The organism is Streptomyces sp. NPDC048389, assembly GCF_040706335.1.
In the GTDB taxonomy this organism is placed as follows: Bacteria; Actinomycetota; Actinomycetes; order Streptomycetales; family Streptomycetaceae; genus Streptomyces.
In genome coordinates this window covers 1-56,171 of the sequence record NZ_JBEZKP010000017.1, presented here as the reverse complement: position 1 = coordinate 56,171, position 56,171 = coordinate 1, and the positions used below count along the sequence as shown (strand labels likewise).

At 72.7% G+C, this 56,171-nt stretch carries 53 protein-coding genes and 2 pseudogenes (1 of these 55 running past the window's edge); 26 read left to right on the top strand and 29 right to left on the bottom strand.

The features are described from left to right. Positions 1-895, bottom strand: the 5' portion of a protein-coding gene (locus AB0903_RS15045; RefSeq protein WP_366702749.1) for an FAD-dependent oxidoreductase. Its footprint begins 482 nt before the window's first position; 895 of the gene's 1,377 nt are visible here — the first part of the coding sequence; the start codon lies at positions 893-895; its stop codon lies beyond the left edge, outside the window. Positions 896-1,069: 174 nt separating this feature from the next. After that, complete coding sequence (locus tag AB0903_RS15040; protein WP_366702747.1) at positions 1,070-1,735, bottom strand: DUF305 domain-containing protein; 666 nt, start codon at positions 1,733-1,735, stop codon at positions 1,070-1,072. Between the two features lie 179 nt (positions 1,736-1,914). On the opposite strand from AB0903_RS15040, the gene AB0903_RS15035 reads away from it, so the two are divergent. Beyond that, positions 1,915-3,435 carry a hypothetical protein gene (locus AB0903_RS15035; protein WP_366702745.1) on the top strand — a complete coding sequence of 507 codons (1,521 nt, stop codon included), beginning with the start codon at positions 1,915-1,917 and terminating at the stop codon, positions 3,433-3,435. On the opposite strand, the gene AB0903_RS15030 is transcribed toward AB0903_RS15035, so the two are convergent. From AB0903_RS15030 to AB0903_RS15010, 5 genes are all read right to left on the bottom strand, one after another. Continuing rightward, positions 3,414-4,064, bottom strand: coding sequence for a helix-turn-helix domain-containing protein (locus AB0903_RS15030; protein ID WP_366702743.1), 651 nt, complete (start codon positions 4,062-4,064; stop codon positions 3,414-3,416). The two genes, AB0903_RS15035 and AB0903_RS15030, sit on opposite strands and share 22 nt — an antisense overlap. Before the next feature lie 154 nt (positions 4,065-4,218). Beyond that, complete coding sequence (locus tag AB0903_RS15025; RefSeq protein WP_366702741.1) at positions 4,219-4,929, bottom strand: HAD-IA family hydrolase; 711 nt, start codon at positions 4,927-4,929, stop codon at positions 4,219-4,221. 19 nt (positions 4,930-4,948) lie between these two features. After that, on the bottom strand, positions 4,949-5,581 hold the full coding sequence (locus tag AB0903_RS15020) for a phosphatase PAP2 family protein (protein ID WP_366702739.1): 633 nt from the start codon (positions 5,579-5,581) through the stop codon (positions 4,949-4,951). 134 nt (positions 5,582-5,715) lie between these two features. Continuing rightward, positions 5,716-6,651, bottom strand: a complete 936-nt coding sequence (locus tag AB0903_RS15015) for a M56 family metallopeptidase (protein ID WP_366702738.1) — start codon at positions 6,649-6,651, stop codon at positions 5,716-5,718. A gap of 116 nt (positions 6,652-6,767) precedes the next feature. After that, complete coding sequence (locus AB0903_RS15010) at positions 6,768-7,331, bottom strand: DUF5134 domain-containing protein (protein WP_366702737.1); 564 nt, start codon at positions 7,329-7,331, stop codon at positions 6,768-6,770. 197 nt (positions 7,332-7,528) lie between these two features. Here AB0903_RS15010 and AB0903_RS15005 point away from each other — a divergent pair, with 197 nt between their 5' ends. Beyond that, on the top strand, positions 7,529-8,086 hold the full coding sequence (locus AB0903_RS15005; protein ID WP_366702735.1) for a GNAT family N-acetyltransferase: 558 nt from the start codon (positions 7,529-7,531) through the stop codon (positions 8,084-8,086). 154 nt (positions 8,087-8,240) lie between these two features. On the opposite strand, the gene AB0903_RS15000 is transcribed toward AB0903_RS15005, so the two are convergent. After that, a complete protein-coding gene (locus tag AB0903_RS15000) occupies positions 8,241-8,924 on the bottom strand; it encodes a glycerophosphodiester phosphodiesterase family protein (protein WP_366702733.1) in 684 nt (227 codons plus the stop codon). Between the two features lie 384 nt (positions 8,925-9,308). On the opposite strand from AB0903_RS15000, the gene AB0903_RS14995 reads away from it, so the two are divergent. The 4 genes from AB0903_RS14995 (at position 9,309) to AB0903_RS14980 (ending at position 13,481) form a co-directional block, all read left to right on the top strand. Beyond that, positions 9,309-10,706, top strand: coding sequence for a DUF6421 family protein (locus tag AB0903_RS14995; protein ID WP_366702731.1), 1,398 nt, complete (start codon positions 9,309-9,311; stop codon positions 10,704-10,706). A 26-nt stretch (positions 10,707-10,732) separates the two neighbouring features. Next, entirely contained in the window at positions 10,733-11,488 is a 756-nt protein-coding gene (locus tag AB0903_RS14990) for an SDR family NAD(P)-dependent oxidoreductase (protein ID WP_366702729.1), read from the top strand. Then, positions 11,485-12,546, top strand: coding sequence for a low specificity L-threonine aldolase (locus tag AB0903_RS14985; protein WP_366702845.1), 1,062 nt, complete (start codon positions 11,485-11,487; stop codon positions 12,544-12,546). Before AB0903_RS14990 ends, AB0903_RS14985 begins: the two co-directional genes overlap by 4 nt. A gap of 242 nt (positions 12,547-12,788) precedes the next feature. Next, positions 12,789-13,481, top strand: coding sequence for a phenylalanine--tRNA ligase beta subunit-related protein (locus AB0903_RS14980; RefSeq protein WP_366702727.1), 693 nt, complete (start codon positions 12,789-12,791; stop codon positions 13,479-13,481). 3 nt (positions 13,482-13,484) lie between these two features. Here AB0903_RS14980 and AB0903_RS14975 read toward each other — a convergent pair whose 3' ends face one another. Then, positions 13,485-14,207 (bottom strand): lysophospholipid acyltransferase family protein, encoded by a 723-nt coding sequence (locus tag AB0903_RS14975; RefSeq protein WP_366702725.1) that lies wholly within the window; start codon positions 14,205-14,207, stop codon positions 13,485-13,487. A gap of 323 nt (positions 14,208-14,530) precedes the next feature. Between AB0903_RS14975 and AB0903_RS14970 the strand changes: the two genes are divergently transcribed. From AB0903_RS14970 to AB0903_RS14950, 5 genes are all read left to right on the top strand, one after another. Beyond that, positions 14,531-14,836, top strand: coding sequence for a thioredoxin family protein (locus AB0903_RS14970; RefSeq protein WP_366702843.1), 306 nt, complete (start codon positions 14,531-14,533; stop codon positions 14,834-14,836). A 196-nt stretch (positions 14,837-15,032) separates the two neighbouring features. Next, complete coding sequence (locus AB0903_RS14965) at positions 15,033-15,539, top strand: flavin reductase family protein (protein ID WP_366702723.1); 507 nt, start codon at positions 15,033-15,035, stop codon at positions 15,537-15,539. A 196-nt stretch (positions 15,540-15,735) separates the two neighbouring features. Next, the gene (locus AB0903_RS14960; RefSeq protein ID WP_366702721.1) at positions 15,736-16,521 is read left to right on the top strand and encodes an electron transfer flavoprotein subunit beta/FixA family protein; all 786 of its coding nucleotides are present in this window, start codon (positions 15,736-15,738) and stop codon (positions 16,519-16,521) included. A gap of 56 nt (positions 16,522-16,577) precedes the next feature. Beyond that, positions 16,578-17,540, top strand: coding sequence for an electron transfer flavoprotein subunit alpha/FixB family protein (locus AB0903_RS14955; protein ID WP_366702719.1), 963 nt, complete (start codon positions 16,578-16,580; stop codon positions 17,538-17,540). A 172-nt stretch (positions 17,541-17,712) separates the two neighbouring features. Beyond that, the gene (locus tag AB0903_RS14950; protein ID WP_366702717.1) at positions 17,713-19,002 is read left to right on the top strand and encodes an aldolase/citrate lyase family protein; all 1,290 of its coding nucleotides are present in this window, start codon (positions 17,713-17,715) and stop codon (positions 19,000-19,002) included. A gap of 185 nt (positions 19,003-19,187) precedes the next feature. Here AB0903_RS14950 and AB0903_RS14945 read toward each other — a convergent pair whose 3' ends face one another. Continuing rightward, on the bottom strand, positions 19,188-19,601 hold the full coding sequence (locus tag AB0903_RS14945; RefSeq protein ID WP_366702715.1) for a hypothetical protein: 414 nt from the start codon (positions 19,599-19,601) through the stop codon (positions 19,188-19,190). 257 nt (positions 19,602-19,858) lie between these two features. Beyond that, on the bottom strand, positions 19,859-20,839 hold the full coding sequence (locus AB0903_RS14940; RefSeq protein ID WP_366702713.1) for a LacI family DNA-binding transcriptional regulator: 981 nt from the start codon (positions 20,837-20,839) through the stop codon (positions 19,859-19,861). 226 nt (positions 20,840-21,065) lie between these two features. Here AB0903_RS14940 and AB0903_RS14935 point away from each other — a divergent pair, with 226 nt between their 5' ends. Beyond that, positions 21,066-22,025, top strand: a complete 960-nt coding sequence (locus AB0903_RS14935; protein WP_366702711.1) for an ROK family protein — start codon at positions 21,066-21,068, stop codon at positions 22,023-22,025. 206 nt (positions 22,026-22,231) lie between these two features. Here AB0903_RS14935 and AB0903_RS14930 read toward each other — a convergent pair whose 3' ends face one another. Beyond that, positions 22,232-22,411, bottom strand: coding sequence for a hypothetical protein (locus AB0903_RS14930; protein ID WP_366702709.1), 180 nt, complete (start codon positions 22,409-22,411; stop codon positions 22,232-22,234). Between the two features lie 159 nt (positions 22,412-22,570). On the opposite strand from AB0903_RS14930, the gene AB0903_RS14925 reads away from it, so the two are divergent. Then, positions 22,571-23,614: an NUDIX domain-containing protein gene (locus AB0903_RS14925; protein ID WP_366702707.1), complete on the top strand. Its 1,044-nt coding sequence runs from the start codon at positions 22,571-22,573 to the stop codon at positions 23,612-23,614. A 403-nt stretch (positions 23,615-24,017) separates the two neighbouring features. On the opposite strand, the gene AB0903_RS14920 is transcribed toward AB0903_RS14925, so the two are convergent. Next, positions 24,018-25,382: a dipeptidase gene (locus AB0903_RS14920; RefSeq protein WP_366702705.1), complete on the bottom strand. Its 1,365-nt coding sequence runs from the start codon at positions 25,380-25,382 to the stop codon at positions 24,018-24,020. Between the two features lie 146 nt (positions 25,383-25,528). On the opposite strand from AB0903_RS14920, the gene AB0903_RS14915 reads away from it, so the two are divergent. Further along, a complete protein-coding gene (locus AB0903_RS14915) occupies positions 25,529-26,773 on the top strand; it encodes a geranylgeranyl reductase family protein (RefSeq protein ID WP_366702703.1) in 1,245 nt (414 codons plus the stop codon). Positions 26,774-26,941: 168 nt separating this feature from the next. Here the strand turns inward: AB0903_RS14915 and AB0903_RS14910 are convergent. Further along, a pseudogene (locus AB0903_RS14910) lies at positions 26,942-27,064 on the bottom strand (deazaflavin-dependent nitroreductase); the annotation flags it as partial. On the opposite strand from AB0903_RS14910, the pseudogene AB0903_RS14905 reads away from it, so the two are divergent. Continuing rightward, positions 27,050-27,295 (top strand): annotated as a pseudogene (locus AB0903_RS14905) (TetR-like C-terminal domain-containing protein); the annotation flags it as partial. The pseudogenes AB0903_RS14910 and AB0903_RS14905 overlap by 15 nt on opposite strands. 790 nt (positions 27,296-28,085) lie before the next feature. On the opposite strand, the gene AB0903_RS14900 reads toward AB0903_RS14905, so the two are convergent. The 4 genes from AB0903_RS14900 to AB0903_RS14885 all read right to left on the bottom strand — a co-directional run bounded on the left by AB0903_RS14900 (position 28,086) and on the right by AB0903_RS14885 (position 30,958). Beyond that, a complete protein-coding gene (locus AB0903_RS14900; RefSeq protein WP_366702701.1) occupies positions 28,086-28,361 on the bottom strand; it encodes a DUF6332 family protein in 276 nt (91 codons plus the stop codon). Between the two features lie 174 nt (positions 28,362-28,535). Further along, on the bottom strand, positions 28,536-29,279 hold the full coding sequence (locus AB0903_RS14895; protein ID WP_366702699.1) for a maleylpyruvate isomerase family mycothiol-dependent enzyme: 744 nt from the start codon (positions 29,277-29,279) through the stop codon (positions 28,536-28,538). An 86-nt stretch (positions 29,280-29,365) separates the two neighbouring features. Continuing rightward, positions 29,366-29,671 carry a hypothetical protein gene (locus tag AB0903_RS14890; protein WP_366702697.1) on the bottom strand — a complete coding sequence of 102 codons (306 nt, stop codon included), beginning with the start codon at positions 29,669-29,671 and terminating at the stop codon, positions 29,366-29,368. Between the two features lie 63 nt (positions 29,672-29,734). Continuing rightward, the gene (locus tag AB0903_RS14885) at positions 29,735-30,958 is read right to left on the bottom strand and encodes an MFS transporter (RefSeq protein ID WP_366702695.1); all 1,224 of its coding nucleotides are present in this window, start codon (positions 30,956-30,958) and stop codon (positions 29,735-29,737) included. A 174-nt stretch (positions 30,959-31,132) separates the two neighbouring features. Between AB0903_RS14885 and AB0903_RS14880 the strand changes: the two genes are divergently transcribed. Both AB0903_RS14880 and AB0903_RS14875 read left to right on the top strand, forming a co-directional pair. Next, complete coding sequence (locus tag AB0903_RS14880; protein ID WP_366702693.1) at positions 31,133-32,347, top strand: ROK family protein; 1,215 nt, start codon at positions 31,133-31,135, stop codon at positions 32,345-32,347. 268 nt (positions 32,348-32,615) lie between these two features. Beyond that, on the top strand, positions 32,616-33,428 hold the full coding sequence (locus AB0903_RS14875) for a YhjD/YihY/BrkB family envelope integrity protein (RefSeq protein WP_366702841.1): 813 nt from the start codon (positions 32,616-32,618) through the stop codon (positions 33,426-33,428). 19 nt (positions 33,429-33,447) lie between these two features. Here the strand turns inward: AB0903_RS14875 and AB0903_RS14870 are convergent, their stop codons facing one another. From AB0903_RS14870 to AB0903_RS14860, 3 genes are all read right to left on the bottom strand, one after another. Continuing rightward, entirely contained in the window at positions 33,448-33,822 is a 375-nt protein-coding gene (locus AB0903_RS14870; RefSeq protein ID WP_366702691.1) for a DUF4865 family protein, read from the bottom strand. A gap of 53 nt (positions 33,823-33,875) precedes the next feature. Next, positions 33,876-34,412: an ATP-binding protein gene (locus AB0903_RS14865; protein ID WP_366702689.1), complete on the bottom strand. Its 537-nt coding sequence runs from the start codon at positions 34,410-34,412 to the stop codon at positions 33,876-33,878. A 176-nt stretch (positions 34,413-34,588) separates the two neighbouring features. Further along, positions 34,589-34,912: a hypothetical protein gene (locus AB0903_RS14860; protein ID WP_366702687.1), complete on the bottom strand. Its 324-nt coding sequence runs from the start codon at positions 34,910-34,912 to the stop codon at positions 34,589-34,591. Between the two features lie 193 nt (positions 34,913-35,105). Between AB0903_RS14860 and AB0903_RS14855 the strand changes: the two genes are divergently transcribed. Continuing rightward, on the top strand, positions 35,106-36,242 hold the full coding sequence (locus AB0903_RS14855) for a PLP-dependent cysteine synthase family protein (RefSeq protein ID WP_366702685.1): 1,137 nt from the start codon (positions 35,106-35,108) through the stop codon (positions 36,240-36,242). Between the two features lie 33 nt (positions 36,243-36,275). On the opposite strand, the gene AB0903_RS14850 is transcribed toward AB0903_RS14855, so the two are convergent. The 3 genes from AB0903_RS14850 to AB0903_RS14840 all read right to left on the bottom strand — a co-directional run bounded on the left by AB0903_RS14850 (position 36,276) and on the right by AB0903_RS14840 (position 38,170). Next, positions 36,276-36,758: an SRPBCC family protein gene (locus AB0903_RS14850; RefSeq protein ID WP_366702683.1), complete on the bottom strand. Its 483-nt coding sequence runs from the start codon at positions 36,756-36,758 to the stop codon at positions 36,276-36,278. 68 nt (positions 36,759-36,826) lie between these two features. After that, the gene (locus AB0903_RS14845) at positions 36,827-37,291 is read right to left on the bottom strand and encodes an SRPBCC family protein (RefSeq protein WP_366702681.1); all 465 of its coding nucleotides are present in this window, start codon (positions 37,289-37,291) and stop codon (positions 36,827-36,829) included. A gap of 6 nt (positions 37,292-37,297) precedes the next feature. After that, on the bottom strand, positions 37,298-38,170 hold the full coding sequence (locus tag AB0903_RS14840; RefSeq protein WP_366702679.1) for a DeoR/GlpR family DNA-binding transcription regulator: 873 nt from the start codon (positions 38,168-38,170) through the stop codon (positions 37,298-37,300). Positions 38,171-38,356: 186 nt separating this feature from the next. Here AB0903_RS14840 and AB0903_RS14835 point away from each other — a divergent pair, with 186 nt between their 5' ends. Next, a complete protein-coding gene (locus AB0903_RS14835) occupies positions 38,357-40,873 on the top strand; it encodes a hypothetical protein (protein WP_366702677.1) in 2,517 nt (838 codons plus the stop codon). Here the strand turns inward: AB0903_RS14835 and AB0903_RS14830 are convergent. The 3 genes from AB0903_RS14830 to AB0903_RS14820 form a co-directional block, all read right to left on the bottom strand. Further along, the gene (locus tag AB0903_RS14830) at positions 40,843-43,260 is read right to left on the bottom strand and encodes a right-handed parallel beta-helix repeat-containing protein (protein ID WP_366702675.1); all 2,418 of its coding nucleotides are present in this window, start codon (positions 43,258-43,260) and stop codon (positions 40,843-40,845) included. The two genes, AB0903_RS14835 and AB0903_RS14830, sit on opposite strands and share 31 nt — an antisense overlap. A gap of 129 nt (positions 43,261-43,389) precedes the next feature. Continuing rightward, positions 43,390-44,001: a hypothetical protein gene (locus AB0903_RS14825; protein WP_366702673.1), complete on the bottom strand. Its 612-nt coding sequence runs from the start codon at positions 43,999-44,001 to the stop codon at positions 43,390-43,392. A gap of 385 nt (positions 44,002-44,386) precedes the next feature. Continuing rightward, complete coding sequence (locus tag AB0903_RS14820; RefSeq protein WP_366702671.1) at positions 44,387-44,845, bottom strand: DUF6643 family protein; 459 nt, start codon at positions 44,843-44,845, stop codon at positions 44,387-44,389. 251 nt (positions 44,846-45,096) lie between these two features. Between AB0903_RS14820 and AB0903_RS14815 the strand changes: the two genes are divergently transcribed. Next, positions 45,097-46,395, top strand: a complete 1,299-nt coding sequence (locus AB0903_RS14815) for a TerD family protein (protein WP_366702669.1) — start codon at positions 45,097-45,099, stop codon at positions 46,393-46,395. A 143-nt stretch (positions 46,396-46,538) separates the two neighbouring features. Here the strand turns inward: AB0903_RS14815 and AB0903_RS14810 are convergent, their stop codons facing one another. Continuing rightward, positions 46,539-47,711, bottom strand: a complete 1,173-nt coding sequence (locus AB0903_RS14810) for a glycosyltransferase (RefSeq protein ID WP_366702667.1) — start codon at positions 47,709-47,711, stop codon at positions 46,539-46,541. 58 nt (positions 47,712-47,769) lie between these two features. Between AB0903_RS14810 and AB0903_RS14805 the strand changes: the two genes are divergently transcribed. Together AB0903_RS14805 and AB0903_RS14800 are read left to right on the top strand one after the other, a co-directional pair. Beyond that, positions 47,770-48,555 (top strand): aspartate/glutamate racemase family protein, encoded by a 786-nt coding sequence (locus AB0903_RS14805; RefSeq protein ID WP_366702665.1) that lies wholly within the window; start codon positions 47,770-47,772, stop codon positions 48,553-48,555. An 82-nt stretch (positions 48,556-48,637) separates the two neighbouring features. Next, on the top strand, positions 48,638-49,213 hold the full coding sequence (locus AB0903_RS14800) for a hypothetical protein (RefSeq protein WP_366702663.1): 576 nt from the start codon (positions 48,638-48,640) through the stop codon (positions 49,211-49,213). A 194-nt stretch (positions 49,214-49,407) separates the two neighbouring features. Here the strand turns inward: AB0903_RS14800 and AB0903_RS14795 are convergent, their stop codons facing one another. After that, a complete protein-coding gene (locus AB0903_RS14795; RefSeq protein WP_366702661.1) occupies positions 49,408-50,511 on the bottom strand; it encodes an O-antigen ligase family protein in 1,104 nt (367 codons plus the stop codon). Between the two features lie 225 nt (positions 50,512-50,736). On the opposite strand from AB0903_RS14795, the gene lnt reads away from it, so the two are divergent. From lnt to AB0903_RS14775, 4 genes are all read left to right on the top strand, one after another. Beyond that, positions 50,737-52,353, top strand: a complete 1,617-nt coding sequence (gene lnt, locus AB0903_RS14790; protein ID WP_366702659.1) for an apolipoprotein N-acyltransferase — start codon at positions 50,737-50,739, stop codon at positions 52,351-52,353. A gap of 109 nt (positions 52,354-52,462) precedes the next feature. After that, positions 52,463-52,951, top strand: a complete 489-nt coding sequence (locus AB0903_RS14785; protein WP_366702657.1) for an NUDIX domain-containing protein — start codon at positions 52,463-52,465, stop codon at positions 52,949-52,951. 55 nt (positions 52,952-53,006) lie between these two features. After that, complete coding sequence (locus AB0903_RS14780) at positions 53,007-53,861, top strand: 3-hydroxybutyrate dehydrogenase (protein ID WP_366702655.1); 855 nt, start codon at positions 53,007-53,009, stop codon at positions 53,859-53,861. Between the two features lie 72 nt (positions 53,862-53,933). Beyond that, positions 53,934-55,976: a GAF domain-containing protein gene (locus AB0903_RS14775; RefSeq protein WP_366702653.1), complete on the top strand. Its 2,043-nt coding sequence runs from the start codon at positions 53,934-53,936 to the stop codon at positions 55,974-55,976. The last annotated feature ends 195 nt before the right edge of the window (positions 55,977-56,171 follow it).

Below are 56,171 nucleotides of genomic sequence, written 5' to 3'. Positions count from 1 at the left end.
GCACGCCGCCGGTGCCGTCGGGAGCGGTCCGCTCGAAGCGGACGCCGCCGACCCGGCCGTCCTGCTCCAGCAGCTCCACCGGCCGTAGGAAGAACCGCACATGGAGCCGGCGCGGCCGGCCCTGCGGCGGCCGGGCGGCCCATTCGCGTACGACGGTGAGGTTGCGCCGTACGAGGGCGGGCACGGCAGCCGGATCGGCGTACGCGCTCTCCAGCGCGAGGTCCGCCGGGTCCACCAGCACGTCCGCAGAGGGCAGGGCGCCGAGTTCGCGCAGCTCCTTGGTGGTGAACTTGGCACCGGACGGGCCCCGCCTGCCCACCATGTGCACATCGCGTACCCGGCTGGCCGCGAGTGCTTCCAAAGCGCCCTCCGGCACATCCGTGCCGCGCAGTTCGTCCGCGCCGCGCGCGAGGATGCGCGCGACGTCCACCGCCACGTTTCCCACGCCGATGACGACGGCCGTCCGCGCCTCGAGTGCGAAGGCGTCGGGCGCTGCGTCGGGGTGGGCGCTGTACCAGGAGACGAAGTCGGTGGCCGAGTGGCTGCCGGGCAGGTCCTCGCCCGGGACGCCGAGCCTGCGGTCCCTGGCGGCGCCCACGCAGTACACCACCGCGTGGTAGAGATCCAGCAGCCGTCGCGGACCGAGGCCCCGCGCGCCCGCCTCGACGTTCCCGAGGAACTCGATCCGGTCGTCCTCGAGCACCGTGCGCAGATTGTTCTGCAGCGACTTGATCTTCTCGTGGTCGGGGGCCACTCCGTAGCGCACGAGCCCGTAGGGGCAGGGCAGACGGTCCAGGATGTGTACCCGGACGTCGGGCACGGCGGACTGTTCCACCAGGGCCTGAGCGGTGTAGACCCCGCTGGGTCCGGATCCGACGACGGCGATGCGAAGCACGGGCGCGCTCCTTCCCGCAGAGGGACTTCCAGCATCGCACCGCGGCGCCCCGCTGGGGAGCCTCGTGCCCGGGCGGCCTGTCGCGGCGTGCCCCGTACGCACGGCGCGGCCTGTCCCGGCCTGTCCCGGGTGTCGCGCGTCCCCGCCCGCTGTCCGGAGCGTGCCCGCCGGCCCTCACATGTCGCGCATCCGGCCGATCTCGGCGGTCTGCTGGGCGATCACGTCGTTGGCCATCTCCTCGACCTGGACGTTGTTCCCGTCGGAGAGCACGTCGGCGGCCATGGTGACCGCTCCCTGGTGGTGCGTGATCATGAGCTTGAGGAAGAGTTCGTCGAAGGCCCTTCCATCGGCCTCGCGCAGTTGCCGCAGCTGTGCGTCGGTGGCCATCCCCGGCATCGTGCCGTGGCCGTGGCCGTGCCGGTCCGTCGCCTTGTCGCCGCCGTGGTTCTTCAGCCAGCCGCGCATCGCGTCGATCTCGGGCCCCTGCGCCGCGGCTATGCGCTCCGCGAGCCGTTTCACCCGGCCCGAGTCGGCGCGGTCGGGGACGAGGGCGGTCATCACCAGCGCCTGCTCATGGTGCTCGATCATCATTCGCGCATAGCCGAAGTCCGCCGAGTTCGGACTGTCGTCGGGTACGGCCTTCGCCGCCTCCTCCGCGGACAGCGTCCTGGCGGGCTCGCCCGGCTTCCCCGGTGCGACCACGGAAGGACCGGCCGCGCCGCCCGCCTTGTCCGGGCCGTCGGATCCCGACTCGCAGGCACCGAGAGCCAGTACGGCCACGGCGGCGACCGCGACCGCGGCCCAGCCGCGTATACGCACGATCCGGGGGCGGTTCGGCACGGGGACCTCCTGGGCAACGTGGAACTCTCCTACGGCTGCTCTCACTTACTGCGCATGCGCCGCCGACGGGAAACCTTGATTTGGGCCGGGTTGCCATCTGTTGAGATGTGCATGCTAAGGACCATACTGCCGGGGTCCGTGAACCGTTCACCCATGAACGGCTATCAGGGGAGGACGCAGTGATCCTGTTGCACACCACCCGAGTGCGGCGCAGACGACTGGGTGTCGCAGCCGCCGCCGCCGGACTGCTCGCCACGATGCTGGCGGCGGGACCGGCGGTCGCCGTCCCCGATCCCGGTGACGCCCCAGCGCGGGAGAAGGTCTCCGCGGACCAGGCGGCCGAGACGAGATCGGCGATCCGAAGCGGCGAGATACCCGCTGTGGACGAGGTCGTCCACAGCGACAACATCGAGCACGTGACGAACATCCCGAAGGACGCGCTGTCCGGGGCCAACTCGGACCTGGCGTTCCAGGGCCGGTACGCCTTCGCGGGCAACTACGACGGCTTCCGCATCTTCGACATCGGCAACCCGGAACGGCCCAGAACCGTTGCGCAGGTCCTGTGCCCGGGGGCGCAGAACGACGTCAGCGTCTCCGGCGACCTGCTCTTCCTTTCCACCGACTCCTCACGGAGCGACAACTCCTGCAACAGCACCACCCGGCCGGCGACGGAGAAGTCGTCCTGGGAGGGCATGAAGATCTTCGACATCAGCGACAAGCGCAACCCGAAGTACGTCGCCGCGGTCGAGACGGCCTGCGGCTCGCACACGCACACGCTGGTCCCGGAGCGGCGGAACGTCTACGTGTACGTCTCCTCGTACTCGCCGAACGCCGCGTTCCCCGACTGCCGGCCGCCGCACGACGGGATCTCCGTCATCAAGGTGCCGCGCAGGGCTCCCGAGAAGTCGGCGGTCGTGAACTTCCCGGTGCTCTTCCCCGGCGAGGGCCCGGACGGCGGCGGCAACCCGGGCTCGCCCACCAACCCGGGTGTCTCCAAGACCACCGGCTGCCACGACATCACCGTGCTGCCCTCCAAGAACCTGGCGGCGGGTGCCTGCATGGGTGACGGGATCCTCTTCGACATCAAGCACCCGGAGCGGCCGAAGGTCATCGACCGGGTCCAGGACAACGTCAACTTCGCGTTCTGGCACTCGGCCACCTTCAACCAGAAGGCGAACAAGGTCGTCTTCACCGACGAACTGGGCGGCGGCGGCGCGGCCACCTGCAACGCCGAGGTCGGTCCGGACCGGGGCGCCGACGGCATCTACGACATCGCCGGCAAGGGCGAGCACCGCAAGCTGGTCTTCCGCAGCTACTACAAGATTCCGCGCCACCAGGCGGGCACCGAGAACTGCGTCGCCCACAACGGCTCGCTGATCCCGGTCAAGGGCCGCGACATCATGGTCCAGGCGTGGTACCAGGGCGGCGTCTCGGTCTGGGACTTCACCGACTCCGCCGAGCCGAAGGAGATCGCCTACTTCGAGCGCGGCCCGCTGAGCGACACCACCCTGGCGACGGGTGGCTCCTGGTCCGCGTACTACTACAACGGCTACATCTACTCGAACGACATCGCCAAGGGCTTCGACGTCCTGAAGATCAGCGACCGGCGCACCGACGCCGGAGAGCGGGTGCGGATGCGCGAACTCAACGTGCAGACGCAGCCGGACTACTTCCCCCGTCACGGCCGCTTCGACGACTGATCCGGAACGTGCCCAGGTGCTCCGCCGGGCGGGAGACCGCCCGGCGGGACGCCGAGCTCCCAGTCCAGCCCGTACCGCTGGAACAGTTCCGCACGCAGCCGTCCGCTCGCCATCGGCACACCGGGCAGCAGTACGGCGAAGACGGCTCCCATCAGCAGCGCCCGCAACAGGGGGTACTCGGTGTCGACGTCCCGTACCCCGTAGAGCTCCAGCGTCCCGCGCAGCAGAGCGGCCAGCCGCTGCTGTTCCGGGCACTGCACGAAACCGTCGGCCTGCAGGATCCCCGCCATGTGCGTGCGCATCAGCCTCGGGTGGTCGGCCGCCAGGCCGAGGATCGCGTCGATGGCCCGGGCCAGCAGCTCACGGCCGTCTTCGGTGCGCGGCTCGCGCATCAGTGCCGCTTCGAGCGTCCGGTGCATCAGCCGGTGCACCGCCGACTGCAGCAGCTGCCGCTTGCCGGGGAAGTAGTACGAGACCAGGCCGCGGGCCGAGCCCGCCCGGTCGGCGATGTCACCGAGTGTCGTCGCCTCGTAGCCGCGCTCGTCGACCAGCTCCACCGTCGCCTGCAGAAGCCGCTCACGAGAACGTCGACGAAGCTCTTCATTGACCGATGCGCTTCGCGGGGACATGCTTGACTCCTGCGTTGACTGGCTCACAGCCAATATACTCAGCGCGTCCCGCCGTCCGGCCCTCCGGGGCCGCGGGTCGGCGGGGTGGTGCTGCTCGAACCGGGCGACGCGGGGGATCGTCCGGTTCGGGTGGCTCTGTCCTGGTTCAATTCTCCTACGGCGCGGGCTCCGGGTCGATGAGCCCCAGCACCGGGAGCAGCCCTCGGGGCCGCTCGTGCACCGGGAGGTGGTCCACGAAGTGGACGGCGCAGCCCAGCTCCGCGGCCCCGCCGTCGGCACGGCGGTCGTCGCCCACCATCAGCACCTCCCGCGGGTCGCTCCCCAGCCCTTCGCACGCCGACCGGAACAGCCGCGCGTCCGGCTTCTGCACGCCGTGCTCGAAGGACAGCGTGTACGTGTCGACCAACGCGTCGAAGCCGTGGTCGCGAAAGACCGGCCGCAGGTCCCAGCCGATGTTGCTGACCACACCGACGCCGACACCCCGCTCGCGCAGGCCGCGCAGCACCTTTGCCGCGTCGGGGTAGGGGCTCCAGGCGGCCGGCGTCATGTGGCGGTCGTAGAGCGCGTCGTAGAGGCCCTGGTCGGGCAGCGGCACCTGGCGGGCAAGACCCGTGTACGTGGCCCGGTGCCGCTCCATGTCCATGTCGCGCAGCGACCAGAGCTCCGCCAGGTGGTCCGGTATCCGCTGCGGCGGGGGGCCGCCCGGCAGCGCTCCTGCCGCCGCCAGCCGCTCCGCCCACCGCGCCGCTTCGTCCCCGGTCACGGACAGCCCGCGATCGCCCAGCACCGCACGCAGCCAGTCACGGGTGGATTCGACGCGGAAGAGCGTTCCGGAGAAGTCGAACAGGACCGTCCTGATCATCATGGCCCCGATCTTCGACCGTTCAGTCGCCGCGGAGCAAGGCCGCCCGTCGGTAGGAGGCCACCGTGAGGGCGACCACGCACCCCCCGATGAGCCAGCCGCCGGCCACGTCGGAGGGCCAGTGCACGCCCAGATAGAGCCGGGTGAACCCGACCCCGGCGACACAGAAGGCCGCGAGGGCCACGCCTCCGGCCCAGACGCGGCCGGTCGCGCCCCGCCGGCGGAGGAGCCAGAGCAGCAGCCCACAGGTGACCGCGGCCGTCATCGCGTGACCGGAGGGGAACGCCGCGTAGTCCGCCGAGTCGACCGGGTCCGGCCACCTGGGCCGCTCGCGCCCCACCAGCGCCTTCACGGCCTGCTGGAGCCCCGTGCCGGCAGCGGTGGCCACCGCCACCCATACGGCGAGAAGACGCTCTCCGCGCAGCCAGAGCCACCCGACGGCCGCCGCGGACAGCAGCCGCATGGTCCACGGATCCCACACCCAGTCGGTCAGCACCCGGTTGGCATGCGTGAACGTCGGCTCCTGCACCGCGGAGGCGTGCAGTCCTTCCACGACCGCCCGGTCGAAGGCCGTCAGCGGGGGCCATGCGAGGGCGACGGGCATCAGTAGGAGCGCGGTGAGGGCGGCCAGCACGGCGCAGGTCCGGGCCGGCACCGCGGCCGTCCGGCGCGAGGCAGCGGCCGGTCGCGCGGCGCGAAGGAGGGCGCTTTTCCTGGGACGGGAGTCGGCAGGCTTTGCGGGTCGGGGGGAAGGCATGGACAGATCCTGTCGTCCCCGTGGCCGCCCGGCTATCCCAGCGCGCGCAGCCCCGGAACGAACGCCACCAGCAGCGGAACCACCGGCACCAGGGCCGCCGCCGCCGTGAGGCGCAGCCTGCGCCCGGGCGTCAGCCGGGGGACCGGCGACAGCAGCCGGTTGACACGCTGCGGCAGCTCCGCCCCGGGCGTGGGGCACGGCCCGAACACCCCGCGCTCCTCGTTCAGTTCGACCAGCGCCAGCGCGATCGTCAGCCGGCCGAAGCGACGCGAGGCGACGTCGTCCGCCGCCAGCTCGACCAGCCGGTGCATCTCGTCGCGGAACGCCGCGAACACCGGGATCTGCGGAAAGCCGCCCGCCAGCGCCGCGGAGCAGTGCAGCAGCCAGTCGTGCCTGGCCCGCGCGTGCCCCTGCTCGTGAGCCAGCACCGCGTCGAGCTGACGGCCTTTCAGGCGGCGCAACGCGGCCGTGGTGATGACCAGCTGCGGAGCCGCGCCCGGGAGCCACCAGGCGTCGGGGCGCTCACCCTCGAGGACGACCAGTGGTTCGCTGCCGGGGACCTCGTCCGGCATCAGGGGGGAGCGCACGAGCAGCTCGGCCCGCTGACGCCTGCGCCGGCCGTGCGCCCGGTGGATCTCCTGCGCCAGCTTGGCCCCGGTCCACAGCCCGCCGCACGCCAGGATCACCGCGAGCACCGCCGACCACGGTCCGTCCGGACCCGGCGCGTACGCCTCCGCGACTCCGTGCGGCGCGGAGGCGAAGACGTGCGACCGTACGAACTGCCAGGCCGCCGCGGCACTGAAGGTCATGGAGAGCGCGAACGACAGCAGCACCGCGGCGACCACGCACTGCCACACCCAGAGGGCGACGACGGGCTCGCGCTCCGGCCAGTCGGCACGCGACACGAGACGAGGGGCGACGACGGCGGCCAGTGCGCCGAGCACCAGCAGCGCGAGCGAGACCATCATGGGCAGTAGCCTATGAGCGCGAGGCTACCTGCGGGTATGGCCGCGCACTCCAAGTGACGTATGCCACGGTGCCTTACGCGGCCCGCGCCCCGCCGGCTCCGGCCGGTCCCGCAGGTTCAGAGCATGAGCAGCATCGCCAGCATGGCGATCCCCATCGAGACCCTGCAGGCCGGCAGCAGCTCGGGTCCCGCCGCCTGCGCAGCGGGGGCCGCCCCCGCGGCGACCGTCCCGCCGCCGGCGGACGCGAGCGGTATCAACCGGGTGCCGGAGCGGAGCACGTACACGGTGAAGTAGAGGAGCAGCGCGCCGGTGAGCAGCGGCACGCCCCCGCCGGCGTGTGGTCCGTGTCCGCCCCCGCCCGTGGCCATCGCCACCGCCATGTACACCATCGCGAGACACCCGACGGCGTGGTGCGCATGGCGGCCGCAGTGCCGGACCGGCCATGCGGCACGCAGGGCGGCCGCGCCGAAGACCGCCGCGTACACGGCCCAGTGCCATGGCGGCGGGGTGAACACGGCGGTGGGCACGGCCATCGCGGCCATGCCGAATGCCATCAGCGCCTCTGTGCCGGCCGCGTTTCGGGCCGGTTGCGACCAGCGGTCCATCCGCACCAGGCTGTACGCCCCGGTCGCGGCGCACAGCACCATGAGCAGCCAGCCGGACGTCGCGGGTCCGTGCACGGCGTACCTCCCCCTCGGGCCGGTGTGCGGCGTCGGTCGAGGAGTCGATGCCCGCCGAGCGGCCTCGTACGCGAGCGCACGGGAGTGCCGGGGGAGCGCGGGGAGGCGCGGGCAGGCCGGCCCGGTCCGCGCGAAGCGTCCCTCGGCGGGCGCGTTAGTCTCTGGGGCGACGGCCCCGTGGAACGGAGAACCTTCCGATGGACATCGCCCCGCCCCAGGACTCCGGCGAGATGACGCTGACCTACCGTGACGCGGCGGAGTGCGACGTCGAGGTGCTCGTGGCGCTGATCGAGTCGGCGTACCGCGGCGATTCGAGCCGCGGAGGCTGGACCACCGAGGCGGACATCCTCGAAGGGCAGCGCACGGATCCGCAGGGCGTCCTCGAGGTCATCTCCGCCCCCGGAAGCCGGCTGATGGCCGTTGAACGGGACGGCGAGGTGGTCGCCTGCTGCCAGCTCGAGCACCGCGGTGACGCCGCCTACTTCGGCATGTTCGCGGTGCGCCCCGGACTCCAGGGCGCGGGCCTCGGCCGCCGGATCATCGCGGAGGCGGAGCGCAGTGTCCGCGAGACGTGGGGTGTGACCCGGATGCACATGACGGTCATCTCCGTGCGCCAGGACCTGATCGCCTGGTACGAGCGCCGCGGGTACCGCCGTACGGGCCGGATGACTCCGTTCCCGTACGGCGACGAGCGTTTCGGCATCCCGCAGCGCGAGGATCTCGCCTTCGAGCTGCTGGTGAAGGATCTCGTCTGAGGGCCGTCTCCACCGGAGGTTCCTCCCGGTCGCCGGGGACGGCGGCGGTCGTCAGGCCGTGGGGCGTGCCGGGGACGGCGGCCGGTGCGGCGGCGGTCGTCAGGCCGTGGGGCGTGGGGCGTGCCGGGGACGGCGGCCGGTGCGGCGGCGGTCGTCAGGCCGTGAAGCGCCCCGTGCGCCGGATCTCGGGGTAGTCGGTGGTCGCGCCGTCGAGTGCGAGTGCGCGTACCAGTCGCAGATGGTCCTGCGTGTTGACCACCCAGCCGATCACTCCCAGGCCCTTCGCGTGCGCGTGCTCCACGGTCTCCAGCGTCAGTCTGCGGATGTTCAGCGCCAGGGAGTGGGCGCCCACGGCCTTCGCCCGGTCCACGATGTCGGTCCCCCAGCGGCTGGCGATCAGCACCGTACGCACACCCGGCACCAGGGCCGAGATCTCGGCGATCGCGTCGTCATGGAAGGACGACACCTCGACGCGCGGCACCAGGTCGCGCCTGCGCATCACCTCGGCCAGTGCGCGTGCCGCCGCCACGTCCTTGATCTCCGCCTGGAGCGGGGACCGCACCGCGTCGAGGACCTCCTCGAACACCGGCACCCGCTCACCGCCGCCCGCGTCGAGCTGGCGCAGTTCGGCGAGCGTCATCTCGGCGATCGCGCCTTTGCCGTCGGTCGTACGGTCCACGTCGGCGTCGTGCATGACGGCGAGCGCGCCGTCCTTGCTCAGATGCAGATCGAGTTCGATGGCGTCCATGCCGGACTGCTCGGCGCGGACGAATGAACGCAGGGTGTTCTCCGGCTCGACGCCCATGACCCCGCGATGACCGATGGTGAGGAAAGTCAAGATTCTCTCGCTTCCGTCGACGGCGGCTCCCACGGGCGCAGTCTCGGCACCCGGCGGTAACGAGGCAGCCTAACGGCCGCTCGGGAGGAGGGAACCGCTTGCGGGCGGGGTGTCCTGAAGCCGTGCTTCGAGGCGGTCCCCGGTCTCGGGCCGTGCGACGGTCCGCCGCGTCACCTGCGGGTGGGCGTGTCTTCGCAGCCGTTGACGCCGCCACACCGGCGAGTGGGGCGAAGGTGTCGAAGCAGCCGCACCAGGTGCCCTGCGCCGCAAAAACTGCGGCGGCATGGGGGTTGCGCAGGAGGATTTATCAAGCTGTCACTTGTGGTGGAGAACCAGGCATGGATACGGTGTCAGGACGCGAGGTTCTCCCGTGGAGGAAGTGACATGACGGAAATTCTTGTGCAGGACATGGCCGCAGGGGACATATCCAGCGCCGACCGAGTGGTCGACCACCCAAGCTGGCCCCTGCTCAAGAGCGCCGTCGAAGAGATCCGCCCCTGGCAGTCCAAGGACGGCTCGATCGACTTCGAGGCGGAAGGCGCACCCGACCGCTCCGCGGCCGAGGCCGCGGTGGACCGGGTGATCGCCGCGGTCCAGGACCTCTCCCCGCTGCTCCCGCACGACGCGGCCTACCACCGGGCGCTCACCGCCGACCTGCGCAAGTGGGCCGACGCCGGCTTCGAGGTGCCCGACTTCCTGGACTCGCTGCTCGCCTTCCAGCCTGCTGCCGACCGTGCGGACGGACTGCAGCACCTGGCCGTCTTCCCCATGTACACGCAGAACGGGAACCCGGACCGCAACCTGGAGGCGGTCGTCCTCAAGATGGTGTGGCCCGAGTGGCTTGCCGAGCTCGAGCGCACCCGGTACGACAACCCGCTCTTCTGCGGCATCACCTTCGAGGACTTCACCGCCGGGTACGACACCCACTCCGCGGTGCTCTTCCCCGAGACCATCGCCGTGCGTGAAGCCCCCGAGCGCTTCTCCTGGGGCGGCATCTTCTGCGACCGCGAGGCCGCCCGCTTCCGCGCCGTCACGGAGGAGGCCGTAAGCGTCCTCGGGCTCGAGCTGCCCGACGACATTCGCGAGATGGTCGCCGACCAGCAGCGCTGCGAGCAGGCGTTCGTCCTCTGGGACATGGTCCACGACCGCACCCACAGCCATGGCGACCTGCCCTTCGACCCGTTCATGATCAAGCAGCGTCAGCCGTTCTGGATGTACGGCCTCGAAGAGCTGCGCTGCGACCTCACCGCCTTCAAGGAGGCCGTGAAGCTGGATGCCGAGGGCAACCCGCACGGCCGCGACGTGCAGTACGCGGTGCTCTTCGACCGGATGTTCCGCTTCCCCGTCTCCGGCGACCGGGTCCGCAACTACGACGGCCTCGGCGGACAGCTGCTCTTCGCGTACCTGCACAAGCACGACGTGGTCCGCTGGACCGACAACACCCTGAAGATCGACTGGGACCGTGCCCCGCAGGTCACCAACCAGCTCTGCGGCGAGATCGAGAAGCTCTACCGCGACGGCATCGACCGCCCCAAGCTGGTCCACTGGTTCGCCGCGTACGACTTCGTCTCCACCTACCTCGCCCCGCACCCGGGGTCGCGCTGGGCCAAGGGCCCCGACGCCCTCGACCTGACCCAGCCGCCGCGCAAACTCGTGGACGATGTGCTTCCGGACGAGTTTCCGCTGAGCATGTTCTATGAGGCGCTCTCCAAGAAGCTGAAGAACGTGATCGCCTCCACCAAGGGGATCACCGCCGCTTCCGCTCCCGGAGCTGCCGCGTGAGCTCTCGCATCCAGGAGGCTACGACCATGAACAGCAACGGCAGCGGCGTCCTGGAGGGCGCAGTGATCGCGGTGGCCGGCGCGGCCGGCCCGGCCGGCCGGGCCACCCTGCTCAGGCTGGCGGAGGCGGGTGCCGTCGTGGTCGCCTCCGACGCGGACCCGCAGCGGCTCGCCGAGGCCGTGGACGCGGCCCGGTACGCGCACGGCGGGGCCACGGTCACCGGCGACACCGTCGACCTGCTCAATCTGGGCGCCGCCCGTGAGTGGGCCGACAAGACGGAGAAGGAGTTCGGCCGGATCGACGGACTGGTCCACCTGGTGGGCGGCTGGCGTGGCAGCCCCTCCTTCGCCGAGACCAATCCCGCCGACTGGGAGCTGCTGGAGAAGCTGCTGATCCGTACCGTCCAGCACACCTCGCTGGCCTTCTACGAAGGTCTGCAGCGCAGCGACAAGGGCCGGTACCTGCTGATCAGCGCGGCCGGCGCCAGCAAGCCGACCGCGGGCAACGCCGCGTACTCCGCCTCGAAGGCCGCCGCGGAGGCATGGACGCTCGCGCTCGCCGACGCCTTCCGCAAGGCGGGGGGCGAGCAGGGCCCGACGAGTGCGGCTGCCATCCTGGTCGTCAAGGCACTGGTGCACGACGCGATGCGCGCCGAGCGCCCGAATGCGAAGTTCGCGGGCTTCACCGACGTGACGGAACTGGCCGAGGCCATCGCCGGAGTCTGGGACCGGCCCGCCCCGGAAGTGAATGGACAGCGTCTGTGGCTGACCCCCAAACCGTGAAGACCGACGCCCGGCGCCACCACGACCCGTCCGTGCGCGGGTTCGCCAGCGACAACTACGCAGGAGCCCACCCGGAGGTCCTTGCCGCGCTCGCCCTCGCCAACGGCGGCCACCAGGTCGCCTACGGCGAGGACGAGTACACCGACCACCTCCAGCGCCTCATGCACAGCCACTTCGGCCCCACGGCCGAGGCGTTCCCGGTCTTCAACGGAACCGGCGCCAACGTGACCGCGCTGCAGGCGCTCACCGACCGCTGGGGCGCCGTGATCTGCGCGGAGACGGCGCACATCAACGTCGACGAGGGCGGCGCACCGGAGCGGATGGGCGGGCTGAAGCTGCTCACCGTGCCGACGCCGGACGGCAAGCTCACCCCCGAGCTCATCGACCGGCAGGCGTACGGCTGGGACGACGAGCACCGGGCCATGCCGCAGGTCGTGTCGATCACCCAGAACACCGAACTGGGCACCGTGTACACCGTGGACGAGGTCCGTGCCATCACCGAGCACGCGCACGCCCGCGGTATGAAGGTCCACCTGGACGGAGCGCGGATAGCCAACGCCGCGGCGTCGCTGAACGTCCCCATGCGGGCCTTCACCAACGCCGCCGGCGTGGATGTCATCACCTTCGGCGGCACCAAGAACGGCATGCTCTTCGGCGAGGCGGTCGTGGTCCTGAACGCGGACGCGGTCAGCCACATGAAGCATCTGCGCAAGCTGTCCATGCAGCTCGCGTCCAAGATGCGTTTCGTCTCCGTGCAACTGGAGGCGCTGCTCGCCAAGGATCTGTGGCTGCGCAACGCCCGCCACTCCAACACGATGGCCCAGAGGCTCGCGGACGGTGTGCGCACGGTCGACGGAGTGGAGATCCTGTATCCCGTGCAGGCGAACGCCGTCTTCGCCCGGCTGCCCCACGACGTGAGCGAGCGGCTGCAGAAGCGCTTCCGGTTCTACTTCTGGGACGAAGCGGCCGGCGACGTGCGCTGGATGTGCTCGTTCGACACGACGGAGGAGGATGTGGACTCCTTCGTGCAGGCGCTCAAAGAGGAGATGGCGCGCTAGCGCCTCCACCCCCTCGTACGCGCGTGCGGCCGACCGGGGAGTCATCGACTCGCGGTCGGCCGCATGCGTCTGTCCTGTCCCGACCGGCGACGGCGAGACGTGGAGTCCACTGCAGTGGACTGTCCGGTACTCTGTGATGCACTGGACCGTATGGTGACGGGGCCGCCCCTCCATGCTCCCGGCCACACGCACCCGCGGAAGACGCTCCCGACCGCACTCCGATCAGTTCGAGGCAACAGGCGATGACTCCTCAGCTCACCGTGTCCGACGAGGTCCGAGCCCTCGCGCCCGGCTTCAGCCATCTCGCCGTAGAGGCGCACGGGCTGGTCAACGGCCCCAGCAACCAGGACAGTTCCGCGCTCCTCGACGACGCCGCCCGCCGGCTCGCGACCCGCCTCGGCGGACGAGCACCACACGAGGACCCCCATCTGGCCGCCTGGCGCGAGGCGTACACCGCCTTCGGTGCCAAGCCGTCCCGTACCCGCAACTCGGCGGAAGCGCTCGCCAGGCGTGCGCTCGCCGACGGCGGGCTGCCCCGGATCAACGTCCTGGTCGATCTCTACAACGCGGTCAGCGTGGCGCATCTGATCCCCGTCGGCGGCGAGGACACCGACCGCATCAAGGGCGGAATGCGGCTGGTACGGGCCACGGGAGAGGAGCCGTTCGCCACCATGGCGGGCGGCGAGGAGGCCGTCGAGCACCCGGAGGCCGGCGAGGTCGTCTGGCGCGACGACGAAGGCGTCACCTGCCGGCGCTGGAACTGGCGACAGGGTGTGCGCACCCGGCTGACCGAGGCGTCGGTGAACGCCCTGTTCCTGCTCGAGGCCATGGGGCCGACGGCGAACGGCGAACTCGGGGCGGCAGCCGCCGAACTCGCCGAAACGCTGGAGAAGCTGAGCCCCGGGGCCCGGATCACCGTCCACGCCCCGGGGTAGAGGCTAGTACGCCTCGCGCACCTCGGCCGGCGTGGGTGCCGTGCCGCCGAGGTGGGCGGGCACCCACCAGGTGTCCGCCGCATCCTTGGGGCGCACCGGATAGGCCCGCTGCGCCGCCTCCAGCAGCTCCTGCACCCTCCCGCGCAGCCGCCGGGTGATCGCTCCGGCGAACTGGTCGGCGGGCGCCTCGACGGGCTCGCCGACCCGGATCGTCACCGGGATGTGGGAGCGCCTGAAGTTGCGCGGCCGGCCCTTGGTCCACAGCCGCTGCGTGCCCCACAGCGCCATCGGGACTAGGGGCACCCCTGCCTCCTGCGCGAGGCGTGCCGCACCCGACTTGAACGACTTCAGCGTGAACGACTGGGAGATCGTCGCTTCGGGGAAGACACCGATGATCTCGCCCGCGCGCAGCGCGTCAAGGGCGTGCGCGTATGCCGCCTCGCCCTGCTTGCGGTCCACCGGGATGTGCTTCATGCCCCGCATCAGCGGACCGGAGATCTTGTGGCGGAAGACGGAGTCCTTGGCCATGAACCGGACCAGGCGCTTCTGCGGCAGCGCGCCGAGCCCGGTGAAGATGAAGTCCAGGTAGCTGATGTGGTTACTGACCAGCACGGCTCCACCGGTACGCGGAATGTTCTCCGCCCCCTGAGTGTCGATCTTCAGGTCGAGCGCCTTGAACATGGTGAGAGCGGCGCCGATGACCGGCCGATAGACGAGTTCTGCCATGGGGGGAGGGCCCTTTCCTCTGCCCGGGGAGGGGTTCTCCCGGTGGAAGTTACGCAGCCGTAGGTTTTCGGCTTTGGGCCGATCGTGCCCCATGGGCGCCGTGCTGACCAGCCCTGGAGGGGTGCGGGCGCGAGATTCTCGTCACGTCCGGTGCGGGAACTTGGCGCCGCACCCGCCGGGGGGAATCCCTGCCGGGCCGTGAACGCTGCACGTCAGGGAAGTGGACCGGGAGGGGGGAGCATACTCGCGGGACGCGGGACGGGGCCGGGACTGCACGAGGAGAGGACATCACGGTGCGCGCACATGACGCCCACGACGCGCGGATGCGGCTCGGCGAGCCGGATCTGGGCACGGCGCTCGGCGAGCGGGCCACTCTGGTCCAGTTCTCCACCGCGTTCTGCCGGCCCTGCCGGGCCACGCGGCGGACGCTCGCCGATGTCGCGTCCATGGTCGAGGGCATCGCCCATGTCGAGATCGACGCGGAGGAGCGTCTGGCCCTCGTACGCCGGCTCGGCATCGTCAGGACCCCCACCGTGCTGGTGCTCGACGCCGGCGGCCGGATCGTCACCAGAGCCTCCGGCGCGCCGCGCAAGGCCGACGTGATCGCCGCCCTGGGCCGGGCGGTGTGATGCCCGTGACCCTGGTCGCACCTCTCGAGGCGCACTTGACTGTGCACGCCAAGTATCGACAGGCTGATCTCCGTGCCTCAAGAACTCCTTCTCCACGGGCGGGTCCATGTCGACCTCGCCCGTAACGCGAGCGCGCGCTGTCCGGCTGCCCGTGCAGCCGCAGCCGCCTAGTTCGCAGACCCAGAAGGACATCCCGATGACGGCCTCGCCCGACCTCGCCACCGCCCGCTCCGCCTCGCCCGACCTCCTGCGCTCCGTGTTCCGGCAGCATGCCGCGGGGGTCGCGGTGATCACCGCGACGGGCTCCCGTCCGGTCGGATTCACCGCCACCTCGCTCACCTCCGTCGCCGCACAGCCGCCGCTGATCTCCTTCGGGGTGGGAACCGGATCCTCCAGCTGGCCGGTCCTCGCGGAGGCCGAGCACGTCGGTGTCCACATCCTCGGCGAGCACCAGCAGGAACTGGCGGCCACGTTCGCGCGGAGCGGCGCGGACCGCTTCGCCGCACCCACCGGCTGGCACCCGGGCCCGGAGGGTGTCCCGGTGCTCGACGGCGTGGTGGCCTGGATGGTGTGCCGTGTCGTGGCCAGGGTGCCCGCGGGGGATCACCGGCTGGTGATCGCCGAGGTCGTGGCGGGTGATCCGGCGGGCGGCGGCCGACCGCTCGTGTACCACCAGGGGCGCTTCACCGCTCTGCGTGACTGACCTGTGGCGGGGTGGTCGGCACGCCGTTGTCAAGGTCACAGTTCAAAGCGCTTGCTTAGCGGGAACACACTCGATGTACTGACGAGTAATATTTCGTTCGGAGCGCGGCCCGCCCCGACCGGGATCCGCCCCATCGGACGCCTATGCTGCGTTCAACAAGGCAGTCCAGTAGAGACGATGCAGTAGGAGAGCCGGCGTGAGCCTGAGGATCGTTGTCTGTGTGAAGTACGTGCCCGACGCCACCGGCGACCGGCACTTCGCCGATGACCTGACCGTCGACCGCGACGACGTCGACGGCCTGCTGTCGGAGCTGGATGAGTACGCGGTCGAGCAGGCGCTGCAGATCGCGGACGAGGCCGACGACGCGGAGGTCACCGTGCTGACCGTCGGTCCCGAGGATGCCAAGGACGCGCTGCGCAAGGCGCTGTCGATGGGTGCCGACAAGGCCGTCCACGTCGAGGACGACGACCTGCACGGCACCGACGTCATGGGCACCTCCCTGGTGCTCGCCAAGGCGATCGAGAAGACCGGTTACGACCTGGTCATCGCCGGTATGGCCTCCACCGACGGCACCATGGGTGTGCTGCCGGCGATGCTGGCCGAGCGTCTGGGTGTCCCGCAGGTCACGCTGCTGTCCGAGGTCTCCGTCGAGGACGGCACGGTCAAGGGCCGTCGCGACGGCGACACCGCGAGCGAGCAGCTCGAGGCGTCGCTGCCGGCCGTCGTGTCCGTGACCGACCAGTCGGGCGAGGCCCGCTACCCGTCCTTCAAGGGCATCATGGCCGCCAAGAAGAAGCCGGTGGAGTCCCTGGACCTCGAGGACCTGGAGATCGAGGCGGACGAGGTCGGCCTCGAGGGCGCCTGGACCAAGGTCGACTCGGCCGCGGAACGGCCGGCCCGTACCGCCGGCACGATCGTCAAGGACGAGGGCGAGGGCGGCAAGCAGCTCGCGGAGTTCCTCGCGAGCCAGAAGTTCGTCTAAGGCTTCGGCCACCCACCGCCCCCTTCGTACTTTGCAAGCAGGAGAGAAGAAGTCCCATGGCTGAAGTTCTCGTCTACGTCGACCACGTGGACGGTGCCGTCCGCAAGCCCACCCTGGAGCTGCTGACGCTGGCCCGCCGCATCGGCGAGCCCGTCGCCGTCGCGCTCGGCTCCGGCGCCTCCGACACGGCTGCCGCGCTCGCCGAGCACGGCGCGGTGAAGGTGCTCACCGCCGACGCCCCCGAGTTCGCCGATTACCTCGTCGTCCCCAAGGTCGACGCGCTGCAGGCCGCGTACGAGGCTGTTTCCCCGGCCGCCGTGCTCGTGCCGTCCTCCGCGGAGGGCAAGGAGATCGCGGCCCGTCTGGCGGTCCGGATCGGCTCGGGCATCATCACCGACGCCGTCGACCTCGAGGCCGGCGACGAGGGCCCGGTCGCGACGCAGTCCGCGTTCGCCGCCTCCTTCACCACCAAGTCCCGTGTCTCCAAGGGCACCCCGGTCATCACGGTCAAGCCGAACTCGGCCGCCGTGGAGGCCGCCCCGGCCGCCGGTGCGGTCGAGGCGCTGTCGGTGTCGTTCTCCGAGAAGGCGACCGGCACCAAGGTCGTCTCGCGCACCCCGCGCGAGTCGACCGGCCGCCCGGAGCTGACCGAGGCCGCGATCGTCGTCTCCGGTGGCCGTGGCGTCAACGGCGCGGAGAACTTCGCGATCATCGAGGCGCTCGCCGACTCCCTCGGCGGCGCCGTGGGTGCCTCGCGTGCCGCGGTCGACGCCGGCTGGTACCCGCACACCAACCAGGTCGGCCAGACCGGCAAGTCGGTCTCCCCGCAGCTGTACATCGCCTCCGGCATCTCCGGCGCGATCCAGCACCGCGCGGGCATGCAGACGTCGAAGACCATCGTGGCCATCAACAAGGACGCAGAGGCCCCGATCTTCGACCTCGTCGACTACGGCGTGGTCGGCGACCTCTTCGAGGTCGTCCCGCAGCTGACCGAAGAGGTCAAGGCCCGCAAGGGCTGATCTGCGGTTCTTCACGGCCCGGGGCCGCGCGGTGATCTTCACCGCGCGGCCCCGGCCCGTTCCGGGGACCATTGACGTGACTCGGCACGGGCCGTTAATTTCATTCAACAGAATGTTGATTCCGCTGGACGGAAAACAACAGATGCCGCGAAGTTGACGGAGGGTGTGGGACATGGGTCAGCAGGAGAAGGTGGCGACGAGCCTCGCCGGTGCGGTCAGCGAGGGCATCAGCGCCTCCCTCGCGCCGGTGGACGCCGAGCTCGCCCGCCGGTACCCGGGAGACCCCGGCACCCGCCAGCCCGTCCACACCGTGTACGTACCGGGCGACGCCTTCGCCGCCGACACCATCCGCTCCTGGGGCGACCAGGCGCTCGCCGCACTCGACGAGCACGCTCCCGACGCCGACTCCCTCGCCCGTGTCCTCGGCCTGGCCGACGAGCTCGCGGAGCCCGTGTACACACGGGTCCGGGCCAAGCTCGAGCGCGAGCCGGTCGAGGACCTGCGGATCGACTTCGAGGACGGCTACGGCGGGGCCGACGAGGACGCCGACGCCGCCCGCGCCGCCCGCCTCGTCCTCGAGGCGTACGAACAGGGCACCGCCGCCCCGTACACGGGGATCCGGATGAAGTGCATGGAGGCCGCCGTACGCGACCGGGGCATCCGCACGCTCGACGTCTTCCTCACCGGCCTGATGGAGCACGGCGGCCTGCCCGACGGCCTCGTCCTGACCCTGCCCAAGGTCACCTACCCGGAGCAGGTCACCGCGATGGTGCGACTGGCCGAGGAGTTCGAGAAGGCCCGTGGTCTGGAACCCGGCCGCATCGGCTTCGAGATCCAGATCGAGACCAGCCAGTCCATCCTCGCCCCCGACGGCACCGCCACCGTCGCCCGCATGATCGACGCGGCGGAGGGACGGGCCACCGGCCTCCACTACGGCACCTTCGACTACAGCGCCTGCCTCGGCGTCAGCGCCGCCCACCAGGCCAGTGACCACCCCGCCGCCGACCATGCCAAGGCCGTCATGCAGGTCGCCGCCGCCGGCACCGGAGTACGCGTGTCCGACGGCTCCACCAACGTGCTGCCCGTCGGCACCACCGAGAACGTCCACGACGCCTGGCGCCTCCACTACGGCCTCACCCGCCGAGCCCTGGCCCGCGCCTACTACCAGGGCTGGGACATGCACCCCGGCCACCTGCCCACTCGGTACGCCGCCGTCTTCGCCTTCTACCGCGAGGGCTTCGAGCAGGCCGCCGCCCGTCTCGCCGCCTACGCGGGCCACGTCGGCGGCGACGTCATGGACGAGCCCGCCACCGCCAAGGCGCTCAGCTCCTACCTGCTGCGCGGCATCGACTGCGGCGCCCTGGACTCGGCCGAGGTCGCCCGCCTCACCGGCCTCACCCGAGCCGACCTCGACGGCTTCGCCCGGCCCCGGCGCGGCGGCCTCACCGCCACGGCCGGATGAGCGTCCACTGCCGAGCACTTCGCCCCGCCTGACGGCAGGCGGGGCGAAGTGGCAGGGCCCGTATCAGCCGGCGGCGGCTTCGGTTCCAGCGCCCCTCCCGGCAAGCTTTGCCCGGTCGCGCAAACACTGCCGGTCGTGCCGCTGGCCGTCCGCGCGGCGCGGCGGTCCGTCCGCCTGATCCGGTGTCAGCACCGTTCGGAAACGCCGCCGGTGCTGTCGCCGCTGAGGGCGATGGCGGTCACGTATCCGTTCCGCTTCGGCCACGGCCGGTCGATCAGGACCCACTTGCTGCTGGTGTAGCCCTCGAGCGAAACGGTCTGGCCGTAGGTCCAGCAGATCGCGCTGTAGGTGTAGCCCGGGCTGATGAAGCTGAGGATCTCGCTGCTCGTGTTCGGCGAGGCGCGGACGTTCACCCGCAGCCACGCGTGCGCCTGGGTGTTCCGCACCACCGGGGGTGCGGCGGAGGTCGCGGGTTCCAAGGCCGCGGCGGGTCCGGACGACGGGGCCTCGGCGGCCTGGGCACCGGCCGTACCGAGGCCCGGGCTGAGCAGCATGGCCGCCCCGAGAGTAGCGACGGCAGTTTTCGCGGTCTTGTGCATGAAAGTGTTCCTCTCATGATCGCTTAACCGACGACAGCAACCCTCATATCGGGGTGCGGTGGCGGGCCACAGGACTTTCGGTCACTGTGCGACAGCACACGGACCCGCGGCGTGTTCCGGTCGGGAGGGATGGCGCGGAGGCCCGGCGCGGGGCCCGGACCACCGCCCTCTCGCTTCCCGGAAGCGACCTCCCTCGCAGCCCGATCGGCGACGGGGCCGGTTTCCTTCCCACCCCTCGCCTGGGGCCGGCTCCCTTCTCAGCCCGACGGCGGGATCTCCCCCGAGCCGCGCGGAATCAGCACCGTCTTCAGCGCCACCTGGGCCGGCTCGTCGTTCGCCCCGTCCAGCCGACGGAACAACCGCTCCGCCGCCGTGCGGCCGAGCGTCGCCGCGTCCTGGGCTATGACGGTGATACCGAGCAGGTCCGCGAGCTCGATGTCGTCGAAGCCGACGAGCGCGACGCGCCGGGCGTGGCCGGCCAGGACCCGTACCGCCGTCACCGTCACACGGTTGTTCCCCGCGAAGATCGCGGTGACCGGTTCCGGCCCCGACAGCACGCCCCCCACGGCCTCCTGGACCCGCTCGGGGGCCGTCGGGCCGAGGGCCACCCAGGAGTCGTCGACCTCGAGCCCGGCATCCGCCATGGCCGCCCGGTAGCCGCGCAGCCGCTCCACGGCGGTGTGGATGCGCGGCTGGTCGCCGATGAACGCGATACGGCGGTGGCCGTGTGCGATCAGATGCGCCACGCCGGCCCGGGCACCGCCGAAGCTGTCGGAGAGCACCACGTCCGCGTCGATCCGGCCGGGCGGGCGGTCGACGAAGACGGTGGCGACGCCCGCCTTGATCTCCGGCTCCAGATAGCGGTGGTCGGTCCCGGCGGGGATCACGATCAGGCCGTCCACCCGGCGGGCGCACAGGGCGAGCGCCAATTCCTGCTCCCGGTCCGGGTCCTCGGCGCTGGAGCCGTTGATGAGCAGCGCCCCGTGCGCCCGGGCGACCTCCTCGACCGCGCGGCTCAGCGGACCGTAGAACGGGTCGGCGAGGTCTTCCAGTACGAGGCCGATGGAGGCGGTGCGGCCCTTGCGCAGCACCCGGGCGCTGTCGTTGCGGCGGAAGCCGAGGGACTCGATCGCCTCCTGCACCCGTCGTTCGGTGTCGGGCGTGACGCCCGCCTCGCCGTTGACGACCCGCGACACCGTCTTCAGCCCGACTCCGGCCCGCGCCGCGACGTCCTTCATCGTGGGCCGGTTCCCGTAGCGGGGCTCGGGGCCGCGGGGGCGGCCGGGAGGCGTCGGGGGACGGGGTGAATCGGCCACAGTGCGCAGTCCTGTCATGGTGTCGGCGGTCGTGTTCCTCGTATCGGTACCGTGTGGCGTCGAGCATAGGCCCTGGACAACGTTGTCAGGGCAATGGAGACTGTTATCGAAACCGCAGGTCCGACAGCTCCCGGGGGATCCCGTACCGATGCATAACAGCCTCGTCGCCGCTCTCGACATCGGTGGCACCAAGATCGCCGGCGCGTTGGTGGACGGCAACGGCGCGATTCTTCACCGCGCCCAGCGCCCCACACCGGCTCATGACGACGGCGACACGGTGATGCACGCGGCCGAGAACGTCCTCGCCGAGCTGATGTCCTCCCCGCTGTGGGCGCGGGCCACCGCCCTCGGCATCGGCAGCGCGGGCCCCGTCGACGCGTCCACCGGTACGGTCAGCCCCGTCAACGTGCCGGGCTGGCGGGGCTTTCCGCTCGTCGACCGGGTGTCGAGGGCCGTCGGCGGACTGCCGGTCACCCTCGTCGGCGACGGCGTCGCCATGACCGCGGCGGAACACTGGCTGGGCGCCGCCCGAGGCCACGACAACGCACTGTGCATGGTCGTGTCCACCGGCGTCGGCGGCGGCCTGGTCCTGGGGGGCAGGCCGCACGCCGGACCGACGGGCAACGCCGGCCACATCGGGCACATCAGCGTGGACCTGGACGGCGACCTGTGCCCGTGCGGCGGCCGGGGCTGCCTGGAGCGCATCGCCAGCGGGCCGAACATCGCCCGCCGTGCACTGGAGAACGGGTGGCGGCCCGGCCCCTCCGGCGACACCTCTGCCGCGGCCGTGGCCGTGGCCGCGCGCGCGGGCGACCCGGTCGCGACCGCCTCGTACGAGCGAGCGGCGCAGGCCCTCGCCGCGGGGATCGCCGCCACGGCGACGCTCGTCGAGATCGAGATCGCCGTCATCGGCGGGGGAGTGGCCGGGGCGGGAGAGGTCCTGTTCGCCCCCCTGCGGCGTGCCCTGCGCGACTACGCGACGCTCTCCTTCGTCCGCCGGCTCACCGTCGCACCCGCGATGACCGGTACGGACGCGGGACTGGTGGGCGCGGCCGCCGCGGCGAGGCTCGGCCACGGCGAGACGCCGGTCCCGGCGGGCCGAGGCTGACGCCGGGGGCGTGGCGCGCGCCCAGACCGGGGCGCGCGCCTCGCCTGGGCCTGCGCCGGCATCCAGCCGGGCCCTGCGTCGGCGTTCCTGTGGAGCCGGACCGGAGCGTGCCCTTGGGGGCAGGGGCAGGGGCAGGCACGGTGCGACCGGTCTGTCCGGGCCGGCGTACGACCGCCCCGGCCCGCAGCCGCCTGCAGGCGGAACGCTCACCGATCGCGCTCGCCGCTCTGCTGCTGCGGCACCACGACCAGAAACGCGTCCGACTCCAGATCCATCACGACCTCCACCGCCAGGCCCTCGTTCCTGCGGCGGCGGGCGTACTCCTCCGCCTGCCGACTTCCCCGCGGGTCACCCGCGGGGAACGTCTCCAACACCGTGCGGCGCATGCCCCACTCCCTCGTCTCCTCCGCTCCAACGACGGTCCCGGGCCGGTGTCACGGCCCGGCCACAGTTGGCATGCCTGACCGGCCAACCGGTTCCGGTACCGGGTTTGCGTGGCAGGGTGTTGCGGGCAATCCACTGTGGGCTACGGAAGAGGGGGACCCGTGATCGTCTGGATCAACGGTGCGTTCGGAGCGGGCAAGACCAGTACCGCACGCGAACTGATCGATCTGATCCCGAACAGCACGCTCTTCGACCCGGAGTTGATCGGCGCGGGCATGCGCCACCTGCTGCCGGCCAAGCGGCTGGCCGAGGTGGGCGACTACCAGGATCTGCCGATCTGGCGGCGGCTCGTCGTGGACACAGCGGCGGCGCTCCTCGCCGAGCTGGGCGGTGTGCTGGTGGCACCCATGACCGTCCTGCGCCAGGAGTACCGCGACGAGATCTTCGGTGCTCTCGCCGCCCGCCGGATAGCGGTGCGGCATGTGCTGCTGGCACCTGATGAAACGATTTTGCGCGAACGGATAGCGGCTCGTGAGGAGTTCCCCGACGACCCGGAGGAGAGCGAGCGTGTCCGTCAGTGGGCCTTCGGCAACATCGAGCGCTACCGGGCATCCCTCGGCTGGCTCACCGGAGACGCACACGTGATAGACAACAGCCGCCTCGACACCCGCGCGGCGGCCCTGGCCGTCGCGGACGCCGTACGCACGGGTGCGGCCGCCGTGAGCGACATCGTGCAGACCCCCGAGCCGACCGCGGAGACCGTCGCCGCCGGTGTGCTGCTCTTCGACGAACACGACAGGGTGCTGCTCGTCGATCCGACCTACAAGCCGGGCTGGGAGTTCCCCGGCGGTGTCGTGGAGAGAGGGGAGGCGCCCGCCCGCGCCGGCATCCGGGAGGTCGCGGAGGAACTGGGCATCGAACTGGCCGGCGTACCCCGGCTGCTGGTCGTCGACTGGGAGCCGCCGAAGCCCCCGGGTTTCGGCGGACTGCGGCTGATCTTCGACGGTGGCAGGCTTCCCGGCGGCGACGCCGGACGGGTGCTGCTGCCCGGCTCCGAACTGCGCGGCTGGAAGTTCGCCGGAGAGGAGGAAGCGGCGGAGCTGCTTCCACCCGCCCGCTACGAACGGCTGCGGTGGGCCCTCCGTGCCCGCGAGCGGGGGGCCGTCCTCAACCTGGAGGCCGGCGTCCCGGTCGGCGGCAGTTGAGGGCTGTCCCGTAATCCCCGGCGGGACCCCCGGCGGGCGCACGACGACAGCTACGGCACCTTGCTGCGTTGTCGAATCGCCCGGATACACCCGGTACGAGGACGACCCTCCGCCTTGCGATGTACCGCATCCGACGCCGCGCGCTGATCCACCGGGGATTGCGGGACAGCCCTTAGCCGGACAGCTCCTCGGCGCGGCGGGGGCCCGGCCCTGCGGGCCTTCGCACCTCGCCGGCGGCAGCAGGCCGCGGCCGGCCACGGCCTGCTGCCGCCGGCGGTCACAGTCGGCAGCCGTCAGCGGGACGGTGCGGCCCCGGGGGCCGGCGCGACCGAGCGGCCGCCCCGGCCGTCCCGCCGACTCCCGGTGGTACGGCCGGCTCCCGGCCGTACCGTCAACCCCGCCGTCAGCCCCGCTTGGACGTCGCGTAGTTGACGAGGAACAGCGCCTCGGCCACGGACATCCGCTCCAGCTCGTCGGGGGACACGCTCTCGTTCACGGCGTGGATCTGCGCCTCCGGATCGCTCAGTCCGATCAGCAGGATCTCGGCCCGCGGGTACAGCGCGGAGAGTGTGTTGCACAGCGGGATGGAGCCGCCCATGCCGGAGGACTGCATCTCCTGGCCCGGGTACGCCACACGCATCGCCTCTGCCATGGACGTGTAAGCGGGGCTCGTGATGTCCGCCTGGAACGCCTGGCCCTGACCGACCTGCTCCACCGCCACCCGCGCGCCCCACGGCGTGTGCGCCTCCAGGTGCGCGGCGAGCAGCTTGTTCGCCTCCGCCGCGTCCTGGCCCGGCGGGACCCGCAGGCTGATCAGCGCCCGCGCGGACGCCTGTACGGACGGAGTGGCGCCGACCACGGGCGGGCAGTCGATGCCCAGCACCGTGACGGCCGGCCGGGCCCAGATGCGGTCCGCGACGGTGCCCTCGCCGATCAGCTCGACACCGTCGAGGACCTTGGCGTCCTTGCGGAAGTCCTCCTCCGGGTAGGCGAGGCCCTCCCATGCCGCGTCCGCCGTGAGCCCGTCCACGGTCGTCGAACCGTCCTCGGCGCGCAGCGAGTCCAGTACGCGGACGAGCGCGGCCAGCGCGTCGGGGGCAGCCCCGCCGAACTGCCCGGAGTGCAGGTTCCCCTCCAGGGTGTCGATCTGCACTCGCAGCAGCGTCATACCGCGCAGGCTGGCCGTGACCGTCGGCAGGCCGGCACGGAAGTTGCCCGTGTCGCCGATCACGACGGCGTCCGCGGCGAGCAGTTCCGGGTGGGCCTCCGCGTACTGCTCCAGGCCGCCCGTGCCCTGTTCCTCCGAACCCTCCACGATCACCTTGATGTTCACCGGCACACCGCCGTCGGCCTTCAGGGCACGCAGCGCGAGCAGATGCATGATGAAGCCGCCCTTGCAGTCCGCGGCCCCGCGTCCGTACCAGCGTCCGTCGCGCTCCGTCAGTTCGAACGGCGGCGAGACCCAGGCCGCCGTGTCGAGCGGCGGCTGCACGTCGTAGTGCGCGTACAGCAGCACGGTCGGGGCACCGGCCGGGCCGGGCAGGAAGCCGTAGACGGACTGCGTGCCGTCGGGGGTGTCCAGGACGGCCACGTCCGTGAAGCCCTCCGCGCGCAGCGCGCCGGCGACCCACGCGGCCGCCGCCTCGCATTCGCTTCTCGGGAACTGGGCGGGGTCCGCGACCGACCTGAACGCCACCAGCTCCCTGAGCTCCGCCTCGGCGCGGGGCATCAGCGACGCGACGGTCTCTGCGATCGGTACGGCGGTCATGGGCACGCTCCTCGGGGGCACGTCGTTGTGCGATGTGTGTACGGCGAATGTGTGGTCGATCCTCCCACAACGGGTGGCGGGCGACCGCGCCGTAGGATGCCGTCGAGAGCCCTAGCCACAGGTCGGATCGGGAGCAGAAGTACATCGTGAGCAGCGAGAACGATGCCACCGGAGCAGAGGCGGCAAATGAGCTTGGCGACCCAGTGTGGGACGTCGTCGTGGTCGGCGGAGGCCCCGCGGGGGCGTCGGCGGCGTACGCGGCGGCGGTGACCGGCCGCAGGGTACTGCTGCTGGAGAAAGCCGAACTGCCCCGTTACAAGACCTGCGGCGGGGGGATCATCGGACCTTCGCGCGACAGCCTGCCGCCGGGCTTCGAACTCCCGCTGCGCGACCGGGTGCACGCGGTGACCTTCTCGCTCAACGGCAGGCTGGCGCGCACCCGCCGCTCCAAACGGATGCTCTTCGGGCTCATCAACCGCCCGGAGTTCGACGCCGGTCTCGTCGAACAGGCGCAGAAGGCGGGCGCGGTGCTGCGCACCGGAGCGGCCGTGTCACGGGTGGAGCAGCACGGACCGGCGGTGCCGGACCGGCGCACGGTCGCCGTGGTGCTGTCGGACGGCGAGACGGTCCTGACCCGCGCGGTCGTCGGCGCGGACGGCAGCGCGGGCCGGATAGGAGCCCATGTCGGGGTGAAGCTCGACCAGGTGGACCTCGGCCTGGAGGCGGAGATCCCCGTCCCGGCGACGGTCGCCGAGGACTGGGCGGGCCGGGTGCTCATCGACTGGGGCCCCATGCCCGGCAGTTACGGCTGGGTGTTCCCCAAGGGGGAGACGCTGACGGTCGGTGTGATCTCGGCGCGCGGCGAGGGCGCCGCGACCAAGCGGTACCTGGAGGACTTCATCGCCCGGCTGGGGCTCGCCGGCTTCGAGCCCGCGGTCTCCTCCGGCCATCTCACACGCTGCCGCAGCGACGACTCACCGCTGTCGCGCGGCCGGGTGCTGGTGTGCGGGGACGCGGCAGGGCTGCTGGAACCGTGGACGAGGGAAGGCATCTCCTTCGCGCTGCGCTCGGGGCGGCTCGCGGGGGAGTGGGCGGTACGGATCGCCGAGGCCCATGACGCCGTCGACGCCCGCAGGCAGGCGCTGAACTACGCGTTCGCCGTCAAGTCGGGGCTCGGTGTGGAGATGGCGGTCGGGCGACGGATGCTTGCCGTCTTCGAACGGCGGCCGGGCCTGCTGCACGCCGTCATCACCGGTTTCCGGCCGGCTTGGACGGCCTTCGCCGACATCACCCGCGGGGCGACGACGCTGGCGGGCCTGGTGCGTACGCACGCGCTGGCCCGGCGGGCACTGGACGTACTGGACAAGCGGGGGTCGCAGCCCGCGCCCTGACACGCCTGCCAGGTGTCGCTTCCAGGCCCCCGCCTCCACCCGTCCAGGCCGCGTGGAGGCGGGCCCGGACGCCGCACGCCCCCGGCTGCGCCTCTTCGGCGCCGTGCGTCCTCGGGCGCGGACCGGCCGGGGCGGGTGGGCCCGGCGGGGGCCGGCACGGGCCGCGGGTCACCCGCCCACGGTGATCCGGAAGACGGGGTGCTTGTGGGCGGCCGCGAGCAGTTCCCTGTCCGTGGATCTGGCGTCGACGTCGCCGAAGAACCGGCCGACCTCCCAGCCCCAGCGCTCCAGCGCATGGCCGCCGACTTCGCCCCCGACCTGCCGCCACCCGTCGTCGCCGCGATGGTCGCCGCGTGGTCGCAGGTTTTCGGCACGATCTCCTTCGAGCTCTTCGGCCACTTCCGGAACGTCGTCGAGGACCGGGACGCCTTCTTCGAGCACGCCGCCACCAGGCTGGCCCACGAAGTGGGTCTGCTGCCGCAGGCCGCCGGCGTCTCCCGGGGCGGCGCCGCCGGGATCTGACGGCGCGGCCCCGCCTGCGCGGCCAGTGCGTACAGCACCGCCCGTGCAGAGCACGCAGCGCCGGCAGGGCCGGCCCGGAGGCGCCCGACCCTGGGCCCGCTCTACGGATCCCCCGGGGTCCGGCTCTGGTTCCGGCCCTCTACGGGGGCCCCTGGCTCGGGCCTTGGTTCCGGCCCCGCTCCACGGGGGCCCGGCTCCGGCCTCGGTGCCGCCTTCACGGGGGCCCGGCCCCGCACTCCCCCGGGAAGCGGCGGCCGCACCGCCCGGCCGGCGTCCGAGGCCACCGCGCTGGTCCAGCGCGGGCCGCATGGAACAGCAGTGCACCGGCAGCTGTGGAGGTCCGCGCTGGGCACGGGGCGGCCCGCCGTACCTGCGTCGTCTCGCGGACCGGCAGGACGGCGAGCGCATCCCGTGGCGGGCGACTCCGGCACTCGCTCTCTCGTCATGGTCGGCACGGGCTTCGCCGCCGAGAGCCAGCCGGGCACACGCGAACCGCTCGACACCCTCGCCCGCGTGCGCTCGCGGGGCCGGCGATGCTTCTGCTCCATGCGAAATACCCGGTGGCCACGGTATGCGGTGTCTGCGCCGTCGCACTGGTGCACTTCGCGGCCGACTGCCCGTACGGGCCGGTGTTCCTCGCCATCGTCTTCGCCGCCTTCGCCGTCTTCGCCGCCATCGTCGGCGGGACACCGGGGCGCGCCGCCCGGTGGGCAGTCGGGGTGCTCTGGGCCGCACCATGCCGAAGCTCGAAGCTCGAAGCCCGCGACCGGGGCCGACTGGTGTTGCCGGCCTACGAGCCGGGGCTGGTGTGGCCCGGCCGGCCGGGCCGGGCCGCCCCGCGCCCGAACCGCCACAGTACGGTCGCGACCCGCAGGACGAAGACGAGCGCGCCCGCCGCGGTGCCCGCGATCAGCAGGCCGCGCTCGACGGCGTACCCCATCGTGAACATCAGCTTGGGACCGGCGACCGCCCCGAAGACCAGTGCCGCGGCCACCGCAGCGCTGATCAGTGCGTAGCTGATCTCGATCGTCACGGCGTCCCGGTCGGCCTGCGTGCGTCGCTCCATGGACGAAGTGTCACAAGTCCGCGGTCGGCCGGGCAAGTGACCCGCAGGCCGCGGCTGCCGGTGACGGCCACGCCCCTCGGCCCACCGTCCCCGCGGGCGCGGGCGCGGGGACGAGAGAACGAGGGGCCCCGCCGCGGGTGGCCGTGAGTCGTGGCACGGCTACTGCCGCGCGTGTCACGACCAGGTGATGCCCGACTGCTCCCGCCACAGCCGCGCCAGTTCGGTGTCCCCGGTGACGGACACGGCCGCCGGCGGCAGCCGGTTCCAAAGCGTCAGATACAGCCGCTCCGCCGTCCCGCCCATCTCGCAGTCGGCAGGGCCCTCGTCGGTGCGTTCGGTGCGCGGCGGCTGCGCAGACAGCCGTACGGTCCACACGTCGCCCGTGTCCGTCGCCCTGACCCGCAGCACCCGGGGCTCCTTGGTGCGGACGCGGCTCTTCGGCCGGGCGTGGAACGCCGACAGCAGTTCGTCGATGCCGTCCACCGCGAGCTCCGTGGCGACGTGCCCAGGACCGCCACCCGCGGCCGACTGGGCGTCCGCCCGGTGCACCGCCGTCTCATGGGTCTGCCGCCGTGCCCAGAAGTGCAGCGGCGAAGGGGCGGGCAGGAAGGACCAGCAGGACACGTCCGGCGGAGCCTCGCTCAGTGCGCCCACCAGCAGCCCGTGTCCCTCCCGGAACCACTCCAGCAACTCGTCCCCGTCCAGATCGGGCTCACCGGCGTCGGGCTGGTACTCGGTGTGCCCCTCCACGACGAATGCCGTCGCCCAGCGGTGCACCATGCCCGTGTGGCGCAGCAGATGGCGCACCTGCCACGCAGGGCACGTCGGCACAGCCGCGGCAGGGCCCGCTTCCTGGGCGGCCGAGGCCAGCAACTGGCCTTCGCGGACGAGGTACTTGATGAGGGTGGAGATCTCCATGGTCTCGATTGTGCCGGTCGGCGCCGAGCCATGGAGCGGGAGGACCGTTCAGGCCCTGTGCGGTCGGGCGCCGTGTCCGTGGCCGGTCAGCAGGCGAGTGACAGTCCGAGCGCGAGGGCCTGGAGCAGCACCGACACGACGAGCGCCGGATACAGGAAGGCGGCGGACTGGGCGAACGAGTCCCCGAACAACGTACCGAGGACCATGAAGCCGAAGATCGTGGGCGCGGCGAGCAGGAGCAGCCAGAGCCCCGCCAGCGACGCGTCCTCGTGGTGGACGAACGTGGTGTCGATCGCGACGTAGACGGCTGCGACGGCGATCAGCGCCAGATATATCCGGGCCGGCCGGTTTCCGAACGTCAGTCGTGCGAGCGTGGTCAGTTGTGCGTTCATGGCCTCCCCGGGCGCGTGGTGGTTCCATGCTGCGACGCCCGGCGCGGCAGCGCCTGAGTACGGCTACTCAGCCGCCCTGGGGGCGGCGGCTCCCCGTGCGCCGTACGCGATCACCGCGGCGCCGGCCGCCAGCGCCGCCACCGTGGTCAGGGCCACGGGCAGAGAGAACCAGTCGGCGAGGAAGCCGATCGCCGGCGGGCCGAGCAGCATGCCGCCGTAGCCCAGGGTGGACGCGGCGGCGACCCCACCGGGCCCTGCGATTTCGCCCGCCCGGCCGACCGCCACGGGGAAGATGTTCGCCAGACCGAGTCCCGCGACGGCGAACCCGGCCAACGCGGCCCATACCGACGGTGCGAGCGCGCCGAGCAGCATGCCCGCGGCGGCGGTCGCCCCGCCGAGGACGAGGGTGCGGGTCTGGCCCAGTCGCTCGAGCAGGACCGTACCGCTGAGCCGCCCGGCGGTCATCGTGAGGGCGAACAGCGAGTAGCCCGCGGCGGCGAGCCCCGGATGGGCGTGCAGGTCCTGCTCCAGGTGCAGCGCACTCCAGTCGGCCATCGCGCCCTCGCCGTACGCGGTGCACAGCGCGATCACGCCGAAGAGCAGGACGAGCCTGCGGGCGCGGCCCTCGATGCGGCGCGACGCCGCGGGGGCGTCGCCGGTCCGGGCCGCCGGGACGTGGTGGCGCAGGAGTACGGGCGCGGTCACCGCGGTGACCACAAGTCCGATACCGGTCAGGGCGAGCAGGTGCACGGTGGGCGAGAGTCCGCCGGCGACCAGACCGCCGAGGCCCGCGCCGAGCATCCCGCCGAGGCTGAAGGCCGCGTGGAACGAGGGCATGACGGGCCGTCGCAGCGCGCTCACCAGATCGACGGCGGCGCTGTTCATCGCGACGTTGATCCCGCCGTAGGCGGCGCCGAAGACGAGCAGGACCAGACCGAGAGCCGCCGCAGAGTGCGTGAGCGGCGGCAGGGCCATGCTCAGCGCGAGCAGTACGGCACTGGCGACGGTGACCGGGTGGCTGCCGAAGCGGCGGCAGAGCCGTCCGGTGAGCGTCATGGTGACCACGGCCCCGGCGGACACCCCGAGGAGGGCGAGGCCGAGTTCACCGGCGGAGGAGCCGGTCTGCTGCTTGATGGCCGGGATGCGGACGACCCAGCCGGCGAAGAGGAAGCCGTCGAGGGCGAAGAAGACGGTCAGTGCGATGCGGAGGCGGGACAGGGAGGCGGTGGCGGGATCTCCGTCCGGTGCCCCCGGTATGGCCGTGGCAAGTTTGTTTAGTAGCGGCACAAAGTCAGAATAGGGGCTCGGGCCCGTTCTTCCAAGGCGGCCACCCAAGGCGGCCGTCCGAGCCGGCCGTCCGAGCCGGCCATCCAGGCCGGCTTCCCGAGCCGGCCATCAAGGCGGCCGGATTCCCCGCACGCACAGCGCTCGCACCTCCGGGATCATGGGAGACTCGCCTCCATGAACGGCAAGGCGACGACCACCCGGACGAGACTGGAGAGGGGCCGCAGTGTGCTCGGCCCCGCCCTGGAACTGGTTCACACCGGACGTGCGCCCACGCGTGCCGTACTCACTGCAGAACTCGGTGTCACCCGCGCCACCGCCGGAGCGGTCGCCGCGGAGCTGGAGGCCCTCGGACTGATCCGCGTCGACTCCCGCCCCGGCGCGGCCGCCGGCTCGCAGGGCCGCCCCTCCCACCGGCTCTCCGTCGACGACACCGGCCCCGTCGTCCTCGCAGCCCAGGTCCACGCCGACGGATTTCGGGCCGCACTCGTCGGCCTCGGCGGGCGGATCGTCGCCACCGCACCGGGCTGTGTCACCGTCCAGGCCGACCCCGCCCAGGTGCTCGGCGAGGTCGTCGACGCGGGCGCGGAACTGCTGCGCCGCAGCGGCCGCCGCTGCGCGGGCGCCGGCCTCGCCGTCCCCTCCGCCGTCGCGGAGCCGGAGGGTACCGCGCTCAACCCGCTGCACCTGGCCTGGCCGGCCGGGGCACCGGTGCGCGACATCTTCGCCCAGCGAGTGAGCGCGGCCGGGATCACCGGGCCGGCCTTCGCCGGCAACGACGTCAACCTGGCCGCGCTCGCCGAGCACCGCCACGGCGCCGGCCGGGGCGCCCACCATCTGCTGTGCGTCGCCACCGGACACCGGGGCGTCGGCGGCGCCCTCGTTCTGGACGGCCGTCTGCACAGCGGGAGTTCCGGGCTGGCGCTCGAGGTCGGCCATCTCACGGTCAACCCGGAGGGGCGCCCCTGCCACTGCGGCAGCCGCGGCTGCCTGGACGTCGAGACCGATCCGCTCGCCTTCCTCACGGCCGCGGGCCGCGCCCCGGGCCCCGAGGTGTCCCTGCTCCAGCGGGCGAGGGACCTGCTCCGCGAGGAGTACGACGACCCCGCCGTGCGGGGCGCGGCGGAGGAGCTCGTCGACCGCCTCGGGTTCGGGCTCGCCGGTCTGGTGAACATCCTGAACCCCGACCGCATCATCCTGGGCGGTCTCCACCGCGAACTGCTCGAGGCCGACCCGGATCGGCTGCGGGCCGTGGTCGCCGACCGCAGTCTCTGGGGCCGCAGCGGCGGAGTCCCCATCCTGGCGTGCACCCTTGACCACAACAGCCTGGTCGGCGCGGCCGAGCTCGCGTGGCAGCCGGTCCTCGACGACCCCTTGGGCGCGCTCGCCTGATCCCATCGCCTCCGCGCAGGGCCACCTCCGCCCCGGCCGTCGCCGCGTTCCGGACGACCGTGCGGGGGCCGTGCCGGCCGGGCTTCCGTCGCCCTGCGGACGTCCCCGCCCGCGGCGCCGCGCTCGTGCCGACCTCCGCCCCCTCTCCGGACGGGTGGTCCGCCCCGCGGGCCGGATCACCCGTCCGGAGGCGTCGCGGGCGGGCCGAGGGGCGCCTGCGGGTAGGCCAGGAGATGTGAGCGACGAGTCCACCCGCCGGCACCGCCTCCTGCGCCTGTGGCGCCGGGTGGCGCGGTCGCCTCTCGGAGTGGGCTGGAACCGTGGCCGTGAGCTGGAACTGCTGCACCGAGCCATGGGCTTCGCGGCCCTCGGGTTCCTGACGCTGGTGCCGCTCCTCGTCGTCGTCGCGGCTGCCGACCCGGGGGGTGGGCAGGGGTTCGCCCGCTGGATGAGTCAGGCGCTCGGCCTCGCGGGGTCCTCGCAAAACGAGGTCGAGCGCCTGTTCGGAATGCCGGGGCAGGCGTTGCAGCGCACCACCGCCTTCGGTCTCGCCGCGCTCGTCGTCTTCGGACTCACCTTCGGCTCCGCCGTGCAGACCACCTACGAGAAGGTCTGGGAGCTCCCGGCCGCCCGCTGGCACACGATGTGGCGGCACGTCGTCTGGCTCGGGATGCTGATCGGCTACCTCTTCTTCTTCGTGAGCACCCCACTGCCCGGCGACTCCGTGGTGTCCTCCGTGGTCGGTGCGGTGGGAGACCTGACCGGCACGATCCTGTTCTTCTGGAGTTCGCAGCGGCTGCTGCTCTGCGGACGGGTCCGCTGGCGGGCCCTGCTGCCGGGCTCCCTGGCGACCGCGGTCGCCATGCTCGGACTCCGGGTCTTCTCCCAGCTGGTCTTCTCCCCGCTGATCGCCTCGAACGCGGTGACGTACGGCCCCTTCGGCACGGTACTGGTCGTCCAGTCCTGGCTCGTCGGGGTCGGAGTGGTGGTCTACGGCGGTGCGATCGCGGGGCGCGTCACCCACGAGGTGCGGACCCGGCGCCGGCTGTCGGATCAGGAGGAGCGGCTGCCGGAGGGGTGACACCGGACCTGACGGCTGCTCACCAGTGCCTGCCCCGGCGCAGCGCGGCGCGCTCCGGCTGCGAAAGGCGGAGCACCTCGTAGCGGTCGCCGGGTGTTCCTCGGGAGCCCTGTTCCCACAGCGTGGCGTACAGCGGCTCCCAGCGGCGCGGGTCGACGGCGAGCGCCGCGCAGACCACGCCGTCGAGCGCCGCGAGCCGCCGAACCTCCGCCGGCGCCTCCTCGACGACCGGGCCCGGCAAGACGCCTGCGGGGATGCGCTGTCTGCGCCGGACCGCCGTACGCGCGGGGGCCGACGCCGACGGGCCCTCGTGGTACGCGAGCCCTGTCCAGTGCTGCACCTCCGGCCGGCCGAAGTCGTCGACGACCCCCTGGAGACCGGTCCTGTGCGGCATCGCCCGCCGAGCAGCGCTCTCAGGGGTTGATTCCGCCCGCCTGCTCGGCCCGGTCAGCCGGCGACGGTCGGCCGGGCGCCGGGCGTCTCCGTCGCCGGCGCGACCGGCACGGACTTCGTCTCCAGCGCCCCCGCGAACGGGCCGATGGTCGTCGCCCCGTACACCGCCGGGTACTCGGGCAGGGTGACGGTGGGGGAGGAGGCCGGAAGGGTGAACCAGACGACCTTGCCCGTGTCGCCCTGGGGTTTCACGCCCCAACTCTCGCTCATGGCCGCCACCAGCGCGAGGCCGCGCCCGGATGTGGCGCTCATGCCCGGGTCGCGTACGGCGGGGAGCCGCGGGTCGTGGTCGTGGACGGAGACCGTGAGCCGGTCGAGCAGCAGCTCGACGTCCACGGTGCACATCTTGTCCGGCTGTGCATGCCTGAGGACATTGGTCAGCAACTCGGTGACGCCGAGCGCGGCCTGGTCGATCAGAGGATCGAGATGCCAGTAGCGCAGTTGCGCCGAGACGATTCTGCGGACCTGACCGATCCGCGACGGCAGGGCCTGGAGCTCCACCGTGCAGTGCCTGCTGGGCTGGCTGATCACGGCTGCGACTCCCCGAAATAGTCCGGAAGAAGACGAGAAAGGCGATCCAGCAGTCGGCCGACCTGCTGATCTTACCGGCGGGGCTGGATCACAGCGTGACCACCGGTGCACCCTGAGTGAGGTGGTATCAGCGTGAACCATCGCCCACAGGCCCGCAACCGGGCGGCCCGTACGGCTCAGCGCCGGTCGCCGCCCGCCCCGCGGACCGCCTCCAGGAAACGCCCCGCCAGGACGCGGGCGTCCGCCCTCCTGCTGCGCTGCCCCATCGTCAGGCGGTACCGCTTGCCGTTCAGTGTCGCCACGGTGCTGTCCTCCCCGGCGAACCACGGCCGTCCGGCGCTGACGGCACGCACCGGGGCGCTTTCGATCACCTTGCCGTAGCTGGTCATCAGCGCCAGTCTGCCGTCCTTGATCAGCACCTGTCCGGCCCGGGTGAGCGAGCGGGGCCAGCGCTCGATCCGTACCCCTGTGGCGCTGAACTCGGGCTCTGCCACGGCCATCCGTCCGCCCCCTTCGCAGTGACTCCCCTGAAGTGTGCACAACTCGCGCCGCGTACACCAGTACGCCCGGCACCACCCGGCCACAAGCGACGCCTATGGATGCCCAAAGCGAATGTTTGCGCAGGTGGGGGGCTTACTGTTGCCAGTGGTACCAAACGGTCGCAGCAGCCGGCCGCAGACGAAGGGCGACGCGATGAACAGCACGGCGCAGCAGCCGGCACCGGGCAGGACGGCCGCGACCGTCGACGTCGACCGCAGCGATCCGCACTACCGGGCATGGCTCAAAGAGGCCGTACGCAAGGTCCAGGCGGACGCCAACCGCTCGGCCGACACGCACCTCCTGCGCTTTCCGCTGCCGGAGGAGTGGGGCATCGACCTCTACCTCAAGGACGAGTCCACCCACCCCACCGGCAGCCTCAAACACCGCCTCGCCCGCTCCCTGTTCCTGTACGGGCTCTGCAACGGCTGGATCAGGCCCGGGAAGCCCGTCATCGAGGCGTCGAGCGGCTCGACCGCCGTCTCGGAGGCGTACTTCGCCAAGCTGGTCGGCGTGCCGTTCGTCGCCGTCATGCCGCGCACCACCAGCGCGGAGAAGATCCGGCTGATCGAGTTCCACGGCGGGCGGTGCCACTTCGTCGACGACTCCCGGAAGATGTACGAGGAGTCCGCCGCCCTCGCCGAGCGGACCGGCGGCCACTACATGGACCAGTTCACCTACGCGGAGCGGGCCACCGACTGGCGCGGCAACAACAACATCGCCGAGTCCATCTACCAGCAGCTGCGTCTCGAGCGGTACCCGGCGCCCGCCTGGATCGTCGCGACGGCCGGCACCGGAGGCACCTCGGCGACCATCGCCCGCTATGTGCACTACATGCAGCACGACACCCGTATCTGCGTGCCCGACCCGGAGAACTCCTGCTTCTTCGACGGCTGGACGCACGGCGATCCCGGCGCGAGCAGTGACTGCGGCTCGCGGATCGAGGGCATCGGCCGGCCGCGGATGGAGCCCAGCTTCGTGCCCGGTGCCATCGACCGGATGATGAAGGTGCCCGACGCGGCCAGTGTCGCCGCCGTACGGGCCCTCGAGGGCGCGATCGGGCGCAAGGCGGGCGGCTCCACCGGCACCGGGCTGTGGAGTGCGCTGAAAATCGTCTCTGAGATGGTGGCCGCGGAGGAGAAGGGAAGTGTCGTCACCCTGATCTGCGATCCCGGCGACCGCTACCTCGACAAGTACTACTCCGACGCCTGGCTCGCCGAGCAGGGGCTGGACATCCGGCCGTACGCGCTCGTGATCGAGCAGTTCCTCGCCCAGGGCGTCTGGCGCTGCTGACGGGCAGCCGCCGGTCGGTCGGACGCCGGGCGGTCAGATGCCGGGGGAGCGGGCCAGCCGGCGGTCCAGATTGCGAACCGCGTCGCGGAAGGCGCGGCCCAGTCCCGGACGGCCGAGCCGCAGCGCGAGCCGCAGCGGCGCGGGGCCGTCGGCCGCGAACGTCCACCGCACCCGGGCGCCGTGCGCCGTCGGGCTGATCCGCCACTCCTCCAACAGGGCTCGCAGGCCGGGGGCGTTGGTCTGCTCGACGCGGTACGCGTAGCGGGAGTGGGGCTCCCTGGCGAGCACCGTCTCCGTGAACACCGTGCCGCCCTTCAGCCTGATCTCACGGCCCGCGCCGTCGTCGACGGGCCGGGCGGCGGTCACCGCGGTGAACCAGTCCGGCCAGCCGGCGACGTCGTCGGCGAGCGCCGCGTACAGGGCCTCCGGTGATGCCGAGAGCTGTGCGGAGAAGACCAGGCGCAGCGGCGCGTTGTCCGCGAACTCCAGTCCAACCGAACGGAGTTGGCGTGCCATAGGGCTACCTCCAGTGGCGAGGGGCGGGACCGCACACCATAGCCGCGGCGCGGTCCGATGTCCGCCCCTCAGCCCCCGCCCGCACCCCGCATCCCGCCCCCCTCGCGAAGGATCCCGTCGAGCGCCCGGCCGAACACCCGCCGGCCCACCCGCGCCACCAGCGGGTCCAGCGCCGACGGCAACAGCGGGAACCGCAGCTCCTCGACCCACAGCACCACCGAACCCGAGCGGGTCCCGTGCACCTCGATCTCGGCCCAGCCGGTGATCACCCTGCCGCGCTTCTCCAGCCGGCAGCGGCCCGGCCGGCCGGGGGACGGCGGCCGCCATTCGACGACCTCCATCGGGTCGTCGAAACCGAAGCGGCCGAGCGCACTGCGCGCGACGAACACGGTGCCCACACCGGCGGGCGGCCCACTCGCCACCTCGACGGCCGTGAAGGGCACCTGCGCGGCATGTGCCGGCCAGTCGGTGACCCGCAGCCAGCACTCACGGGCGGGCAACTCGGTCGTCCGGCCGAGACGGAACACGGCCACGGCGGCTCAGCCGTCCTGACCGTCGTACTGCTCCGCAGGCCGCGGAGCGCCGTCCCCGTCCGGCTCGCCCGCCACGACGAGTCCGGGCAGATGGTCCGCGATCTCCTCCCTGGCCGCGGCCGGCAGCCCGGCGTCGGTCACCAGGGTGTCCACCTCCGCGAGGTCGGCGAACGAACTCAGGCCCACCGTCCCCCACTTGGTGTGGTCCGCGACCACCACCACCCGGCGCGCCGCCCGTACCAGACGGCGGTTCGTCTCCGCCTCCGCCAGGTTCGGTGTGGACAGGCCCGCCTCCACCGAGATGCCGTGCACCCCGAGGAAGAGCATGTCGAAGTGGAGCGAGCGGATCGCCTGATCCGCCACCGGCCCCACCAGTGAGTCCGAGGGTGTACGCACCCCGCCCGTGAGCACCACCGTCGCGGCCCCCGGACGCCGCCCGCCCTCCGTGCCGGACTGCTGCGCCGAGTGGAACACGTCGGCCACCCGCACCGAGTTGGTGACGACCGTCAGCTCCGGTACCTCCAGCAGATGGTGCGCCAGGGCGTACGTCGTCGTGCCGCCCGACAGTGCGATCGCACTGCCCGGCGCCACCAGCCGCGCCGCCGCCCGCGCGATGTCCTCCTTCGCGCGCAGCTCGAGCGCCGACTTCGCCTCGAACCCCGGCTCGTGCGTGCTCGGCTCGGCCACCGGTACCGCACCGCCGTGCACCTTCTCGACGACGCCCTGCCGCGCCAGGGCGTCCAGGTCGCGGCGCACCGTCATGTCGGAGACGTTGAGCCTGCGGGTGAGTTCGTTGACCCGCACCCCGCCGCGCCTGCGCACCTCGTCGAGGATCAGAGCACGCCGCTGCTCCGCGAGGAGGTTCTGGTTGTCGCTCACCGCCGGGGCCGGTCCTTCCCGTTCGTCCGATGCCGGCCACGCCGCCCGCGGGGGGTGTGGCCAAGGCTTCTCATCCTCGCACGCGTATGGCCCGCCGGGCTCGGGGAGATTCCGTGAGAGCGGTGCGGCGAGCCGCCTCGATCCGCGGTTCTTTCGCCATCGTTGCCGAGAGAGGAAGTCACCGCAGTGTCCCCTGTGACCCGGCCGCCGCACAGCGGCGGACCCGCACTCGAACTGCTCGTCCACGGCGTCGGCGGCGCCACCCCGCGGGACATGCTCGGCGACCCCCGTACGGTGCGGATGACCGGCGACGACAAGGCCGCCGTGTACCGCCGCACCGACGACGCCGAGGCGGAGAACGACCCCGCCGCCCACCGCGACCGGCCCATCCCCGAGGCGTACTGCTGGTCCAACCTCACCTCCGGCGACGGCGCCCGTGCGCTGTGGCTGCTGCTGCTCCCGTTCATGGTCGTGAACCTCGCGCACTGGATGAGGCCCCGGGCCACCGGGATGCGGCGGACCACCCGGCTCTACGGGGTGCTGGTGCGCCTGGTCGCGCTGAGCCTGACCGTGCTGCTGACGGCCGCCGCCTGCGAGGTCGCGCTCGACCTGCTGGCCTGGCAGTGCGCCGGGTCTGCCGCGTGCAGCGGCGACCGGTCCTGGCTCGGCTTCATGGCCGGGGCGCAGGACGGCTGGTGGTCCCAGCCGGGACGCCGCCTGGCGCTCGCCTCAGCGGTGCCCGTCGCACTGGTGGGGCTGCTCTGGTACCTCTCCAACCGGACGTGGAGCGCGTACGAGTCACAGCGCCCGCCGACCGGGGACGCCGTCGGCGACGTGGCCGAGGACGAGGAGGGCGGGGACCACGAGGGCGAGGACGAGGAGGGCGAGGACGAGGAGGGCGACGGTTCCGGCGGCGCCTGGCAAGAGGCGGCAGCGGCACCGAGCGTACGGCCCGCGCTGGGCAGACCCGGCTTCTGGTACGGTCGCCGGCTCGTGGCCCGGCTGCGCGCCGCCCATACGGCCGCCGGTCTTCTCACCGTCGCCGCCGCGGTCGCCGGGGCCGCCGCCCGCCACGACCGCGCCGCGCAGGACGCGCTGCTGAAGATCTGCGGCATGCTGCTGGAGGGGGCGCTCGTGGCCGGCGCGGCCGCCGTGCTGTGGGTGGTGTGCCACCGGGGACGCAGCGAGCGGCGCGTCGATGTCCGCCTCGACCGCGCCGCGGTCCGGGGCCTGCCGGGCGCGGCGCTGGTGCTGCTCGTCCTGTCGCTGCTCTACTCCTCCTGGTCGCGCCCCGGCTGGGCATCGGGCGGCACTCTTCCCGGCGAGGTCACTTTCCGTGTCATCGTCCTCGCCCAGGGCGGGCTCGTCGTCGCGCTCGCCGTCGCCGCCTGGCTTCTTCACCGCCGCGCGCGCCATCCGCGGACCGTTCTGCACGGACTCGGCGGACCGGCCGTCGCCATGCTCGCCTGCGCCCTCGGCGGGGTGATGACCGGCGGGGTGGCACAGCGGGTCGCGGACTGGATCGACGGGCCGGGCACGCCGGGGATGGACGGCGAGGGCACCATCCCGGGGCCGCCGGTGCTGCTGAGCTGGCAGGCGTCCGTCATTCCCGTGCTGCTGGCGGTGCTGCTGGTCCCCGCACTGCTGCTCCTCGCCCGGACCTGGCTCACCGCCCGCCGGCTCGCGCCGCGGGTCGAGGCGGAGTACTTCGACGGAACCCCCGGCGAGGGCCGCCGCGACGCGGTACGCACCCGCCGGATCGCGAGCACCCGCGCCCGCGCCGCCCTCACCGACGTCGCGCCCCTGGTGGTGGGCGTCGTCTCAGGCGCGACCCTGCTGCTCGGCGCCGGGGCCCTCTGCGGCGCCTGGCTGACCGGTGAGGTGCCGGGCCGCTCCTTCGCGGTCGGCGGCCTTGCCGAACCGGCGGCCCGGACCGCTCAGGCGCTGGGATCCTGGCTGGTCGGCTTCGGCTTCATACTGTTCGTCACCATGGGCCGCCGCGCCTACCGAGACGCCTCCGCCCGCCGCACCATCGGCATCCTGTGGGACGTGGGCACCTTCTGGCCGCGCGCCGCGCACCCCTTCGCGCCACCCTGCTATGCCGAGCGGGCCGTACCCGATCTGACGTGGCGGATGTGTACCTGGACCGCGCGGACCGGTGGCCGGCTCGTGATCTCCGGCCACTCGCAGGGCAGTGTGCTGGCCGCGGCCGCCGTGTGGCAACTGCCCATGGCCACCCGCCGGCGGGTGGCGCTCCTGACGTACGGATCGCCGCTGGAACGTCTGTACGGACGGTGGTTCCCCGCGTACTTCGGGCCCGGGGCACTGCTCGGACTCAGCAGGGAACTCGACTGCTGGCGCAATCTGTGGCGGCACACCGACCCGATCGGCGGACCGATGCTGATCGCCGACGAGCGGGTCCACACCGCTGCGGGCCGTGAGGGCGCGCACCCCGGCGCGCACTGCGAGGACGCGCACCCCGGCGCCGACTGCGAGGACCCGACGGACGTGGACAGGACGGCGCTCAAGGACCCTGTCGTCTACGGGCGTTCGGAACGGCATCCGCTGCCCGAGCCGATTCTCGGGCACTCCGACTACCAGGCCGATCCGATATTCGCCGAGGAGCGGACGGCGCTGCTCGAACGGCTCGTCCCTGTCGTGCCCCGGCAGGCTCAGGGCAGTTCGGGCAGATCGTCGGCGTAGAGCAGGGTCAGATCGTCGGTGCTCATCTCCGCGAGGGCGGCCACCCGCCCGGCGTGCCGCTCCACCATCGACTCGAACGTCTGGCGCGCGGTGCGGCCGTTGCCGAAGGCGGGCCCCTTGGGCAGGGCCGTGAAGTACTTCAGCAGCGCCTCGCCGGTGCCGGGCGCGAGCCGGTACTCATGGTCCTCCGCCTGCTGCTCGACGATCCGCAGCAGCTCCTCGGGGTCGTAGTCACTGAAGGTGATCGTTCGTGAGAAGCGGGAGGCCACCCCGGGGTTGACGGCGAGGAAGCGCTCCATCTCCGCCGTGTAGCCGGCGACGATGACCACCACGGAGTCCCGATGGTCCTCCATCAGCTTCACCAGGGTGTCGATGGCCTCCTTGCCGAAGTCCCGGCCCGAGTCCTCCGGCGAGAGGGCGTACGCCTCGTCGATGAAGAGCACACCGCCGCGCGCCCGGTCGAACGCCTCCTGGGTGCGGATCGCGGTCGAGCCGATGTGCTCGCCGACCAGGTCCACCCGCGACACCTCGACCAGGTGCCCGCGCTCCAGCACACCGAGGGAGGCGAGGATCTCGCCGTACAGCCGGGCGACCGTCGTCTTGCCGGTGCCGGGGGAGCCGGTGAAGACCAGGTGACGGCGGACGGAGGCCGCCTTCAGTCCGGCCTCCTGGCGGCGGCGGCCGACCTCGATCATGTTGGTGAGGGTGCGGACCTCGCGTTTGACGCTGTCCAGGCCCACCAGGGCGTCCAGTTCGCCGAGGACCGCCCCGGAGCTGCGGGCCGGCTCGCCCTCGGGGGCGTGCGGCGCGGCCGGGGGCTGCGGAGTCTGCACCGGCACGGCGGACAGCAGCCCGGGAGTGCCGGTCCTGGCCGCCGTCAAGGTGGCCGTGGCCTGCTCCGCCCCGGGGCGGAGGACCCCGCTCTCGTCGCTGGTGCACTCCTCCACGACCGTGCCGTCCTCCTCGCCCAGCTCGTAACCACCGCGGACGCACCGCTCCGTGCGGCAGCGGCTCAGCGTCGTACGGCAGCCGTCCATCACATGGAAGCCGTAGCCGCCGCTGCCCGTGACCCGGCAGTCGCGGAAGGTGCCACGGCCCTCGGCCGAGACGTAGAAACCGGCCTCGGCCGGCGAGGTGACTGTGCAGCGCTCGATCAGGGGGTCGGCGCCCTTGGTGACGATCACGCCGGTCTGCGCGGCGTCGACGGTGCAGCCGTTCAGCGTGCCGCCGCTGCCGTGGTCGCGGAACCAGGCGCCGGTGGAGACCTCGCGGATACGGCAGTCGTCGAGCTGCGCCGTGGCACCGTCGCTCACCGAGACGGCGGTGTTGCGGACCTGCGAGAGGTCGCTGTCGACGACGTCGACGCGCGACCCGCGGTCCAGGACGAAGAGCGCGTCCGGCACGTCGTGGACCCGGCAGGAGTCGAGGACGGCGGTAGCGCCGTCACTGACCCAGACCGCAGGGTAGTCACCCGTACTGTCGTGGATCTCGCACCGGTTGGCGTCCACCCGGGTCCCCGGGTCCCACACCGACAGGCCGTTGCGGCCGAAGCGGCGCACAGTGGAGCGGGTGAGGGTCAGGACGGAACGGGACCGCAGATCGATCGCGTTCTCCGGGATGTCGTGAATGTCGCAGTCGGAGAGCGTGAGGACCGCGTCGGTGTCGAGCGTGACACCGTCGGCCGAGGTGCGGTGGACGGAGGAGTCGGTCAGGTGGGCACCGGCGCGCGAAGCGATCTGGACGCCCGTGCCCTTGATCTCGTACACCTCGCAGCCGATCGCCTCGAGGCCGCTGCCCTCGCCGGTCACGCTCAGGCCCGCCCCGGAGGCATGGTGCACCCGGCAGCGCTCGAGCCGCGGATGCGCCCCCGAGTGCACCGACACACCGGACTGACCGGCGCACACCACCTCGCACTCCTCGAACACCCCGCCCGCGCCGTCCAGTACGCCGATCCCCACGCCCGCCGGATTGTCGACCGTGCAGCGGCGGACCACGGGCCGGGCGGCACCGCGCACCTCGATGCCGACCGCGGAGCGGGTGACGATCCGCAGGTCCGTCAGCTCCGGGGTACCGTCCTCGACGAGCAGCGCCGGGGCGGCCGAGTCCTGGCCCTCCACATGGAGGTCCCGCACGGTGGCGGAGGCGCACACGGTCAGGGGGACTCCGTCGGCGGGCGCGATGCGCACCGAGCCGATCGCACCCTCGGGGCCGCGCAGGGTGACCGCGCGCCGGACGACGAGATTCTCGCGATAGGTGCCGGGGGCAACGGTGAGGACGTCGCCGTCGCCGGCGGCCTCCAGGGCAGCGGCGAGAGAGGCGTACTCGCCCGTGCGGCGTCGCCACCGCGAGGTACCGGTGTGCGTCACCTGGACCGTGCCCTGTGCCATCGTGCTGCTCTGCCCCCACCTCGTGATCCGTACAACGCCGCGCCTCTGAGGGGGACGCGTCCCGAACCCCGAACGGGGTCGCACCACCGTAGCGCGCGCGGCGCGCGGGAGTTGACGGGATGTGGGAGGTCAGCCTCCCGCTCCGGCCCGCCCCCAGTCCGGACCCACGGCGGCCCAGGCCCGCTCCAGGTCCGCGTGTCTGCGGCGCACGAGACGCCACAGGACCAGCCTTCTGGCACATTCGAGGAGCAGGCCCCAGGCCAGGGCGGCGCCGACGCCGGCGAGTACGGCGTGCACCTTGGCGGTGGCAGGATCCATCGGGCGGGGCACAGTACGGCCGGAACCGTCCGTCCACACGGGGAAGGTGTCGCCGGGGCGCGGCGCGGGCAGGGGGGCGGGGAGGGTGCCGGTGCGCCGGCTTCCGTCAGGGGCGGTCCACGTCGCCCTGACCACCGTGCGCCGCTCGTCCGCCGCCGCGGCGGTCTCGGGGTCGAAGGCGGTGGGGCGCGGCCGTACCGCCGGGGCGAGAACCACGGCCGTCGTGACATGGCGCTGCAGCCGCTGGACGCGGATCGCCTGGCGCAGCGAGTCCTCGGCCAGCGCGGCGGTGACCGAGCCCGCGACCGGGGCGGTCGTGACGATGAGCAGCGCGGCGGCGAGCGCGAGCCATGCCTCGAACAGGTCGGTCGCACGCCGCAGGGGATTGCGGCGCCAGCGCCAGATGCCGACCGCTGCCCGCACGTGACCGCACCCCCTCCCCGCCGCTGTGACTGCCCGGTGCGGGACGGCGCAGGCACGCGTGCCGCGCGAGGGACGAGGAGCCACCCCCGCGAGCCGTCTCCGTGGATTGTCCAACGAGACTGCCACCACGACGGGTTCCCCGGTACGGGAAACATCTCCGACGGGTGGACGTGCCGATGGCCGCGTCCGGGACGGGGGACGGCGTTCGTCCTCAGGTGGTCAAGCCGTCAAGCTGCCGAACGGGCAAGCCCTCCCTCAACGGCAGAGCCGCCAACGTCGTACAGGCGAGCGGTCGGCGAGGCGGACGGGTGCGGCGGCGGCCTGTCCGTACCTCCGCGCCGGAGCACTCTCCGGACGGGCCGTCGTCGTCGGTGATCGTCGGAGCTCAGTACCCCCGCCCCTGGTACGGGCGGTCGTACGGGTCCTCGTAGGGAGCGGGTGCCGGAGCGGGGCGCGCCGCCGCGGGGCGCATGGCCTCGTACCCGGTGGGCGCGGGGCGCTGCGGCTGGGCCTGGTATTGGTACTGCGGACCGGGGTAACCGCGGGGAGCGGCCGGCTGCTGAGGGATGTACGGAGCAGGCGCCTGCTGCAGCGGCACGGGCTGCTGCATCGGCTGCGGGTAGCCGTACGAAGGGGCGGACGGTGACGGAGCCGCCGGGAGGGCGGGGAGGGCCGCGGGGAGCGCCGGCAGGTAGCTGTTGCCGGTGTCGTATGCGGCAGGCACTCGGATCGGGGCGATCTGAGGCGTGCCCCGCTCCGCGACCAGGGAGTCGTAGATCGGGGTGTCGGGAAACGCCGGCGCGGAGTAGTAACCGCCGCCGTAAGTGGCGCGGGGGGAGGTCATGGCACATAAGTTAAGCCCACGATGTGCTGGTTGGGGAGCCCGATAAGAGGGTTGTTTCGGCAGCTGCGAGTGACCACGGTTCCCTAATGTGAGCGAACTTGATGAAAACGGACCCGCTGACGTCTCGTGATCGTGTAAAGGGCAAGCTGGGAGGGGGTTACCGACGGGTCGGCCCCTCCGTGGGGGACGAATGCGGAATAGGTTGACGATGAACGAACTTCCGGGCGCACCGAATCTTGATGGGGGCGAGCATGTCCATGCTTAAGGGAGCGAACACACCGGTACCCGCGCGCAGCGTCCGCGTGGAACTCGGCTGGCGCTCCGGACCGGGGGTGCCCGACGTCGACGCGTCGGCACTCCTGCTGGCGGCGGGAAAGGTCCGCTCCGACAGTGACTTCGTCTTCTACAACCAGCCCTCGCACGCCTCCGGAGCCGTGCGGCACGAAGGCAAGCGGACTGCGGACGGCACCGTGACCGACGCCGTAGCGGTCGACCTCGAGCGGGTCGAGAACACGATCGAGCGGGTCGTGCTGGCCGCCTCCGTCGGCGCGAGCACCTTCGGGCAGGTGCCCGGTCTGCACATCAGGGTGCTCGACGCCGCCTCCGGTGCAGAGATCGCCCGGTACGACAGCCAGGACGCCACGGTCGAGACCGCATTCGTGCTGGGCGAGCTCTACCGGCGGCAGGGCGCCTGGAAGTTCCGTGCCGTCGGGCAGGGCTACGGGACCGGCCTCGAGGGCCTCGCCACCGACTTCGGCATCACGGTCGACGAATCGCAGCAGGCGCCCGCGGCGTCCGCCGCCGCACCGGCGGCACCCGCCCCGTCCCCGTCCCCGGCACCCGCTCCGTCCCCGGTCACTGCCGCCGCTGTGCCGCCCTCGCCGACGGCACGGCCCGCCGCGCCGCCGGCGCCGGTACGCCTCACCAAAGTGACGCTCACCAAGGAGGCGCCCACCGTCTCCCTGGCCAAGCAGGGCGGCACGTCCGGCGCCATGCGGGTCAACCTCAACTGGCAGGTGCGCAAGCAGTTCCAGGGCTGGGGCGCCAAGCTGGGCCGCGCCGTCGCCATGCACGGCGACCTCGACCTCGACCTGTGCGCGCTGTACGAACTCTCCGACGGGCGCAAGGGCGTGGTGCAGGCCCTCGGCAACGCCTTCGGAGCCCTGGACCGGCCGCCCTTCATCCACCTCGACGGGGACGACCGCACGGGCGGCACCCCGGGCGAGAACCTCACCGTCAACCTCGACCACCGGCAGCACATCCGCCGCGTCGTCATTTTCGTGACCATCTACGAAGGCGCCCGCAGCTTCGCCGACCTCGACGCGACCGTGACCCTCCAACCGCAGCACGGGGCGGCGATCGACTTCTCCCTCGGTGAGTGCACCGTCCCCTCCACGGTCTGCGCCCTCGCGCTGATCACCAACACCGGCTCCGACCTCGTCGTCCAGCGCGAGGCCAATTTCCTTGTCCCGCAGCGCGGTGTGAGCCCGCAGCGCACCGTCGACCAGACCTACGGGTGGGGCATGAACTGGACCCCCGGCCGCAAGTGACCCCGGGCCGCAGCTGACGGGCGGTGAGTGCCCAGGGCGGCAGGTGACCCCGGGCCACCAAGTGGCGCCCGGTGGCCCCGCGCCCGCCCAACCGCCCGCGCCGCCCCCGGCGGCCGCCCCGCGGGCCGCCGAGGCGTCAGGTGTCAGGCGTCGCCCGCGACCTCAGGCGCCGCGTACGTCCGGCCCTTCCATGCCGCCCCACGCCCCTGGTGGTGCCGCACCGCGGAGTCGACCGTCATCAGCAGATACAGCACAGCCGTGAAGGGCAGGGTGAGCGCCAGCGGAAGCGGCTGCCGGTAGTAGCGCAGCATCGGCAGGTACGTACCCGCCATCACCGCCCACGCCGCCGCTCCGGCCCAGGCGGCCGCCGGGTCGTGCGTGAGCAGCCCGGCCGCGAGTGCCGCCGGCGGGACGAGATACACCAGTGCCAGTCCCGCGACCGTGGCCATGAGCAGGGGCGGGCTGTGGCGCAGCTGGGCGTAGGCGCTGCGCGACACCATCCGCCACAGGTCCGCCAGCCGCGGATACGGACGCACACTGTCGACCCGGTCGGCGAGACCGAGCCAGATCCTGCCTCCGGTCCCGCGCACGGCGCGCGCCAGAGAGACGTCGTCGATCACCGCGTGGCGGATCGAGTCCGGGACCCCGGCCCGCGCCGCGGCCTCCACGCGGAGCAGCACGCAGCCGCCGGCCGCCGCCGCGGCCCTCGAACCGCTTCCGTTGATCCGGCGGAACGGATAGAGCTGGGAGAAGAAGTAGACGAAGGCCGGCACCACCAGCCGTTCCCAGCCGCTCGCCACCCGCAGCCGCGCCATCTGCGACACGAGATCGAGGCCGTTGGTGCGCGCGGCCGCGACCAGTTCCCGCAGGCTGTCGGGGGCGTGCGCGATGTCGGCGTCGGTCAGCAGCAGGAACTCCGGGTCGCGCTCCCTCGCGGCGGCGATGCCGTGCCGCAGGGCCCACAGCTTCCCCGTCCAGCCCGGCTCCGGCTCCCCAGGGGACACCAGCCGCAGCGGCAGACCCCTGTGGCGGTCGGCGAGCGACAGGGCGAGCTCCCCGGTCCCGTCACCGCTGCCGTCGTCGACGAAGACGATCTCGGCCCGCCCCGGGTAGTCCTGGGCGAGCAGGGTCGGCAGGCTCAGCGGCAGGACCTCCGCCTCGTCCCGTGCGGGGACGACGACGGCCACATCCGGCCAGTGGGCCGGGACCTCACGGTGCGGCAGCCGCTGGTCGGTCCGCCAGAAGAACCCCTGGCCGAGCAGCAGCCATCCCCAGGCGGTCAGCGATCCCACGGCGATCCAGGCAAGGGCGCTCACGCGCCGCAGTCTGCCGCACGGAAGCCGGGCCGTGGCGGCGGTCGACTATGGTGACCGGGTGAAGATCGCGCTCATGGATTCCGGTATCGGCCTGCTTCCGGCGGCCGCCGCTGTGCGCACGCTGCGCCCCGACGCGGATCTGGTGCTGTCCTGCGACCCCGACGGAATGCCCTGGGGCCCGCGGACGCCCGACGACCTCGAGGAGCGGGCCCTCGCAGTGGCGCGCGCGGCCGCCGGGCACCGCCCCGACGCGCTGATCGTCGCCTGCAACACCGCCTCCGTGCACGCCCTGCCCGCGATCAGGGCGGCGTTGGAGCCGGCGCTCCCCGTGATCGGTACGGTCCCGGCGATCAAGCCCGCCGCGGCGGGCGGCGGCAGAGTGGCGATCTGGGCGACCCCCGCGACCACCGGCAGCCCCTACCAGCGCGGCCTCATCCGGGAATTCGGCGGTGCCGCCGAGGTGACCGAAGTGCCCTGCCCGGGCCTCGCCGACGCCGTGCAGCAGGCGGACGAGACCGCCATCGACCGGGCCGTGGCCGCGGCGGCCGCGCTCACCCCGCGCGACGTAAGGGCCGTCGTTCTGGGCTGCACCCATTACGAACTGGTCTCCGAGCGCATCCGGGCCGCCGTCCAGCAGCCTGACAGGCCGCCCCTGGTGCTGCACGGCTCCGCAGGCGCGGTCGCCGCGCAGGCGCTGCGCCGCATGGGAGTGCGGCCCGCGCCCGACGCGGCGGCGAGCAGCCGGCTCACCGTCCTGCTCAGCGGGACGGAGTCCACCCTGCCGGCCGAGGCGCTGAACTACGCGGAAGGCCGTCTGCTGCCGGCCGTCACCCCCGCGCGCTGACGGCGGACGCCGAGGGCCGGTCGTTTCGACCGCTTTCGCCGCGGTAGTACTTGTTGTCCGGTTGGTGGGTAGTGTCCAAGTCATGAGGCACCACTTCGGCTACGAGGGGTGCGGCTCGGATGCTCTTCCGGAGGTCTGGACCGGCCGCGCGACCAACCGTATGCAGTGGCTGCCCGCGGTGGCGGGCGCTGGGTGTCTGGCCCTCGGCGCCAAGCTGGCGGTCGACGCCACATGGACCACGGGCATCGCCGCGCTGCTGATGGCCGTCATCGGCTGCTTCGCGGCCGGCATCATGATCCTTTACGGCACGCTCGCCTTTGTGCACGTGGTGGTCAGGATCGACAGGTACGCGGTGGACGTGCGCTGCGGCCACATCGGTGTGCCCCACCGGCACATTCCCCTCTCCCATGTCGTGAGCGCCGACTACACCTCCAAGGTGACACCCCGACAGTGGGGCGGCTGGGGCTGCCGCTGGCGCCCGGAGCAGGGCACCGCGGTGGTCGTGCGGCGGGGGGAGGGCCTGGTGGTCACCCTCGGCGACGGCGGCATGTTCACCGTGACCGTCGACGACGCGGCGACCGCGGTGCGCGTCATCCGCGCCCGGCTGGCCGGGATGGAGCAGAGCACCGGCAGGGCGGACGGGGCCGCCCAGGCATGAGAGCGTCATCACCGGGATCAGGGGGACCGTTCGGGTCGTGCGGTGCGGGGGCTGCGCCGGTCCGGTTCGGGTCGTGCGGTACGGGCGCCTGCGCCGGTCCGGTCGGGGACCTGCTGGTCATGCCGTCTGCGCCGGTCCGGTTCGTCGGCGTACGCCCTCCCGTCGCCCGAGTCCCTGCCGCTGACCGGGCCTCCTCAGGCACCGCGCCGGTCCCCGAGGCGGTCCCGTCCCTTCCCGGGCCCTCTCCGCGAAGGGGCCTTCCCCGGCCACGCGTCGTTCCTGCCCGCCCCCGTGCCCGCCGTGGCCAGCCCCGCGAGCAGCCCTGCTCCGGCCGTCACCGGTGCGAAACTCAGGGCATTGCCGACGCATGCGAGCGCCGCCAGGGCCGTCAGCGCGCCCGCCGCGCTCAGCACCACGGATGCCGGGCGGGGTGAGCGCCACATCCCATGGAGAATCCAGGCGAAAGCCGCCCCGAGCAGGGCGACGCCGACCGCGCCCTGTTCCGACGCCTGCTGGAGCAGGGCCGAGTGCGGTTTGCCGTCCGAGTCCGCCGATCCGGCGGACGTGGGGCTCAGCCGGCCGAAGCGCGCCGGGCCGGCGCCCCGTAGCGGGTCCTCCGCAGCAAGAGTGACCGCGTCCCGCCACAGGGCCACCCTGTTGGGGGTGAGCGGCGCCTCCACGGAAGCGGCGAGTCTTGCGGGGAGGGCGTCCTCGGCCACGGCCCATGAGGCGCCGGCCACGAGGCCCGTCGCGAGAGCCGGCGCCGCGAGGAACGCGGTGCGCCGCTGGGTCCGCACCGTGGCGAGCGACCAGAGGAGCACGGCCAGACACGCCACGAAGGCCGGCAGAGACCCCAGAACGAGGGCCGCGCACGTCACGGCGAGTGCGAGCAGCCGTGCCGCCGGTCGCGCGGACCCGGAACGGGTGGCGGACGCCGCGCAGCAGGCCGCACCGGCGGCGAGTACCAGGAGCGCGGCGCCCGCGCCCGCGTGACCCGGTGGCGTGCCCGTGCCGGCGACCGATCCCGGAACCCCGTCGCGGGATGCGACCGCCAGGGCGAGGGCACCCAGCGCGGCGGCGGCGAAGGCGCCCGCCGGGAGCACCGACCCGCACAGCCGTCCGCAGGCGTATCCCGCCGTGACGGCGAACACGGCGAGCAGCACACCCTCCGGTCTGCCGTCCCGGCCGGCCGCGCTGACCAGTGACCAGGCGGCACAGCCGGCCAGGACCACGACACCCGTGGCGTCGGGACCGCTTCGGCGTTCCCGGCCCATGGGCGGTTTGCCCGCTGGATCCATCCCGTGGCCCCCCGACCGTGACGGGCCCCGCGCGTGGACGCGGCGGGCCGGAGCCGACCGCTCGGCGGCAGCCGGAACCGACCTGAAACGGTTCCGGGCGCGCAGGACTGGCGCACACGTTAACGTTCGCTCCGCCGAGGCGCGGGGGAATCGAGAAGAACCGTTGCTGCTCGGCCGGCCGACGCGACTGCGCCCTTCACAGTCCTCCGCCGTAGACTCCGCCAGGTGAGCGCCACCATGACCTCCGTCGACACCCCAGAGCCCGCGGCCGCTGCCGGCCGACCGCTGCTGCGCCGGCTCGTACGTCCCGGCGCCGCCGCGCTCAGCGGCCTGCTTCTCTTCGCGAGCTTCCCGCCGCGCCCGCTGTGGTGGCTGGCCTTCCCGGCGTTCGCCCTGCTGGGCTGGACCCTGCGGGGCCGCCGCCTGCGCTCGGCCTTCGGGCTCGGCTACCTCGCCGGGCTCGGGTTCCTGCTCCCGCTGCTCATCTGGACGGGCGAGGAGGTCGGCCCCGTGCCATGGCTGGCACTGGTGGCGGCGGAGGCCCTGTTCGTGGCGCTCGCGGGCACGGGTATCGCCGCCGTCTCACGGCTGCCCGCCTGGCCGGTGTGGGCCGCTGCCGTCTGGGTCGCCGGAGAGGCGGCCCGTGCCCGGGTGCCGTTCGGCGGGTTTCCCTGGGGCAAGATCGCGTTCGGGCAGGCGGACGGATTCTTCCTGCCGCTCGCGGCCCTCGGCGGTACTCCCGTGCTCGGCTTCGCGGTCGTGCTCTGCGGATTCGGCCTCTACGAGACCGCACGGCAGGTGGCCGGCCACCGCCGTGGCGCGGTCGTCCGGCGCACCGCCGCCACGGCCGCGCTGCTGTCCCTGCTCGTGCCCGTCGCCGCCGCTCTGGCCTCCCGGCCCCTCGTCGACGCCTCCGCGCAGGACGGCACGGCGACGGTCGCGGCGATCCAGGGCAACGTGCCCCGTCTCGGCCTCGACTTCAACGCCCAGCGCCGGGCCGTCCTCGACAACCACGCCGCGCGGACCGAGCAGCTCGCCGCGGACGTCGCGGCGGGCAAGGAGCCCCGGCCCGACTTCGTGCTGTGGCCGGAGAACTCCTCCGACCTCGACCCGTACCGCAACGCGGACGCCCGGCAGGTCATCGACGAGGCGGTGAAGGCCATCGGAGTGCCGACCGTCATCGGCGCCGTGCTCACGCCGGAGACCGGCAAGCTCCGCAACACCCTGATCGAGTGGGACCCGGACCACGGGCCCGTCGACACCTACGACAAGCGGCACGTCCAGCCGTTCGGCGAATACATTCCCATGCGCTCCGTCGTACGGATCTTCAACGACGACGTCGACCGGGTCCGCCGCGACTTCGGGCCCGGCCACGAGGTCGGCGTCTTCGACCTGGCGGGTACGAGGGTCGGGCTCGTCACCTGCTTCGAGGCCGCTTTCGACGATGCGGCGCGCGACACCGTCACGCACGGCGCGCAGCTCGTCTCGGTGCCCAGCAACAACGCCACGTTCGGGCGGAGCGAGATGACCTACCAGCAGCTGGCGATGTCCAGGGTGCGGGCCGTGGAACACAGCCGCTCCGTCGTCGTGCCGGTCACCAGCGGTGTCAGCGCCGTCATCCTGCCCGACGGGAAGATCGTCGAGGAGACGGCGATGTTCACGCCCGACGCCCTGGTCGCCGAGGTGCCCCTGCGCTCGTCGCTGACACCCGCGACCCGGCTCGGCGTCGCGCCGGATCTGGCGCTGGTGCTGCTCACCGCGGGCGGCCTGGCCGCGGCGGCGGTCGGCGCCGTACGGGAGCGGCGGCGTACGGACCCCGAGCCGGCCGGCGACCCGGCGTAAGCGCCGCACGGCCCGGCACGCCCGGTGAGGCCGGAAGAGCCGGGGCTCGCCTCCGGGACGCGCAGTCGGCGGTTCGGCCGCCGGGCCGGGGCCCGTTAGGGTCCGGAGCATGGCAACTCCCGAATTCATCCGCGCCATCCGGGCAAGCGCCGGCCATCAGCTGCTGTTCCTGCCCGGTGTCAGCGCCGTCGTCTTCGACGACCGGGGGCGCGTGCTGCTCGGCATGCGCGCCGACACCGGCAACTGGTCGATCATCGGCGGCATCCCGGAACCGGGGGAGGAGCCCGCGGCGACCGCGGAACGCGAGGTGTACGAGGAGACCGCCGTGCGGTGCGTCGCCGAGCGGGTCGTCCTCGTCCAGGCGCTGCCGAGGCCCGTGACCTATCCCAACGGTGACGTGTGCCAGTACATGGACATCACCATGCGGTGCCGGGCCGTGAGCGGCGCCGCCGAGGCGCGGGTCAACGACGAGGAGTCCCTCGAGGTGGGCTGGTTCCCCGTCGACGCGTTGCCCGAACTCCAGGACTTCGCGACCTTTCGGATCAAGCATGCGCTCACCGAGGGACCAGCATGGTTCCAACCCACCAAGAAGTACTGAAGTATGGGTTGGCACCACATCGGTGGCCGGGTGATCGCTGCCTAGGGTGCCCCATATGACCGCGCCCACCACACCTCACGGCATCACATCTCACGGCACCACCACACCTTCCGGCACCGCAGTCCCCGCCCCCGGGGCCTCGCCCGTGTCCGTCGATCTCAGTGGCCGTACCGCCCTTGTCACCGGTGCCGCGAGCGGCATCGGCCGCGCCTGCGCGCTCCGGCTCGCGGCTGCCGGAGCCGAGGTCAGAGCCGTCGACCGGGACGCGGAAGGGCTGGCCGCACTCGCCGGTCTCGGCGACGGCCTCGTCGGAGCCCTGCAGCCGCAACTGCTCGACCTCACCGACCTGGACGCCGCGGAGGCGGCCGCCGCCGGCACGGACATCCTCGTCAACAACGCCGGACTCCAACTGGTCCGCCCCATCGAGGACTTCCCGCCCGACGTCTTCCACACCGTCCTCACCGTGATGCTGGAGGCGCCGTTCCGGCTGATCAGGGGCGCGCTGCCACACATGTACGCGCAGGGCTGGGGCCGTATCGTCAACATCTCGTCGGTGCACGGGCTGCGCGCCTCCGCCTACAAGTCAGCCTATGTGGCCGCCAAACACGGCCTCGAAGGGCTCTCCAAAACGGCCGCACTCGAAGGCGCGCCACACGGTGTGACATCCGTGTGCGTCAACCCCGGATACGTCCGCACGCCGCTCGTCGAGAAGCAGATCGCCGACCAGGCCGCCGCTCACGCACTGCCCGAGGAGCGCGTCCTCAGCGACGTACTGCTCAAGGACTCGGCGATCAAGCGGCTCGTCGAGCCCGAGGAAGTGGCCGACGCCGCCCTGTACCTGTGCTCGCCGCAGGCGTCGTTCATCACCGGCACCTCGCTGGCCCTCGACGGCGGATGGACCGCACACTGACGCCCGCCGCCGGGCCGCTTCGTCGTCCACAGGGCTGGTGCGACCACCCGTACGGCAGGTAATCCTGTGTCCATGTCCCACGATCAAGCGCCCTACCTGGAGCTCCTCGCCAGAGGCGCAGCCGCCGAGGCGTACGACAGGCCGCTGCTCCTCGCCCGCGCGGATGGCGCGGGACCCGGGGAGCTGGCCTCGCTCGAGCACGCCAAGCAGCTGGCGCTACGGGTGCGCGCCGAGCTGGAGGGCCGCCGTCGCCGGGAGGCGGAGCTGTCCGCCCTCTTCGAGACCGCGCACGACCTCGCGGGTCTGCGCGATCTCGACGCGGTGCTCCGGGCGATCGTGCAGCGCGCCCGCTCCCTGCTCGGCACCGAGGTCGCCTACCTCAGCCTGAACGACCCGGCGGCCGGCGACACCTATATGCGGGTCACGGAAGGGTCGGTGTCGGCACGGTTCCAGCAGGTCAGGCTCGGCATGGGGGAAGGGCTCGGCGGACTCGTCGCCCAGACCGCCCGGCCGTACGTGACCGACAGCTACTTCGACGACGCCCGCTTCCAGCACACCGGGACCATCGACGCAGCCGTCAGGGACGAAGGGCTCGTCGCCATCCTCGGCGTGCCGCTCATGCTCGGCAGCCAGGTCATCGGCGTGCTGTTCGCCGCCGACCGGCGCGCCAGGGTGTTCGAGCGGGAGCAGGTCGCGCTGCTCGCCTCCTTCGCCGCGCACGCCGCCGTGGCCATCGACACCGCGAACCTCCTCGCGGAGACCCGCTCCGCACTCGCCGACCTGGAGCGGGCCAACACGATCATCCAGGACCACAGCGGCGTCCTCGAACGCGCCTCCGACGTCCACGACCGCCTGACCGAGCTGGTCCTGCGCGGCGGAGGCGTCGACGACGTGGCCGCGGCGCTCTCCGAAGTCCTGGACGGTACGGTCGAGTTCACCGGGACCGGCCCTGACACCACCGGCGCGGGCGGCCACGCGGCACGGCACGGCGACGACTGGGTCGCCGCCGTCGCCGCAGGCGGCGAGATCTTCGGCTCCCTCGTACTCCACGGGCACCCCGACCTCGACCCCGTCGACCGCCGCACCCTCGAACGGGCCGCGATGGTCACCTCCCTGCTGCTGCTCGCCGAGCGGTCCGCGCACGACGCGGAACAGCGGGTGCGGGGCGAACTGCTCGACGACCTGCTCGACGCCCCGGACCGCGACCCCAGGCTGCTGAGGGAGCGCGCCGCGCGCCTGCGGGCGGACCTCGACGCCCCTCATGTGGTGCTCGCCGCCCGCATCGACGCTCCGGCAGGGACCGCGGTCGCCCGCGCCGACGATGCAGGCGGCGTCGGCGCTGGAGCCCGGCGCAGCCCCTCGGCCCGTGCCGACGCCACCTCACGCCACGGCGTCTCCGTCCGCCATGAGGCGGCCGCGCCGCGCCGTGACACTTCCCTGCGCCGTGACACCGCCGCGCGTGGTGACGTGTCCGCGCGCGAGACCGCCGACCGGCGGCGATTGTGGTCCGCCGCCTCGCACCTCGCCGCGACCCGCTCCGGCCTCGCCGCCGCCCGTGACGGCGGCGCGGTCCTGCTGCTGCCCCTCGGCCCCGGCGACACCGCCGCCGGCCTGGCGCGCCGGACGGCCCGTCAACTGGGCGGCGCGCTCCGCGAGCCGGTGACCGTCGGCGCCTCTTCCCCGGTCGCCTCCCCGGCCGAGGACCCCGGCCCGGTGGCCGACGCGTACGCCCAGGCGTGCCGCTGTCTCGACGCGCTGCGGCTCCTCGGCCGCGCCGGGGAGGGCGCGGCGGCACAGGACCTGGGCTTCCTCGGGATGCTGCTCGCCGATCCGGGCGACATCGACGGCTTCGTGCACCGCACCATCGGCGAGATCGTCGAGTACGACCGGCGCCGCGGCACCGACCTCGTTGGCACCCTGGGCGCCTACTTCGCGAGCGGGATGAGCCCGGCCCGTACCAAGGACGACCTGCACGTCCATGTGAACACGGTGGCCCAACGGCTCGAGCGCGTCGGCCGGTTGCTCGGCCCGGACTGGCAGGACCCGGCGAGGTCGCTCGAGATCCAGCTGGCACTGCGGCTCCACGCCATGTCGTCGCCGGACGACGTGTCCTGACCGACGGGAGAGCTGACCGACGGGAGAGCTGATCGACGGGCGAGCTGATCGACGGGGGGGGGGGGCGGCCCGGCGGCCCCCCACCGGGGGCGCAGAGCGGGGCCGGGGGGGGGGGGGGGCGGGGGGGGGGGGGGGCGCCCCCCCCCCCCCCCGCGCCCCCCCCCCCCCCGCCCCCCCCCCCCCCCCCCCACCACC

Bases quoted from the DNA above. Each gene is read 5' to 3' on its own strand.
- AB0903_RS15030 (WP_366702743.1), bottom strand. From the start codon at position 4,064: ATGTCCCCGCGAAGCGCATCGGTCAATGAAGAGCTTCGTCGACGTTCT.
- AB0903_RS15025 (WP_366702741.1), bottom strand. From the start codon at position 4,929: ATGATGATCAGGACGGTCCTGTTCGACTTCTCCGGAACGCTCTTCCGC.
- AB0903_RS15015 (WP_366702738.1), bottom strand. From the start codon at position 6,651: ATGATGGTCTCGCTCGCGCTGCTGGTGCTCGGCGCACTGGCCGCCGTC.
- AB0903_RS15005 (WP_366702735.1), top strand. From the start codon at position 7,529: ATGGACATCGCCCCGCCCCAGGACTCCGGCGAGATGACGCTGACCTAC.
- AB0903_RS14995 (WP_366702731.1), top strand. From the start codon at position 9,309: ATGACGGAAATTCTTGTGCAGGACATGGCCGCAGGGGACATATCCAGC.
- AB0903_RS14990 (WP_366702729.1), top strand. From the start codon at position 10,733: ATGAACAGCAACGGCAGCGGCGTCCTGGAGGGCGCAGTGATCGCGGTG.
- AB0903_RS14980 (WP_366702727.1), top strand. From the start codon at position 12,789: ATGACTCCTCAGCTCACCGTGTCCGACGAGGTCCGAGCCCTCGCGCCC.
- AB0903_RS14975 (WP_366702725.1), bottom strand. From the start codon at position 14,207: ATGGCAGAACTCGTCTATCGGCCGGTCATCGGCGCCGCTCTCACCATG.
- AB0903_RS14970 (WP_366702843.1), top strand. From the start codon at position 14,531: ATGCGGCTCGGCGAGCCGGATCTGGGCACGGCGCTCGGCGAGCGGGCC.
- AB0903_RS14965 (WP_366702723.1), top strand. From the start codon at position 15,033: ATGACGGCCTCGCCCGACCTCGCCACCGCCCGCTCCGCCTCGCCCGAC.
- AB0903_RS14955 (WP_366702719.1), top strand. From the start codon at position 16,578: ATGGCTGAAGTTCTCGTCTACGTCGACCACGTGGACGGTGCCGTCCGC.
- AB0903_RS14950 (WP_366702717.1), top strand. From the start codon at position 17,713: ATGGGTCAGCAGGAGAAGGTGGCGACGAGCCTCGCCGGTGCGGTCAGC.
- AB0903_RS14945 (WP_366702715.1), bottom strand. From the start codon at position 19,601: ATGCACAAGACCGCGAAAACTGCCGTCGCTACTCTCGGGGCGGCCATG.
- AB0903_RS14940 (WP_366702713.1), bottom strand. From the start codon at position 20,839: ATGAAGGACGTCGCGGCGCGGGCCGGAGTCGGGCTGAAGACGGTGTCG.
- AB0903_RS14935 (WP_366702711.1), top strand. From the start codon at position 21,066: ATGCATAACAGCCTCGTCGCCGCTCTCGACATCGGTGGCACCAAGATC.
- AB0903_RS14930 (WP_366702709.1), bottom strand. From the start codon at position 22,411: ATGCGCCGCACGGTGTTGGAGACGTTCCCCGCGGGTGACCCGCGGGGA.
- AB0903_RS14920 (WP_366702705.1), bottom strand. From the start codon at position 25,382: ATGACCGCCGTACCGATCGCAGAGACCGTCGCGTCGCTGATGCCCCGC.
- AB0903_RS14900 (WP_366702701.1), bottom strand. From the start codon at position 28,361: ATGGAGCGACGCACGCAGGCCGACCGGGACGCCGTGACGATCGAGATC.
- AB0903_RS14895 (WP_366702699.1), bottom strand. From the start codon at position 29,279: ATGGAGATCTCCACCCTCATCAAGTACCTCGTCCGCGAAGGCCAGTTG.
- AB0903_RS14890 (WP_366702697.1), bottom strand. From the start codon at position 29,671: ATGAACGCACAACTGACCACGCTCGCACGACTGACGTTCGGAAACCGG.
- AB0903_RS14880 (WP_366702693.1), top strand. From the start codon at position 31,133: ATGAACGGCAAGGCGACGACCACCCGGACGAGACTGGAGAGGGGCCGC.
- AB0903_RS14870 (WP_366702691.1), bottom strand. From the start codon at position 33,822: ATGCCGCACAGGACCGGTCTCCAGGGGGTCGTCGACGACTTCGGCCGG.
- AB0903_RS14860 (WP_366702687.1), bottom strand. From the start codon at position 34,912: ATGGCCGTGGCAGAGCCCGAGTTCAGCGCCACAGGGGTACGGATCGAG.
- AB0903_RS14855 (WP_366702685.1), top strand. From the start codon at position 35,106: ATGAACAGCACGGCGCAGCAGCCGGCACCGGGCAGGACGGCCGCGACC.
- AB0903_RS14850 (WP_366702683.1), bottom strand. From the start codon at position 36,758: ATGGCACGCCAACTCCGTTCGGTTGGACTGGAGTTCGCGGACAACGCG.
- AB0903_RS14830 (WP_366702675.1), bottom strand. From the start codon at position 43,260: ATGGCACAGGGCACGGTCCAGGTGACGCACACCGGTACCTCGCGGTGG.
- AB0903_RS14820 (WP_366702671.1), bottom strand. From the start codon at position 44,845: ATGACCTCCCCCCGCGCCACTTACGGCGGCGGTTACTACTCCGCGCCG.
- AB0903_RS14815 (WP_366702669.1), top strand. From the start codon at position 45,097: ATGTCCATGCTTAAGGGAGCGAACACACCGGTACCCGCGCGCAGCGTC.
- AB0903_RS14800 (WP_366702663.1), top strand. From the start codon at position 48,638: ATGAGGCACCACTTCGGCTACGAGGGGTGCGGCTCGGATGCTCTTCCG.
- AB0903_RS14795 (WP_366702661.1), bottom strand. From the start codon at position 50,511: ATGGATCCAGCGGGCAAACCGCCCATGGGCCGGGAACGCCGAAGCGGT.
- AB0903_RS14785 (WP_366702657.1), top strand. From the start codon at position 52,463: ATGGCAACTCCCGAATTCATCCGCGCCATCCGGGCAAGCGCCGGCCAT.
- AB0903_RS14780 (WP_366702655.1), top strand. From the start codon at position 53,007: ATGACCGCGCCCACCACACCTCACGGCATCACATCTCACGGCACCACC.
- AB0903_RS14775 (WP_366702653.1), top strand. From the start codon at position 53,934: ATGTCCCACGATCAAGCGCCCTACCTGGAGCTCCTCGCCAGAGGCGCA.